This window comes from Xanthomonas sp. NCPPB 901 (genome assembly GCF_056725085.1).
Genome location: NZ_CM161511.1, coordinates 3,432,239 through 3,487,216, shown reverse-complemented (window position 1 = coordinate 3,487,216; position 54,978 = coordinate 3,432,239). Strand labels below are relative to the sequence as shown.

Here is a 54,978-nt window from a genome sequence, read left to right as displayed (position 1 = left end):
CCGCGGCCGCTGCTGATCTGCGTGGACCAGGAAGGCGGCCGCGTGCAGCGCTTCCGCGAGGGCTACAGCGCGCTGCCGCCGCTGCAGGGCTTCGGCGCGCTGTACGCGCGCGATCCGGCCGCGGCGCTGGAGATGGCCGAGCAGCACGCCTGGCTGATGGCCAGCGAAGTGCGCGCCAGCGGCGTCGACCTGAGCTTCGCCCCGGTGCTGGACCTGGCCCGCGGCAACCGCGCCATCGGCGACCGCGCCTTCAGCGACGATCCGCAGGTGGTCGCGGCCTTCGCCGCAGCCTATGTGCGCGGCATGCACAGCGTCGGCATGGGCGCCACCCTCAAGCATTTCCCCGGCCACGGCAGCGTGCTCGAGGACACCCACGTCGACAACGCCGAGGACCCGCGCTCGCTGGAGACCCTGCGCCAGGAAGACCTGGTGCCGTTCGCCGCCGGCATCGCCGCCGGCGCCGACGCGGTGATGATGGCGCACGTGGCCTACCCGCAGGTGGCGCCGGAACCGGCCGGCTATTCGCCGCGCTGGATCCAGCAGATCCTGCGCCAGGAACTGGGCTTCCGCGGCGTGGTGTTCTCCGACGACATCGGCATGGCCGCGGCGTTCGCCGCCGGCGGCGTCGCCGCGCGGGTGACCGCGCACCTGGACGCCGGCTGCGACGTGGTCCTGGTCTGCCATCCGGAACTGGTCGATGATGCGCTGCATGCCGTGCGCGATCGCCCGCTCAACACCGCCGCGCTGCTCGGCCTGATCGGCCGCGGCGGCCTCGGCTGGGACGGCCTGCTGGCCGACGCCCGCTACGGCCACACCCAATCCCATCTGCTCTCCACCTTCGGAAAAACCGCCTGATGTCCACTCTCACCATTGCCCAGGCCCTGGCCCAGGCCGACCTGCTGATCGATCGCCCGCGCATCGACCAGGCCATCGCCCACATGGCCGACGCCATCGCCGCCGACTACCGCGGCGAAACCCCGGTCTACCTGACCATCATGCACGGCGCGCTGCCGTTCGCCGGCCAGCTGGCGCTGGAACTGGGCAGCCGCGGCCAGGACCTGCAGCTGGACTACCTGCACGCCACCCGCTACCGCGGCGAGACCGTCGGCGGCGAACTGGTGTGGAAGCACCGCCCGGCCACCGCGCTGTACGGCCGCCGCGTGCTGCTGCTCGACGACATCCTCGACGAAGGCCTGACCCTGAAGGCGGTGCGCGCGTGGTGCCTGGAGCAGGGCGCCACAGACGTGCGCATCGCCGCGCTGACGGTCAAGCGCCACGACCGCTGCGTGCCCGGGGTCAGCGCCGACTACATCGGCGTCGAGGTGCCGGACCGTTACGTGTTCGGTTTCGGCATGGACGTCAACGAGGCGCTGCGCAACCTGCCGGCGATCTACGCGATGAAGGAGTAGGGCGCCGCGCGCGCAGTCGCGCGCCCGCTCCCCGGTGCCGGCGCCTCTCGCCGGTGCCGGCGTTCCCTTTCGTTGGAGGATCCACATGGACAACATCGCACTGGCCGTCATCGGCGGCACCGGCGTCTACAAGCTCGCACAGCTCGACGACGTGCAGACCCACGAGGTGCAGACGCGCTACGGCGCGCCTTCCGGCCCGGTGCGGGTCGGCACGCTGCTCGGCCACCGCGTCGCCTTCCTGGCCCGCCACGGCGAGGGCCATTCGCTGCCGCCGCACAAGATCAACTACCGCGCCAACCTTGCTGCGTTGCAGCAGATCGGCGCCACGCGGGTGCTGGCGCTGAACACCGTCGGCGGCATCACCGAGCGCTTCGGTCCGCGCGTGCTGGCCTGTCCGGACCAGTTGATCGACTACACCTGGGGGCGCATCTCCACGCTGTGCGAGGAGCCGGGCAGCGAGGTGCTGCACGTGGATTTCGGCCATCCGTATTCGCCGCTGCTGCGCAGCAAGATCCTGGCCGCCGCGCGCGTCACCGGCACCGCCCTGGTCGACGGCGGCTGCTACGCCGCCACCCAGGGGCCGCGCCTGGAAACCATCGCCGAGATCGCGCGGCTGCGCCGCGACGGCTGCGATCTGGTCGGCATGACCGGCATGCCCGAGGCCGGGCTGGCGCGCGAGCTGGGCCTGGACTACGCCTGCCTGGCGATCGTGGCGAACTGGGCGGCCGGCTGCGGCGACGCCGAGGAGATCACCCTGGCCGAGGTGCTGGCCAACGTCGAGGCGGCCTCGGTCGGCCTGCCGGAGCTGGTGGGGGAACTGGCGCGCGGGTGATTGTCTTCGCTGCGCAAGCTTTGCATACTCCGCCGGTGCGGCTGCCGCACAACCACCACCCATTCACTGCAAAAGGTCTCGCATCACCATGCCGAACGGTACCGTCAAGTGGTTCAACGACGCTAAGGGATTTGGTTTTATTTCTCCGGAAGACGGTAGCGCCGATGTGTTCGCGCACTTCTCCGCGATCAATTCCAAGGGCTTCCGCAGCCTGCAGGAAGGACAGCGTGTCAGCTACGACGTGACCCAGGGTCCGAAGGGCGCGCAGGCCTCCAATATCACGCCGGTCGAGTAAGCGAGCGCGTTGACTCGGTTGTGCCTTGAACCCCGCTTCGGCGGGGTTTTTTGTGGGAGACGCCGCGGTGGCGGCGTGGACAGGCAATGGACGCAATGACGCAAGGACTGCAGATCGGGATCGTCGGTTACGGCACCGCGGGCCAGGCGCTGGCGCTGCTGCTGGCACGCGACGGGCATCGCGTGCAGGTGTTCGAGCGCGCGGCGCAGCCGGGACCGGTCGGCGCCGGCTTCCTGCTGCAGCCGACCGGCCTGCAGGTGCTGTGGCGGATCGGCCTGCTCGAGCAGGCGTTGGCCTACGGCGCCCCGGTGCACCGCCTGTACGGCGAGACCCCGTGCGGGCGCGCGGTGATGGACATGCGTTACCGCGACCTGGACGCGCGCCTGTTGGGGCTGGGCATGCAGCGCGGCGCCTTGTTTGCCCTGCTGGCGCAGGCCTGGGACGGCTACGCCACGCTGCAGCGCGACACACGCATCGTCGCCATCGACGACACGCTGCGCCGGGTGCAGGACCAGCACGGCCGCTGGCACGGTCCGTTCGACCTGGTGATCGCCTGCGACGGCTCGGCCTCGGCGCTGCGCGCGCAGGTGCAGGCGACGCGGTTGGACCGGGTCTATCCGTGGGGGGCGCTGTGGTGCCTGCTGCCGCGCGGCGACTGGGCCTTCGCCGACGAGCTGCGCCAGCGCTACGTGGCCGCGCGCAAGATGATCGGCCTGCTGCCGGTGGGCACGCGTCCCGGCGATGCCGAGCCGCGGGTGAGTTTCTTCTGGAGCCTGCCGACCGCCGACTTCGACGCCTGGCAGGCGCGCGGCATGCAGCCGTGGCTGGACGAAATCGCGCAGTTGTGGCCGCAGGCGCGCGAGCGCCTTGTCCAAGTCGACGCGCCGGCGCAGCTGGCGCGGGCCAGTTACCGCGATGCGGTGCAGCGGCACTGGTACCGCGGCCGCCTGGTCCTGGCCGGCGATGCCGCGCATGCGATGAGTCCGCAACTGGGGCAGGGCGTCAACATGGCGCTGATGGATGCCTGGGCGCTGCGCGAGAGCCTGCGCACCGTGCCGGACCTCGACGCGGCGCTGGCGCGCTACCAGGCGCAGCGCCAGGCGCACGTGGCGGTGTACCAGTTCTGGAGCCGCTGGCTGACCCCGCTGTTCCAGTCCGAGCGCGCCCTGCCGGCGCGGCTGCGCGATGTCGGCATGCGCCCGGCCGGGCGCATGCCCGGCGGCCGCGGGCACATGCTGCGCGTGCTCAGCGGCACCCAGCATGGCTGGTTCGGCAAGCTGCCGTTGGCGCCGGAGTTCCTGCAGGCATTGCAGGACGCGATGGCGCGACGCGTGGCGCTGCCGTAGGCGGCGAGATCGCGGACGCGGTTGGACGCAAGCTTCGGTGATTCGTCGCGGCGACGGCGCGTGCAGAGCGCAACGCAGCGAGCGCGGTCCGACGGCAATGGTGCCGTGGTGTCGTAGGAGCGGCTTCAGCCGCGATCGGGCTTTCCCGATAAAGCCCGGTCGCGGCTGAAGCCGCTCCTACGACAGATGGCAATACATTGCGTTGCACTGTGGGAGGGGCTTCAGTCCTGACGCCTCTCAGTTGGTCGCGTCGGGACTGAAGTCCCTCCCACAACACGGCAGCGCACTTGCTGCTTCGGTCGCAGTGACGGGCTGCCCGGCGCGATGCCGAAGCTTTCTGCAGCAGTGTCGCCACGTACTCGCGCAACGCGTTGCGACTGCACTGTGGGAGGGATTCAGCCCCGACGCCCCTCAGTTGGTCGCGTCGGGACTGAAGTCCCTCCCACAATAGGGCAGCGCAGTTGCTGCTTCGGTCGCAGTGACGGGTTGCCCGGCGCGATGCCGAAGCTTTCTGCAGCAGTGTCGCTACGCTCTCGCGCAACGCGTTGCGACTGCACTGTGGGAGGGATTCAGCCCGACGCCCCTCAGTTGGTCGCGTCGGGACTGAAGTCCCTCCCACAACATGGCAGCGCAGTTGCTGCTTCGGTCGCAGTGACGGGCTGCCCGGCGCGATGCCGAAGCTTTCTGCAGCAGTGTCGCCACGTACTCGCGCAACGCGTTGCGACCGCACTGTGGGAGGGATTCAGCCCAACGCCCCGCAGTTGGTCGCGTCGGGACTGAAGTCCCTCCCACAACACGGCAGCGCACCTGCCGCTTCGGTTGCGGTCATGGGCTGCCTGGAAGATGCCGAAGTTTCCTGCGGCAGTGTCGCTACGCTCTCGCGCAACGCATTCCGGCTGCACTGTGGGAGGGGCTTCAGCCCCGACGCCTTGTTGGTGGAGGCGTCAGGACTGAGTCCCTCCCACAAGGTGATGCGTCCTCGCGGTGTCTGTTGACGATCGACCAGACGCACCCGCGCCCGACCTATGCCGCAGCCACCGGCAGGGCGAAGGCCGCGCCTTCGACGCAGGCGACCAGGCGCTCGCCCGGCGCAAGGACCGGGGCGACGCCGGCGGTGAAGTGCGAGAACGCCGGCAGCACGGTCATGCCGTCGCGCAGCCAGAATGCCGGCCAGCGCGGGCGCACGCCAGGCAATTTGGCCAGCGGGTGCAGGTGTCCGCACAGCACGTGGCGCCGCGTCTCCGGCACCGGGTCGTGGCGCAGCACGAACGGGCCGTCCTCTACCTGCGCGCCGAGCAGCGCGATGTCCAGCCCGGCGTTGGCGAGGGCGCGGTCGTGGTTGCCGGCGATCGCCGCCACCCGCAGCTGCGGATGTTGCGCGCGCCAGGCATGCCATTGCCGCTGCCAGTCGGCGTCGGGCGCAGCGCCGTGCAGTACGTCGCCGAGGATCCACAGTTCCAGTGCGTCCTGCGCCTGCAGCAGCGCCGAGAGCCGTGCAAGGTCGAGCGCGGTCCCCCCGCGCGGCAGGCCGATGCCGGCGCGGCGAAAGACGTCGGCCTTGCCCAGGTGCAGGTCGGCGATCAGCAGCCGCCGCCGCGCCGGCCAGCACAGCGCGCGGTCGCCGAGCAGGCGCATCGGCTCGCCGGCCAGGGTCCAGTCCAGTTCAGCGCGCATGGCGCTGCTCCAGTTGCGCCGCCGCACGCATCACCCGCGCCTTCCAGTCCTCGGTGCTGAGCTGGCCACGGATGCTTTCGGCCCACAGCGGGAACGCCAGCGGCGTGAGGCTGCGCGGGGTGTGCAGCGCCAGCTCGCGCGCGGCGCAATCGTCCAGGGTGGCGGCGAGCCGGGTCAGTTCCATCTCGCCCTGCAGCACCTCGCGCTCGGCCTGCGCCAGCAGCAAGTGACCGGGATCGAAGCGGCTCAGCACGTCGTACAGCAGGCCGCTGGAAGCCTGCAGCTGGCGCAGGCTACGCGGCAGGCGGCCGGGCAGGCTCGGCGGCAGCAGGCCGGCGACGCGGGCGATCTCGCGGAACTGGCGCCGCGCCAGTTCGCCCAGGTTGAGGCTCTCGCGCAGATCCTCGAACAACTGCGCCGGGCTCAGCAGCGCGCGCAGCAGCACTGCGTCGATCGGCGCATCCTCCGCCGGCGACAGCACCAGGCCGTAGTCGTTGGCGGCGAAGCTGAAGGTATTGCGCTGCCGTCGGCCCCAGCGCAGCGCCAGCAGCGCAGCCAGGCCTTCGTGCACCTGGCGACCGGCGAACGGATACACGAACAGGTGCTGGCCGTCGCGGGCGCGCACGCGCTCGGCCAGCAGCCGCTGTGGCGCCGGCAGGTCCGACAGCGCGCGCTGCAAGCCGAGCAGCGGCGCCAGCGCGCGCAGTTCGGCCTCGCCGCGCGGATCGGCGAACACCGCTTCCACTTCGCGGCCCAGTTCCGAGGACAGCGGCATGCGCCCACCCATCCATTTCGGCACGCTGCCGTCGCCGCCCTTGGCCAGGCGCACGTAGGCGGTCATGTCCTCCAGTCGCACCAGTTCCAGCAGGCGCCCGGCGAACTGGAAGCGGTCGCCGCGACGCAGGCGGCCGACGAACTGTTCCTCCACCGCGCCGAGCCGGCCGCCGCGCAGGAAGCGCACCGCGACGCTGCCGTCGCTGGTGATGGTGCCGATCGACAGGCGATGGCGCAGGGCGATGCGGCGGTCGTGCACGCGGTACAGGCCGTCTTCGTCCAGCACCACCTTGCGGTAGTCCGGGTATTGCGCCAGTGCGCGCCCGCCCTGCACCACGAATTCCAGTACCGCCTGCCAGGTCGGCGCATCCAGCAGGGCGAAGGCGGCGGTTCCGCGCACTTCGGCGTACAGCGCTTCGGCATCGAAGCCGCCACCCAGCGCGCAGGTGATGCAGTGCTGCGCCAGCACGTCCAGCGACAGCCGCGGCGAGGGCCGCGATTCGATGCGGCCATGGGCGATGGCGCGCCGCGCGGCGGCGTATTCGACCAGTTCCAGCGCGTGCGAGGGCACGCACAGCACATGGCCGGCCTCGCCGGGGCGATGCTTCGCGCGGCCGGCGCGCTGCAGCAGCCGCGCCACGCCCTTGGGGCTGCCGATCTGCAGCACCTGGTCGACGGCGGGGAAATCCACGCCCAGGTCCAGGCTCGAAGTCGCCACCACGCAGCGCAGGCTGCCGTCGCGCAGTCCCTGCTCGGCGGCGCTGCGCAGCGCCGGGTCCAGCGAGCCGTGGTGCAGGGCCAGCGTGTGCGGCTCTTCCGGCCACACCGAGGTCAACGCCTGGTGCCATAGCTCGGCCTGCGCGCGGGTGTTGGTGAACAGCAGGCTGGTACGCACCGCGAACAGCTTTTCCAGCACCCGCGGCAACTGCGCCAGGCCCAGGTGGCCGGCCCAGGGGAAGCGCTCGCCGACCGCCGGCGCCAGCGTCTCCAGGGTCAGCGTGCGCGGCTTGACCCCGGCCACGATCGGCGCCTGCGGCAGGTGCGGCAGCAGCACGTCGCGCGCTTCGTCCAGGTTGCCGAGCGTGGCCGACAGGCCCCAGGTACGCAGCGCCGGCGCCCAGCCGCGCAGCCGCGCCAGGCACAGCTGCAGCAGCACGCCGCGCTTGTTGCCGAGCAGTTCGTGCCACTCGTCGACGATCACGCAGCGCAGTGTCGCCAGTTGCGGCGCGGTGTCGGGATAGGACAGCAGCAGCGCCAGCGATTCGGGCGTGGTCACCAGCACGTCGAGCTTGCCGCTGCGCGCCAGGCGCTTGTCGCGCGCGCTGGCATCGCCGGTGCGCAGGCCGATCTGCCAGTCCAACCCCAGCGCCTGCGCCGGGTCGCGCAACGCGCGCACGGTGTCGGCGGCGAGCGCGCGCAAGGGCGTGATCCACAGCACCTTGAGATCGCGTTGCGCCTGCCGGCGCGCGCGCGGCGGCGTTGCGGCCCTGGCGGGGGCGGCGGCCGTGTGGGCGCCGCGTGCCGTCTTCTTCCTCGTGGCGGCCGCCTGCGTAGCGGCCTGCGCGCGCAGGCCTTCCAGCAAGGGGCCGCCGAATGCGGCCAGGGTCTTGCCGCTGCCGGTGGGCGTGTGCAGCAGCCCCGAGCCGCCGTCCAGATAATGCCGCCACAACGCGCGCTGGAACGGCAGCGGTTGCCAGCCCTGCTGCGCGAACCAGGCGTACAGCGGCGCATCGGCCGGGCGCCGGCGTGCCGCGGACGCGCTCATCGCGCCAGCGCCTGCAGCGTGGTCAGCCGGTCGGCCTCGGCGAACGGCTTGTCGTGGCGCCAGCGCAGGATGCGCGGGAAGCGCACGGCGATGCCGGACTTGTGCCGCCCGCTCTTGTTCACCGCCTCGAAACCGAGTTCGAATACGTGATACGGCGTCACCGCACGCACCGGGCCGAAGCGCTCGGTGGTATGCGCGCGGATCCAGCGGTCCAGCGCCAGGATCTCGCTGTCGTCCAGGCCGGAGTAGGCCTTGGCCACCGGCACTAGCTGCTCGCCGTCCCACAGGCCGAAGGTGTAGTCGGTGTACAGCGTGCTGCGCCGGCCATGGCCAGCCTGCGCGTACAGCAGCACCGCGTCGATGGTCAGCGGTGCGACCTTCCATTTCCACCAGTCGCCGCGGCGGCGGCCGGACTGGTAGGGCGAGGTGGCGCGCTTGAGCATCAGCCCTTCCACGCCGCGCGTGCGCGCGTCCTCGCGCAGCGTCGCCGCCTGCTCCCATGTCGCCGCCTGCACCTGCGGCGACAGCGTCAGGCGCGGATCGGCATGCGCCTCCAGCAACGCCTGCAGTTGCGCGCGGCGCTGTTGCAGCGGCTGCTCGCGCAGGTCCTGGCCCTCCAGTTCCAGCAGGTCGTAGGCGAGCACGCGCGCCGGCGTGTCGGCCAGGGTCTTGGCGCCGGGCTTGCGCCGCTGGATGCGGGTCTGCAGTGCGGTGAACGGCAGCGGCGTTGCGTCGCCCTCGCGCCAGACCAGCAGTTCGCCATCGATCACCGCATCGCGCGGCAGTGTCGCCGCCGCCGCTTCGATCTCCGGGAAGCGCCCGTCCAGGCGTTCCTCGCCGCGCGACCACAGCGCCACCTCGCCGTCGCGGCGGATCAGTTGCAGGCGGATGCCATCCCACTTCCATTCCAGCAGCCAGTCGTCGATGGCGCCGAGCGTGGCCGCTTCCGCCTCCAGCGGCGAGGCGAGGAAGAACGGGTAGGGCTGCTGGCGGTCGCTGGCCAGCACCTCGTCGGACAGCAACTGCTCCAGCGCCTGCGGCGTCGGCGACCAGGCACCGAGCATGCGCTGGGCGATGCGCGCGATGTCGATTCCCGACATCGCCGCCAGCGCCTGCTGCACCAGCCGCTGCGACACGCCCACGCGCAATGCGCCGGTCAGCAGCTTGTTGAACAGCAGGCGCTCGTCGAAGGCCAGGCTGCGCCAGCCGGCGACCACCGCGGCGCGGCGCGCGGCATCGTCCTGCGCGGCCACCGGCAGCAGGCGCTCCTCGATCCAGTCGCGCAGCGGCGCCGGGTCGGAGGTGTTCGCCGGGTCGTCGAGCAGCAGGGTCAGGGTTTCGGCCAGATCGCCGACGTGGTCGTAGCTGTCGTCCACCAGCCAGCCGGGCAGGCCGCTTTCCTGCGCGATCCATTCGCGCAGTTCGCGGGTGTTGGCGATGCGCCGCAGCTTGCCGCCGCTGAGCAGCCAGATCGCCCAGGCCGCGTCCGCTGGCGGCGCCTGCTCGAAATACGCGACCAGCGCGGCGCGCTTGTCCAGCGTCGCGGTGCTCTGGTCCAGTTGCCGGTACAGCGCGGCGAAGCGCTTCATTCCTCGCCACCGTAGTCGGTGCGGAACGCTTCGGCGGCGACGCCGCGTTCGTTGAGCGCGCGGATGATCGCGTCGGTGTTGCCGTGGGTGGCGATCACCCGGCGTGCGCCGGTCTCGTCGATGGTGCGCAGCAGGTCCGGCCAGTCGGCATGGTCGGAGACCACGAAGCCGCGATCGTAGTTGCGCCGGCGGCGGTTGCCGCGCAGCCGCATCCAGCCCGAGGCGAAGCCGAGCTGCGCGTGGCGGAAGCGGCGCAGCCACGGGCTGCCGGCCGCCGACGGCGGCGCCAGCACCAATTGCCCGGCGTAGTCGGCGCGCTTGTCCAGTTCGGCCACGGTGCGCGTCTCCAGCATCGCCACGCCGGCCTCGCGGTACACCGCCACGCCGGCCGCCACCGCGCCGTGCAGCAGCGCCGGTTGATCGTCCCACGGCTGCAGTTCGGCGAGCACGCGCTGCGCCTTGCCCAGCGCGTAGCAGAACAGCACGGCGGCCTCGCCGCGCGCGGCGCACTCGCGGCGCCAGGCGACGATCTCGCGCGCCACCGCGCTGGTGTCCGGCCAGCGGTACACCGGCAGGGCGAAGGTGGCCTCGGTGATGAAGGTATCGCAGCGCACCACCTCGAACGCCGCGCAGGTCGGGTCGGGCTGACGCTTGTAGTCGCCCGAGGCCACCCAGACCTCGCCGTCGACCTCGATGCGCACCTGCGCCGAGCCGAGCACGTGCCCGGCCGGATGCAGCGAGACCTGCGCCCGGCCGAGGGTGAAGCGGGTGCCGTAGGCGTAGGCGCGGTAGGCCTGCTCGCCCAGCCGCCAGCGCAGGATCGGCAGGCCGGCGGCGGCGCAGTGGTACTCGCCCATGCCCGAGCGCGCGTGGTCGCCGTGGCCGTGGGTGATGACCGCGCGCGGCACCGGCCGCCAGGGATCGATGTGGAAGTCGCCGGCGGGGCAGTACAGCCCTTCCGGGCGCAGCACCACCAGGTCCTGGGAAGCGGCAGTCGGCATGGGCGCCACTGTGTCCAAGCCGGTGTGCAGGAGATGAGAATCCGCCGCGCGCGTTCGCGGTCGCGCGGCGGATCGGCCACAATGCGCCCAGCGCTTCTGGGAGGGAGATGCATGCACACGGACCTGCCGGCGTTCGCCACGCATACGGTCGACAACCAGCCGCCGCCGTTCGAACCGCGCGATCTGTGGGCCGACGACGCGGTGCTGCGCGCGGCCATCGCGCGCGAGGGCGGCGCCGCCTTCGCCGCGGCGCTCGCGCAGTACGGCGCACTGGCCGGCGATGCGCTGTACCGGCTCGGCTTCGACGCCAACCGCGACCGCCCGCGGCTGCGCACCCACGACCGCTACGGCCACCGCATCGATACGGTCGAGTTCCATCCGGCCTACCACCAGTTGCTGGACGTGGCCAAGCGCCATGGCGTGGCCGGGCTGTCCTGGCACACCCCGCAGCCGGGCGCGCACGTGGCACGCGCCGCGCTGAGTTACCTGCACCATCAGGCCGAGGCCGGCACCAGTTGCCCGCTGACCATGACCCACGCCGCGGTCGCGGTGCTGCGCCGGGACCCGGCCTTGCGCGACTGGGCCGACAAGGCCGCCGCACCGCATTACGACCCGCGCGATATGCCGATCGCCGACAAGGCCGGCATCACCCTGGGCATGGGCATGACCGAGAAGCAGGGCGGTTCGGACGTGCGCCGCAACGCCACCGTCGCCACGCCGCTGGACGGCAATGGCGCGTACACCCTGGTCGGGCACAAGTGGTTCTTTTCCGCGCCGATGTCCGACGGCTTCCTGGTGCTGGCGCAGGCCCCGGGCGGATTGACCTGCTTCCTGCTGCCGCGGCGCCTGCCCGACGGCCGACTCAACGCGCTGCGGCTGATGCGGCTGAAGGACAAGCTGGGCGACTGGTCCAACGCCTCCAGCGAAGTGGAGTTCGCCGGCGCCTGGGCGCAGCGCGTCGGCGAGGAAGGGCGCGGGGTGGCGCGGATCATCGGCATGGTGATGCTGACCCGGCTCGACTGCATGCTCGCCGCGGCCGCGCAGATGCGCATGGCGCTGGCGCAGGCGCTGCACCATGCGCGGCATCGCGTCGCGTTCGGCAGGCGCCTGGTCGAGCAGCTGCTGATGCGCAACGTGCTGGCCGATCTGGCCCTGGAAGCGGAAGCCGCCACCGCGTTCGCGCTGCGCGTGGCGCGCGCGGTGGACGCGGCCGATGCCGATGCCTCGGAAGCGGCGTTCGCGCGCATCGCCACCGCGCTGGGCAAGTACTGGCTGTGCAAGCGCGCGCCGGCCTTCGTCAACGAGGCGCAGGAATGCCTGGGCGGCGCCGGCTACGTCGAGGAGTCGATCCTGCCGCGGCTGTACCGGCAGGCGCCGCTGAATTCGATCTGGGAGGGCAGCGGCAACATCCAGTGCCTGGACGTGCTGCGCGCGCTGGCGCGCGAACCGGCCAGCGCCGCCGCGGTGCTGGCGGAGCTGCAGACGGCGGCCGGCAGCGACCGGGCCTACGACGCGGCGCTGGACGCACTGCGTGCGCCGTTGGCCGGCAACGCCGAGGTCGACGAGTTCAGCGCACGGCACCTGGCCGAACGCATCGCGCTGGCCTTGCAGGCCGCGCTCCTGCTGCGCAGCGCCAGCCCGGCCGCCGCCGCGTTCGTGCGCAGCCGCCTGGCCGGCGCGCATGGACTGGCGTTCGGCACACTGCAGGCGGGTGTGCCGGTCGAGGAATTGTTGGCGCGGGCCTTGCCGTAGGCGTGCGGAAAGCTACCCATCGCGCGGCCATTTGCTGGAAAGTGGGCTGGCCAGCGCTTCTTTCTCCGGTCCGGAGAAGGTGCCCCGAAGGGGCGGATGAGGGCACGACAGCCAGCGCCGCCAGGCAGCACGTGCAGCGACCACCGGCATCGCGCGGCCGTACCCTTACCCCAATCCCTCTCCCGGCGGGAGAGGAGCTAGGCGCTTACGCATCCCCAATCCCCAATCCCCGCGCCACAGGCGCTAGTGCTTGCCGCGCCGCCCCCCGCGCAGCGGCGTCGCCTCGACGGAAAGCGTGAAGCTGCGCTCCTCGCCGTCGAGCATCGCGCCGACGCCGACGAGCTGGCGCTTGATCTCCTCGCCGCGGCCGTTGCGGATGCTCACCAGCACGGTGTATTCCCAGGCGCTGCCGTCGGCCGGGTGACGGATGCTGCCCTCCACCCGCAGCGGCACCAGCGCCGACGGCGCCGTCTGCTGCAGCACCGCCGAATCGAAGCGCAGGTGGTGCTTGCACGCCGGGCAGACGCTGGCGCTTTCGAGAATGGTGGCCTTGCAGTGCGGGCAGGTCCGGGTCGCCCCCGGACTGCCGGGACGCGGGCTGCTCATGCGCCGGCGTCGGACTCCGCGGGCTTGCCGCCCTTGCGGGCGTGCTTGTCGTCGTCCCAGCCGAAGTCGGCCTGGCCGCGCATGCGCGAGCCGGCGGCCACGGTCAGCGAGCCGGCCTTGACGTCGCCGATCAGCGCGCCGGAGGCCAGCAGTTCCACCCGCGAGGCCGATTCGATGTTGCCTTCCAGCTCGCCGGCGATGATCACCTTGTCGGCGCGCACGCCGCCGCTGAGCTTGGCGCCGGTCTCGATGGTGAGATCGCCCTGCACGTTGACGTCGCCCTTGAACTTGCCGGCGATGCGGATATGGCCGGTGCCCTCGATCTTGCCTTCGATGCTGATGTCGGCGGCGATCAGCGATTCCTTCGCGGCCGGGGCCGGGGCGGCGGTGCGGGCGGCAGGTGCGGCGGCGGCGACCGCGGCAAGCGGTTCGCCCGGGGCGGCGTCGCCCGGCGGGCGCGGTTCCGGCGGCAACGCGCCGTTGCCGGGAACCGGCGGCAGGCCGTCCTTGCGCGCGGGACCCTGATCTTTCCAGATGGACATGGGCTGTCGTCTCCAGTCGGGGGAAGCGCGACTATCGCCGCTCTATCGCGTCGGTTTTGTGACGCTTTCTTCAAAACGGCGGCCCGGCCGTGGCCGCCGCCGTTCAGCCCATGCCGTCCAGTTCGGGGTCGTAGGCCTGCACCTGGTTGCGGCCGCAGCGCTTGGCCCGGTACAGCGCCGCGTCGGCCTTGCGCAGCAGGATGCCGGCGACCATGCCGTCGCGCGGGTAGCTGGCCACGCCGATCGACATCGTCACCGCCGGCAGCGCCTTGCCGTCCACGGTCGCGCTCAGCTGCTGGGCCGCGCTGCGGATCTGTTCGGCGATCGCCTGCGCCTGCTCCGGGCCGGTCTCCGGCAGGATCACCGTGAACTCCTCGCCGCCGTAGCGGCAGGCGATGTCCTCGCCGCGCAGCCGCGTCGACAGCATCTGCCCGACCGCGGCCAGCAGGCTGTCGCCGCCGCCATGGCCGTGCAGGTCGTTGAACTGCTTGAAGTGGTCCACGTCCAGCATCAGCAGCGACATCGGCGTCTGCCGACGCCCGCAGCGGGCCAGTTCGTGGTTGAGCGATTCTTCCAGGTAGCGCCGGTTGAACAGGCCGGTGAGCGGGTCGCGGATCGATTGCAGGCGCAGCGACTCGCGCAGGCGCAGGTTGCTCAACGCCAGCGACAGCTGCTCGGCGGCGGCCTCGGCAATGGCGATGCGCGGCAGCGGGCCGGTGCCGCGCCCGGCCAGGAACACGAAGCCCAACTGCGTGCCCTGCGCGGACAGGGGGATGCAGGCGGTGCTGGCGCCGGCGGCATACGGATCCTCGCGCAGGTGCGCGCAGGCCGAGTCGTGGCCCTGCGCGTGCACGAAATGGCTCTTGTCCCGGCGCAAGGCCCAGCAGTCCTGCGGCGCCACGGCCGGCTCGCTGCCGACCGGCGGCTCACCCCAACTGACGATCTCCTCGGCGCGGTCGCGCGAGGCGCGCAGCAGGTAGACGCTGCCGCCGGTGTCGGGCATCAGCGCGGCGAGCAGGCGCGCGGTCACCGTCAGCGCCTCGGCCGGCTCCACGCAGCTCTGCAACAGACCGGTGTAGCGGCTGAGCGCGTTGAGGTCCGCACTGGTGCGCTCCAACTCGCGGATGCTGGCTTCCATCCGTTCGTTGGCCACCGAGGCGGCCTGCTCGGCGCTGCTGCGGTTGCGCAGCTCGCGGAACAGCAGCGCGTAGACAACGCCGACGCTGCCCAGCCCGAACGGGATGCCGGCCAGGGCCAGCGCCAGCAGCATGTCGGCGCTGCGCTGGTTGGACAGGTCGCGGCGCTGCAGCAACTGCAGCTCCACGTCGATCATCTGCTGCACCTGGTCGCGGAGCGCGCTGGAACTCTGGTACACGTTCCGCGCCATCGCCCGCTGCAGCGCTTGCAGCCCCTCGCGCTGGTACACCGCGAGCATCTGCCGCATCTGCGTCAGGCGCGTGTTCGTCAATTGCTGCAGCACCTGTACATTGGCGCTCTGCACCGGATTGTCGGAAACCAGCTTGCGCAGTTGCGCCAGTTGCCGCGGCACGCGCTCGGCACTGTCGTAGTAAAGGGCCAGATAGGCCTGGTTGTTGGTCAGTTCGTAGCCGCGCAACGAGGACTCGGTCATCAGCAAGGTGGCTTGCACCTCGTCGATGTTGCGCAGGACTTCGTGGGTGTGGGCGACGCGCTCGGCGTCGTAGATCGCGCGTTGCGCGCCGGAGAAGACGCCGAAGCCGATCAGCACGAAGACCGCGGCGGAGAACAATAGGGCTAGACGGGTCCTGGCCCGTACACGATGAAGAATCGGCATCGCAAAAGTCTACTGTGACGGTGCAAACGCCTTGGGCCGGCGTCACAAAAAAGACCTTCCGAACCGGTGCGGCGCACGGCGCGCGCCGCGCCGCAGGCGCCGCCCCCGCGCAGGCGGGGGCGGCGGTGACTCAATGGCCTTCGCGGTCGCCGTTGTGCGGATCGTCGTTGGCGTTCTCGCGGGCCTTGTCGGCGACCTTCTGTGCCGCCTGGGCGGTGGCCTCGCTGGCGTCGGCCGCCATTTCCTTGGCGGCGGCCGAGGCGTCCTGCACGGCGTCGGAGTTGGCGGCACGGTGCGCGGCGTCGCGGGCATCGGCGGCCACTTCGCGCCCGGCCTGGGCGACCTGGCCGGCGGCTTCCTTGGCGGCCTCGCCGGTCTGCTCGGCGGCGACCTTGGCATCGCGCTGCGCCTGCTGCGCTTCGGGACCCTGGCAGCCGGCCAGTGCGAGGGCGCCCAGCAGGGCCACGATCGGGGTCTTGTTCATGCGGCTTCTCCATGCACGGGTGGGTGACGCGGCGCAGCCTAGGCGGGCGCGCATGCAGCCCGCGTCAAGGCGGGGCCTGGACGCGGGGCAGTGTTCAGGAAGGCGTTACAGGCCGGGCGGGGAGGAGGCGCCCGTGTTGGCAAGCTTGCCACTGCGCTGCGCACGCGGGCAGTGCGCAGCGTGCGCGCTTCCGCGCGTCCGCGTTTGCGCGGCGTGCGGCGGCGATGCGTCTCCGGCGCGGCGTTCGCGGCTGGCGTTTGGCCGGTTGCGTGGTCGCTACCGGCAGTGGCGATGCGTCGTCCAGGTCATGCGTGAAGGTCTGCATGCGGCGAGCGCGGAAGCGAGGCAATGGCATGGCGCGTCGTCATGTCGGGCAGGCGCGCTTGCGATGCCATGCCGCGGGCGGATGCCTGCCGTGGCAGCGCCGCGGGGGCCATGCGTGGACTTCGTTGTCCGCGCTCGGAAACTCAAGACGGTGGTGCGGTCGCGGCGCTCTTCGCCGCGCTCATCAGCGAACATCAGGCAAAGAAAAAGCCGCTGGCGGACCAGCGGCTCTTTCGGAACTGCCTGAAGCGAGAAGTGATTACTTCTTGGCTTCCTGGGCGGCGTCCTTCGCCTTCTCGGCGGTGTCTTCCGCAGCCTTGGCGGTGTCGGCAGCCTTGTCGGCAGCGGCATCGGTCGGGGCAGCGGCAGCAGCGGCCGAAGCGTCGGCAGCGGTGTTGGCGGCGGTCGCGGCGGTGTCGGCAGCGGCCTGAGCGGCGTCGGCGGTCTGGGCGCCGGCGGCAGCCGACTGGTCGGCAGCAGCCTGCGCGTCGGTGGCGGCTTCGTTAGCCGAAGCGGCGGCGTCCTGGGCCTGCTCCTGCTTCGAGCACGCGGCCAGGGCCAGGCCCAGGGCCATTGCGATCAGCAGCTTGTTGATGCTCATTGTGTCTATCCTCGTCGTTTAGTTAGGCAACGCGCGAATGCGCGCCCTCAACATGATGACAAGCCAAAGTCGGCTGTCAAGCGCACGCGCATTCATTTTTGTGTTTCAGGGGTTAATGCCAATCAAATCAATTCGATGGCGACCGCTGTCGCTTCACCACCGCCGATGCACAGGGTGGCGATTCCGCGGCGGCCGCCACGGCTGCGCAACGCATTTAGCAATGTCACCAGCAGTCGCGCACCGGAGGCGCCGATCGGATGGCCGAGCGCGCAGGCGCCGCCGTGGACGTTGACCTTGGCGTGGTCCAGGCCCAGTTCCTTGATCGGGACCATCGCCACCACGGCGAAGGCTTCGTTGATCTCGAACAGGTCGACCTGGTCCAGGCTCCAGCCGACCTGGTCGAGCAGCTTGCGGATCGCACCCACCGGCGCGGTGGTGAACCATTCCGGCGCCTGCGAGAACGTCGCGTGGCCGACGATCCGCGCCAGCGGCGCGACGCCGCGGCGGGCGGCCTCGTCGGCGCCCAGCAGCACCAGCGCGGCGGCGCCGTCGGAGATGCTCGAGGAGCTGGCCGCGGTGACCGTGCCGTCCTTCTTGAACGCCGGCTTCAGCGCGGGGATCTTGCTCACGTCGGACTTGCCCGGCTGTTCGTCGCTGTCGACCTGCACCTCGCCCTTGCGGGTGGCCACGGCGACCGGAACGATCTCGTCTGCGAAGGCGCCGTCGCGCTGCGCCGCCTGCGCGCGCGTCACCGACTCGATCGCGAACGCGTCCTGGTCCTGGCGGCTGAAGCCGAACTTCTCCGCGGTGGCCTCGCCGAACACGCCCATCGCCTGGCCGTCGTCGGGATTGGTCAGGCCGTCCCAGGCCATGTGGTCGACCGCCTGGAAATTGCCGTAGCGGTTGCCGGTGCGCGAGTTGGGCAGCAGGTGCGGCGCGTTGCTCATCGATTCCATGCCGCCGGCGACGACGATGCTGGCCGAACCGGCCTTGATCAGGTCGTGGCCCAGCATTACGGCCTTCATGCCCGAACCGCAGACCTTGTTGATGGTGGTGGCGCCGGTGGCGTCGGGCACGCCGGCCGCGCGCGCGGCCTGGCGCGCCGGGGCCTGGCCGAGGTTGGCCGGCAGCACGCAGCCCATGATGACTTCGGAAACGTCGGCGGCGGGGATGCCGGACTGCTCCAGCGCGGCGCGGATGGCCGCAGCGCCGAGCGTTGGCGTGGGCACGCCGTTGAACTGGCCCAGGAACGCGCCCATGGCGGTGCGCTTGGCCGCGGCGATGACGATCTCGGTCATGGCAAACCTTTACGGAAGATGTGCGTCGATTATCGGCCGCAGCGCCGGTTCTGCCAATCGCGTCAACCGCCGGGGCGGTCCTGTGGTCTGCATTCCGGTGTAAATTTGCCCAAGTTCAGCGCCGTCGTCGGCGGCCGCTAACGGGGGCAGTACCGGCGTGTATGGCCGGAAGACAGCATTGAGAGGGGAACACCATGCGGACATTGATGGCGCGGTCGCTGCTGGCGGCCGCTGTGGCGGTTGCGCTGACGTCCTGCGGAGGCGGCGGTGGCGGTGGCGGCAATCTGGTCCACGGCAGTCCGCCGCCGACCTCGCCGCCTCCGCCTCCCCCACCACCGCCGCCTCCGCCGCCGCCTCCGCCGACGTCGCCTCCGACCTCGCCGCCGCCGCCGCAGCCGGCCTTCGACGCGCACCTGACCTTGACCAATACGCTGGCCGCGCACGCCGCCGGCTACGACGGCAGCGGCTTCCGCATCGGCGTGGTCGACACCGGCGTCAACCGCAACCATCCGGCCCTGGCCGGGCGGGTGGTGTCGAACCTGATCTACGTCGATCCGAGCCAGAACAACACCGCAGTCGACGACGTCGACGGCCACGGCACCACCGTGGCGCAGCTGGCGGCGGGCAAGTCGGTCGGGCAGTGGCCGGGCGGCATCGCCCCGGGCGCGCAGATCGTGTCCGCGCGCATCATTGCCGATACCCCGCCCAAGGACGACGGCAGCGGCAGCGGCAACCAGGTCAGTGGCGGACTGGGCCTGACCCAGGTGCACCAGGACCTGATCAACGCCGGGGTCAAGGTGATGAACAATTCCTGGGGCGGCATCTACTGGACCGACCTGAACTCGACCAACGCCATCGCCGCCGAGTACCGCCCGTTCGTGCTCAGCTACGGCGGTCTGGTGGTGTTCGCCGCCGGCAACGAATCCAAGTCCACGCCCTCGGACATCGCCTCGCTGCCCAGCAAGGCCGGCCCCAACGGCACGCTGCCGGCGGCGGACCTGGAGCGCGGCTGGCTGGTGGTGGCCGCGGTCGACTCCAGCACCGGCACGCAGCTGGCCTCGTATTCCAACGCCTGCGGCGCGGCGATGCGCTACTGCCTGGTCGCGCCGGGCACCGAGGTGTTCGTCGATCCCAAGGCGACCACCTCCACCAGCAATCCCGATTACTACTACGGCAGCGGCACCTCGTACGCGGCGCCGCTGGTGTCCGGCGCGGCGGCGCTGGTCTGGCAGGCCTTCCCGTACTTCAGCAACGACCTGGTCCGGCAGACCCTGCTGGGCACCGCCACCGACCTGGGCACGCCCGGCGTGGACGCGACCTTCGGCTACGGCCTGCTCAACGTCGGCAAGGCGGTGCAGGGACCGGGCCGCTTCGACTGGGGTGATGTCACGGTGGCGTTCACCGGCAGCTCGACCTGGGCCAACGACATCGCCGGCAGTGGCGGCCTGATCAAGCAGGACAGCGGCACGCTGATCCTCAGCGGCACCCAGAACAGCTACAGCGGCGACACCCAGGTGCAGGGCGGCACGCTCAGCGCGGCCAGCCTCGGCAGTTCGAACGTGGCGATCAGCAATGGCGCCACCTTCGTCGGCACCGGCGCGCTCGGCGGCAGCGTCGCCAATGCCGGTACCTTCCAGGTCGGCGCGGCCACGCTGAGCCTGAGCGGCAACTACGTGCAGAGCAACAATGGCCGCCTGGCCCTGCTGGTCGGCGACAAGCTCTCGGTCGGCGGCAGCGCCACCCTGCAGGGCGGCTCGCTGTACGTGCTGGGCAAGCGCGACTACGTGGTCAACAACACCGCGTACAAGGTGCTGGAGGCCAACGGCGGACTCACCGGCACGTTCGCCTCGGTGACCACGCCGTCGAACGTGTTCCTAACCTCGTCGCTGTCCTACGACGCCACCAGCGCCTCGATCACCGTGCAGTCGCTGAGCGTCACCGCCGCCGCGGCCAGCTTCGGCAACATCACCGCCGCCACGCTGGCGTCGGCGACCCGCGTGGACGCGGCGTTCGCGCAGCTCAACACGCAGCTGAGCCAGGCCCCGGCCACGGTCGACGGTGCGCTGCTCAAGGCGGCCGGCGCGGTGCAGCAGTCGCCGAGCGTGGCGGCGGCGTCGGCGACCCTGCGCAGCCTGTCCGGCGAGGCGCATGCCGCGGCCACTGCGATGACCTTCGACACCATGGACCTGCAGCGGCGCGCGCTGTCCAGCCGCTTCGACACGCTGGTCCAGCAACCGCGCGCGGTCGGCGCCTGGAGCCAGCGCCTGGGCGAGACCGGGCAGGGCAGCTTCGCCGGCAGCCAGTTCCAGCTCGATGGCTGGCTGATGGGCCAGGACCTGCGCCTGGGCGAGCACGCGTTGGCCGGCTTCGCCTTCGGCGAGAGCCGCGCCAGCGACGCCGGCAGCCTGGACCGCAGCCGCAACCGCCAGGTGCAGGGCCAGGCCTACCTCGGCGCGGTGGCCGGCAATGCCTACGCGCTGGCGCAACTGGGCACTGGCCAGTACCAGCGCCAGCTCGACCGCAGCCTGCTGCTCGGCGATACCGTCGCCGACGCGTCCAGCCGCTACGCCGGCCGCTTCCTGTCCTCCAGCGTCGAGGTCGGCTATCGCGTCGGGCGCGGCCCGGCGTGGCTGACCCCGTATGCCGGCGCCGACTACAGCCGCATCGACAGCGACGGCTTCCGCGAGCAGGGCGGCGACGGCTTCGGGCTGATGGCCGGTGCCGCCAGTTCCTCGCGCAGCCAGGCGCTGGCCGGCCTGCGCGGCGGATTCGGCGGGCGCGGCTGGTCGCTGCAGGGCTATGCCGAATGGCAGCAGACGCTGGCCGCGCAGGGGCTGGACCGGCAGGCCAGCTTCGTCGGCGTGAACGCCTGGGCGCCGCTGGTGGACCTGCAGCCGGCGCGTTCGGGCGGCCTGTTCGGCGCCAGCCTGCAGACGCGCTGGAACGGGGGGCTGCTGGGGCTGGGCTACGACCAGCGGTTCGGCCCGCGCGGCGACGACCGTGCGGTGTCGCTGCGCTATCGCCTGGGCTTCTGATCCCGGACACGCGATCAGGCGCGTGCTGCGCCGGATCGTGGGCGGTCATGTACGGTCGGGACGTCCCGGCCTTGCGATCTGAGACCACGCCACCTGCGGTGCAGGCGGCGCGCGGCGTCACTCGCCGCGCAGATGGCCCATCGAGCGCGGTGCGGTGCGGCCCAGCGGCAGCTTGAGCTTGCCGATCGCCTGCATGCGCGCCTCGGCGATGCGGTCGGCGGCCTGTTGCGGCGGAATGTTCTCGCGCTCGGACAGGTCGAAGATCTTGCCGAGGTTGTGGTACATGCTGCGGATCAGCCGCATCGCGCGTTCGCGGTTGTAGCCGTCGATCTCCAGCGACACGTTCATCACGCCGCCGGCGTTGACCGCGTAGTCCGGCGCGTAGAGGATGCCGCGGCGGTGCAGTTCCTCGCCGACCGCGGGGTTGGCCAACTGGTTGTTGGCGGTGCCGCAGACGATCTTGACCTTCAGCCGCGGCAGCTTGGCCTCGTCGAGTGCGCTTTCCAGGGCGCACGGCGCCAGCACGTCGGCGGCGACGTCGTAGATCTCGTCCGGGGCCACCGCTTCGGCACCGTATTCGGCCACCGCGCGCGCGACCAGCGCCGGGTCCAGGTCGGTCACGTACAGCTTGGCGCCGCGTTCCTTGAGCAGCTTCACCAGCTCCATGCCGATGTGGCCCAGGCCCTGCACGGCGATGCTGGTCTTGCCGATCTCCTCATGGCCGAACTTGCGTTGCAGCGAGGCCATCAGCGCCTGCAGCGCGCCGTAGGCGGTGAACGGGGCCGGATCGCCGGAGCCGCCATGCACCTGGTGCACGCCGGTGACGTACTCGGTCTCCAGGTAGATCTGCTCCATGTCGTTGACGTCGGTGCCGACGTCCTCGGCGGTGATGTAGCGGCCGCCCAGCGAATCGACGTAGCGGCCGAAGGCGCGGAACAGCGCTTCGGACTTGTCGCTCTTCGGGTCGCCGATGATCACCGCCTTGCCGCCGCCGATGTTGAGCCCGGCCAGCGCGTTCTTGTAGGTCATGGTGCGGCTGAGCCGCAGCGCGTCCTGCAGCGCCGATTCGGTGTTGGCGTAGGGGCGCATGCGCACGCCGCCCAGCGCAGGGCCGAGTACGGTGTTGTGGATGGCGATGATCGCCTGCAGTCCCACGTCGCGGTTGTGGCAGAAGACGACCTGTTCGTGGCCGGTGTTGGCTAGCGTTTCGAAAAGCATGGGGGCTCCGCTGGCGTTGCAGGTGTCGGACACCATGGGTCCAGGAACGTGCCTGGTGGGTGGCGCAAAACAAAAACGCGACGGTTCCGGAACTGGCCCTGAGCGTCGCGATGGCGGCATTTTAAAGCAATTGCCGGCCGCCCGCGCGATGACGCTGCGGTCCGCGGGCACGGGCATCTCGCCGCGCTGTGCGACGCCAGGCGGCAAGCGGTGCGGGCGATCGCTTCGATCGCCTGATGGCGCCTGCCTGCGGGTGGCGTCGGCGTGAAGTGGTGTTGGCGGAGATGGGCAGACGCGGCGGCGGCCCGGGCCGGTCCTGTGTTGGCGGCGATGGACACTGGCGGGGCGGAATCGGTCGAATGCCGGCGCGACGGTGGCTGCTGCCGTGGCGGTGGCCCCGCATGCCACCGCGCCGCGGGTCACGCGCGCCGCCGGCACGGCGATCGCGCGACCATGGGGCGGGCGATGGACTAGCGGCGGACCCAATAGCCGGCGTGGAAGCGATAGGCGGGGCCGTAATGCTCCCAGCGCGGGCCGACGTAGACGTAGCCCGGCCGTTCCACCACGTAGCGGCCGGCGACCCAGACGTGGTGGTGTCCGTCCCACTGCCAATAGCCCGGCAGCCACACGTAGCCGGGCCGCACCACCACCCGTTCCACGCGCGGCGGCGGCGGCGCGGTGCGGACCGCCAGTTCCACCACCTCGCGCGCCTGCGCGGGCGCGACGGCCATGCCACCGGCGAGCGCGCCGCCGAGCAGGGAGGCCAGCAACAAGGGACGAGCGAACATACGATTCTCCGAAGGCATCGGCGGGGTGCCGATGCGGGAGGAAACGCCGCGGCCGGCGCGGCTGTTGACCGCGTCGCCGGCGCGCATTCATGCAGCGGATAGCCAGGCGCTGGCGCCGAGCGGCGGGACCGCCGCCGCGGGCGCGCATGCTGCAGCGCAACCTGCCCGCGCCGCGCCGCGCGCCTAGAATCGGGACATTCTCTTTTCGATGTCCGTCCGATGAGCATTCCCGCGTCCCGCGTTCCGTTGCCGCAGACGGACGCCAGTCCCTTGCGTTTCGTCACCGCCGCCAGCCTGTTCGACGGCCACGATGCGGCGATCAACATCATGCGCCGCCTGATCCAGGCGCAGGGCGCCGAAGTGATCCACCTCGGCCACAACCGCAGCGTCGAGGACGTGGTCCGCGCCGCGCTGCAGGAGGACGCCGACGCGATCGCGCTGTCGTCCTACCAGGGCGGCCACGTGGAGTACTTCAAGTACATGGTGGACATGCTGCGCGCGCGCGGCGCCGGCCACGTGCGGGTGTTCGGCGGCGGTGGCGGCACCATCACCCCGGAAGAGATCGCCGAGCTGCAGGCCTATGGCGTGGAGCGCATCTACCACCCGAACGACGGCATGAAGATGGGCCTGGTGGAGATGATCGAGGACGTGGTGGCGCGTGCAGGGCGCGCACGGGACGCGGGAGCCGCGACCCGGGACCCGGAGCAAGCCGGCACCTCGATTCCCGGCATCGACGACGAGATCGGCATCGGCAGGATGCTGTCGGCCATCGAAGACGGCGCGTTCTCCGAGGCCGAACTGGCCCTGCTGCGCAAGCAATGGCAATCCGGTCTGCCTCGCCCTGCCGAGCCCCGGATCCCGGGCCCCGGGGCTCGCAGCGGGCGCATCGCGCCCGTGCTCGGCCTGACCGGCACCGGCGGCGCCGGCAAGTCCTCGGTCACCGACGAATTGCTCAACCGCTTCCTGGCCAGCTTCCCGCAGATGCGCATCGCGGTGGTGTCGGTGGACCCCAGCCGGCGCCGCACCGGCGGTGCGTTGCTCGGCGACCGCATCCGCATGAACGCGCTGCGCAGCCCGCGCGTGTACATGCGCTCGATGGCCACGCGGCGCCAGCACGCCGCCACCAACCGGGTGCTGAAGGACTGCATCGCGCTGCTGAAGGGCATCGGCTACGACCTGGTGATCGTGGAGACCGCCGGCATCGGCCAGAGCGATTCGGAGATCGTCGATCTGGTCGATTTCCCGGTGTACGTGATGACCAGCGACTACGGTGCGCCGAGCCAGCTGGAGAAGATCGACATGCTCGACTTCGCCGAGCTGGTGGTGCTGAACAAGTACGACCGGCGCGGCGCCGAGGACGCGCTGCGCGACGTGCGCAAGCAGTGGCGGCGCAACCGTGCGGCATTCCAGTTGGACGATGAAGCGGTGCCGGTGTATCCGACCATCGCCAGCCAGTTCAACGACCCCGGCGTGAGTTGGATGTTCGTCAATCTGTGCCGCCTGCTGCGCGAGAAGCTAGCGACGCAGCCAGAGGCCGTGGCAGGCGCACCGGTGCACTGCGATTTCCGCCCGCAGTTGGACACGACGCTGAAGGAGCCGCGCGCCACCGTGTTGATTCCCGGCGCGCGCGTGCGCTACCTGGCCGAGATCGCCGAGCAGGGGCGGGCGCTCAATGCCGGGGTGCAGCGCCAGGCCGAGGCCGCCGACCGGGCGCAGGCGTTCTGGCGGGCCTTGCACGAGCTGCAGGATCCACAGCTGCCGGCGCAGCTGGAGCTGTATGCGGCGCACGACCTGCTGCCGGCGCCGCGCACCGCCGCCGATGCATCCGCTGACGCCGTGGACATGAGCCTGCTGTTGCTGCGCCAGCGCTACAACGATGCACTGCAGTCGCTCTCCAATGCGTCGCTGAGGCTGCTGCGCGAGTGGCCGCAACGGCTGAAGTCGATCACCGACCCGGTCACCGAATACGCGGTGCGCGGCAAGTCGATCCGGGTGGAGAACTACCGGCAGTCGCTGAGCCATCAGTCCATTCCGAAGATCGCCGCGCCGCGCTACAAGAGCTGGGGCGAACTGCTGACCTTCCTCGGCAAGGAGAACCTGCCCGGCAGCTATCCGTACACCGGCGGCGTGTATCCGTACCGTCGCAGCGGCGAGGACCCGATCCGCATGTTCGCCGGCGAGGGCACGCCCGAGCGCACCAATCGGCGCTTCCACTACCTGAGCGTCGGCCAGCCGGCGGCGCGCCTGTCCACCGCCTTCGACAGCGTCACCCTGTACGGCGAGGACCCGGCGCCGCGCCCGGACATCTACGGCAAGATCGGCAACTCCGGGGTCAACATCCCGACCCTGGACGACATGAAGAAGCTGTACTCCGGCTTCGACCTGTGCGCGCCGACCACCAGCGTGTCGATGACCATCAACGGCCCGGCGCCGATGATCCTGGCGATGTTCATGAACACCGCCATCGACCAGCAGGTGGAGAAGTACCTCAAGGGCGACGCGCAGCGCTGGGCGCAGGCCGAGCGCACCCTGGCGCAGTTGTTCGAAGGCCGCGAACGCCCGCGCTATCACGGCGCGCTGCCGCCGGGCAACGACGGCCTCGGCCTGGCCCTGCTCGGGGTCAGCGGCGACCAGCTGGTGGACGCGCCGACCTATGCGCAGATCAAGGCGCAGACCTTGTCCAGCGTGCGCGGCACGGTGCAGGCCGACATCCTCAAGGAGGACCAGGCGCAGAACACTTGCATCTTCAGCACCGAGTTCGCGCTGCGCATGATGGGCGACATCCAGCAGTATTTCGTCGAGCAGAAGGTGCGCAACTTCTACTCGGTGTCGATCTCCGGCTACCACATCGCCGAGGCCGGGGCGAACCCGATCAGCCAGCTCGCCTTCACCCTCAGCAACGGCTTCACCATCGTCGAGTACTACCTGGCGCGCGGCATGCACATCGACGACTTCGCGCCGAACCTGAGCTTCTTCTTCAGCAACGGCATGGACCCGGAGTACACGGTGATCGGCCGGGTGGCGCGGCGCATCTGGGCGCGGGCGATGCGCGAGCGCTACGGCGGCAACGAGCGCAGCCAGATGATGAAGTACCACATCCAGACCTCGGGCCGCTCGCTGCACGCGCAGGAGATCCAGTTCAACGACATCCGCACCACGCTGCAGGCGCTGTACGCGCTGTTCGACAACTGCAACAGCCTGCACACCAACGCCTACGACGAGGCGATCACCACGCCGACCGAGGAGAGCGTGCGCCGCGCGGTGGCGATCCAGATGATCATCAACAAGGAGCTGGGGCTGAACTTCTGCGAGAACCCCTGGCAGGGCAGTTTCATCGTCGAGCAGCTCACCGACCTGGTCGAGGAGGCGGTGTACAAGGAGTTCGAGGCGATCAGCGAGCGCGGCGGCGTGCTCGGCGCGATGGACACCATGTACCAGCGCGGCAAGATCCAGGAAGAGAGCCTGTACTACGAACACAAGAAGCACGACGGCAGCCTGCCGCTGGTCGGGGTCAATACATTCCTGCCCAAGGAGCACGCCGGCGAGACCGCGACCGAGATCGAGCTGATCCGTTCCACCGAGCAGGAGAAGGATCAGCAGATCGGCAACGTGCAGGATTGGCAGCGGCGCCGCAACGCGCTGGCGCTGGCCGACGACGGCGCCGGCCTGGGCGCGCTGCAGCGTACCGCGCGCGAGCGCCGCAACGTGTTCGCGGCGTTGATGGAGGCGGTCAAGACCCATAGCCTGGGCCAGATCAGCCACGCGCTGTACGAGGTGGGCGGCGAGTATCGGCGCAACATGTAGGTGTGGCGGCAGGACCCGGGCGGCTGGAAGCTGGCGCGGGTGCTCTGAATACGGCGATCGCGCGGCGCCCGAGCTGGCGCCGCACTGAGCCTGCGCGGCGCACTCGCCGCCCAGATGGAAGCGGTCAAGATCCAGAGTCTTGGCCAGATCAACCAGACAGTGATGCAGTGGGCGGCCAGTATCCGCGCACAACAGGCGCGAGAATGGCCGGCGCTGCGGCACGCCGCTTGCTTGTGACTGGGCGGCGCGATCGCGCGTTGTCCATGACCGCCTGATAGCGGTGGGCCACCGCATCACGTCGGCGTTGCGCAGAAGCCTGTGCGGCGTGCTTGAATGACACGGCGCGCCGGGGGGGGCGCGCACCGGTGGCCGGGCGCGGGGACCTGGCGATGTTTTGCGGATGACGACGATCGTGCCAATCATGTGGATTGCCATCAGTGCGCTGGTGCTGGGGCTGGGGGCCGGAATCTGGTGGTGGCTGCGCCGTGGTGGCGATGCCGCGCAGGCGCGCGCCGCCTCCGAGCAGGCCGATTTGCCCGATGCGCCGGCGGCACCCGCACGCGCCGCTGCGGTCGCGCCTGTTGCCGAGGCGGAGTCGGGCGTCGACCCATTCGCCGACCCAGCCCTGCTCGACCTGGATCCGGTAGCGGACGCGGCGATCCTCGCGCGCCTGTGCGAGCTGGCGTTCGCCGACCGGCCCGCGACTGCGGCGGGAGCGGCCGCCCCGACGGTCATGGCCGAGGCCGCCGCGGTGCTGGCGCGCATCGACGCGCATCCGCGCTATACGCCGCGGCGCCCGCACCTGCTGCCGCAGCTCACCCGCGCGATCAACGATCCGGCCGCCGGCGCCCACGCCATCTCCACGATCCTGGGCCAGGACCCGGCATTGGCCGGCAACCTGCTGCGCATCGCCAACAGCGTGGTCTACCGCCGCCATCCCGAGCCGATCGAGAACCTGGAACGGGCGGTGGCCCTGCTCGGCACCGAGGGCCTGCGCCAGATCGTGCTGGCGGCCCTGTTGCAGCCGGTGATCGTCGACGACGGCAGCGTCTTCGGCCGCTGTGCGGCGATCCTGTGGGAACACACCCTGCTGTCGGCGCACGCCGCCGCCCACGTGCCGGACCGCGAGGATGCCAACGCGGCGCAATTGCTGGCCCTGCTGTGCGGGCTGGGTGCGGTCGCGGTGGTGCAGGTGTTGCGCGATGCCTACGCACGCCACGGCGAGGTGGCGCCCACGCCGGCGGCGATGACCGAGATGCTGGAGACCTGGTCGTCGCATTGCGCCAAGGCGATTTCCACCGACTGGGGCCTGTCGCCGCGGGTGCAGCGGGCGCTGGAGGAACAGGCGGGCGATGCCGAGGTCGCGAGCATGAGTCCGCTCGGGCTGGCGCTGCGCCGCCATCGCGCCACTGCCGCCGCGCAGCTGGCGGCGCGCTACCGCCGCTAGGTGGCGCCGTTGGCTGGTGCATCCCGCGATTGGCCGAACCGTGCGGCAGCGGCGCTTGGCCATTCGGCGAGGCGGCAGGACATGGTCGTGGACGGCGACGCGACACCGCGTGCGGCGACGCGGGCGCGGATCAGCGTCGGGGACGCGACGCCCATGCCATGGACTGCGTTTGCCCGGCGCTCGCGCGTGCCGAGGCGCATTCGCGGGGTCATGCTGCGCGTCGGCAGCCTGGCGCTGGCCGCGGGCGGCGTCTTGGCGCACGACGTCGCGCCGGCGCTGGCATCGATGCCGCTTTGCTTGCTGGCGTTGTTGGCGCCGATCGCCGTCCATGCAGGCGGCCCCCTGTTCGCGGCGCGTGCGTGCGTCGCTGCCAGGTGGCCGCTCGGTGCCGCGTGGAGCCGGCCATGAGCTTGGCCGGGACGAAACGCGGTGCGTGGATGCCAGCGCCTTGGCTCAATCGGCTGCTGACCGGCGTGCAGGGTGTGTTGCTGTTGATCGGCGTCTCGGCGATGGCGGTCGGCGCCATCGCCCTGGTCCACGGCGTCTGGGCGCCGGGTATGGTCGAACTGCCGGTGATAGTGCTCAGTCTTCCGCTCGCGACCATGGCGACGGTCGCGCTGCACGAGTGCGGTCATGCGTTGGCTGCGCGGGCCGCGGGCATGATCGTCTACCTGATCCATCTCGGTCCGCTGCAACTGCATGCGCGCCGCCGTGGCTGGAGAATGCGCTGGCGGCGCGCTCGCCCCGGCCAACCGATGGGCTTCGTGTTGCCTGTGCCGGATCCCGCCCTGCCGCTGTGCAGGCAGTATCGATTGACGATCGCCGGTGGGCCGGCGGCCAATCTGCTGGTGGCCGCGATCGCATGGCTCGCCGCGCGAGGCGCCGGGGTGGACAGCAACCTGGGCGCATTCTGCGTTGGCGTCGGCGTGTTCAACCTGGCGGTTGCGCTGATCAATCTGTTGCCGGTGCAGGGCCGCTCGGGAGCGACCGACGGCTTGCAGTGGGTGAATGTCGCGCAGTGGCGCGACGCGGATGCGCCGGCATACGTGCTCGCCGAACTCAATGGGTGGACGTGCAAGGGCGTCACCGCGGACAAGCTGCCGCCGTCCCGCCTGGACGTGCTGGCACGCAGCGATCTGGCCCTGTGCCACAGCTGGTTCGCGTTGAAGGCGGCGCAACAGCGTGGCCAGTGGCGGGAGGCGGCGGACCTGCAACCGCAGATGGAACAGCGCCTCGCCGAGGCGGGACCCGCGGCCGCGCACTGGGACACGCTCGTCATGCTGCTGCGGTGCGAATTCGCGTTTTCGCGCGCAATGGCGGGAAGCGCCGAGGTCGAGCTGCTGGATGCGGGACTGACGGCGGACGCCGACTGGATCGCCCCTGCGCTGCGCCCGCGCTGCCAAGCGTTGATGGCCGTGCGGCGCGGCGACGCTGCGGCCGCGCAGGCGTGGTTGCGCCTGGCGGAGGCGGCGGCCGACGATCAGGTCGATCGCGCCCTGCGGACCACCGAAGCGGTGCTGCGCGATGCGATCCGTCGGCAGGCATGTCCGCAGGCCGAATGACCCGTGCTCCAGCATGGCCGCCGCCGTGCGCTGCCTGCACGAAGCGCGGCGCGATTTTGCCCCCTTATGTAGGAGTCATGTGCCAAGCAGGCCGGAGGCGGCCTGCGTCGCAGCGCGTTCCGGCTGCACGCATGCAGCCGGTGCGCCGGTGGCGTGGCGAGCGCGTCTGCCTCAGCGCAGCGGCACGTCGGCGACCTTGTCCTGGTAGTCGCGCTTGGGGTCGATGCCGAACAGCACCTTGATGCCGGCCACCAGGCTGGAGCCGTTGAGCCAGATCTGCGCGTGATCCGGATCCAGGCGCAGCAGCGCCAGCTTGGGATCGTCCTTGCCCTGTTCGTACCAGGCGTCGATGAAGCCGTTCCACAGGCGCTCGATCACCGCCTGGTCGTTGTCCACGCTGAGCGTGCCGCTGATGCTGGCGAACAGGTCGTGGTTCTTGGCGCTGAACGCCGCGATCACCCGCTGGCTCTGCGTGAGCTTCTGCACCAGCGCGTTGTCCTTGGAGGTGAAGAACCAGATCGGGCCGCCGTGATCGCCCTCGAACTGCGCGGTCATCGGCCGCGCGTGGCCGTCCTCGACGCCGTCCAGGCCCAGCATCACGGTGCGGTCGGACTTCAGTGCCTTCCAGAATTTCTCTTCCAGTTCCTGCGGGCTGGCCATGTGGATCTCCGAGCGGGCGACAGTGCCCGCCTGCACTGTGCCGGGGTGGGCGCGCGCGGTCCGTGATGGGAGGGTGCAGGCGATGTGGAGAGTCAGTGCGCGCGCGGCGCTGTAGGCACGGGCTGTGGTGCGGTGTGCGCTGGAGCGCCGCGCAGCGCTGCACGGCATCGTCGGCGGTGCGGCCCTGTCGGGGGCGCCCATCGTTCGCAAGGAGGTCGCCAGGGCATCGTGCGATCTGTACTCCACAGTTGTGGTGGTTCGAGCGCCAGAGTTTCTGGCGGGCTGGCTGCGCCGCGCGGAATGGTTCACGGCGCGCCGCACCGTGCACGGCGCGTGCATCCGCGTTTCACCGCGTGCGCATGCCGTGCTGGCTAGTCTGCGCGACGAGCGTCGGCCGCGTGCCGGCGCCCGCGCACGCCGCCACGGCTTGCGCATGTCCTCGTTACCGGGAAGACCGCATCATGATCAAGTGGGCCATCATCATCGCCATCATCGGACTCATCGCCGGCGCGCTCGGCTTCAGCGGCGTGGCGGGCGCGGCGATGGGCGTCGCCAAGTTCCTGTTCTGGGCCGGTATCGTCATCGCCCTGGTGCTGTTCGTGCTCGGCACGATGCTGGCCAAGAAGGTCAGTTGAGCCGAGAAGATCCGTTGAACAAGGGTGCTCGACCGCGCGGCGGGCAGGGCGCCCCGCCTTGGACTGCAGCGCGGACGCCGTGCTGCAGCATCGACGGACGCGACGCATCGCGTCGGCGCCCGCGTGCCCGGCGTGGGCCGGTGGACGTCTAGGCGTCGTTCGGAGTGTCAGCGTTGTCCGACGTGGTGCTGTCGTCGGACGCGGGCTTGGCCGCTGCGCGTGCTTCGCGCTTGCGCGCGTCCTTCTCTTCCTGCTGTTTCTTCTTGGCCAGCTCGCGCTGACGCTTTTCGAAGGAATAGTTGGGCTTGGCCAATGCGTTTCTGCCGTCTGGGGAATGGCATGAGTGTAGCGCGCTGCGCGGCGCTGGCGTGCGAAACGGACAGGCCGTCGTCGGGACGGCCTGTCCTAGGCGCAGGTGCGGGAGTACGGCCCTCCCGGACCTTGGCTTACGGGCTCAGGTACTGCTGGATGGACGAATACACGTCGGCGAAGCGCGAGTAGTAGTCGGGATCGTTCGGGGCGCTGCAGTACGAGCTGCCGCCATACAGGCCGCCGCGCAACTGATAGGCGCCGCTGCTGTTGACGGTGAACAGGCCGGAGCCGGACGAGCCGCCTTCGGTGACGCCGGTGTTCCACTGCACGCGGTACAGCGGCGACCTGCCGCCGGCCGAGGTGGACAGTGCGGTGACCGTGCCCAGCGAATACTTCTTGACGTCGCCGGCGGGGTGGTGGATGCCTTCGATCGCGGTGCCGGTCGAGCCGATCGCCGAACTGCTCCAGCCCGCGTAGAACGCGCCGCTGGGCGGGGTGCTCTTCAGCTCCAGCAGCGAGGTGTCGCGGGTGGTGTTGGCATGGCGCAGGTAGGCGCCGCCGCCGAGCGTGGTGTAGTTGGAGTTGACCGTGGAGCCACCGCAGGTGGTGGCGTCGTAGAACCAGTAGGTCTGCAGCGTGTTGGCCACGGCCTGGGTGCTGATGCAGTGCGCCGCGGTCCAGAACAGCGGCTTCTTCGGCGAATTGCTGTTGTTGAGCAGGGTGCCGGTGCACAGGTAGGTGCTGCCGCCGCTGGTGAAGGTCATCCGCGCCACCGACTTGGCCGCCGAGGTGAAGCCGGAGGTCGGATTGGCGCGGCAGACGATGTCGCGCTCGCACGAATCGCTCTCGCCGATCATCGGCCGCATCATCGTGTCGCTGGCGACCGGGCTGATGTCCAGGTGCGACAGCTGCGGGATCTTCAGCGCGAAGCCCTGCGGATACTGGCCGGCCGGCAGTTCGATCTCCACCACCATGCGCGCGCCGGCGATCACCGCCGACCAACCGGGCTGGCTGCCGGCGAAATCGGCGCCGCTCTGCTGGAACACGCGGCCGTCCTCGCCGGCGAAGCGCAGCGTCGCCTTGCCCGGATCGCCGGGCTGGGCGCCGCTGCCGCTGAGCTGCAGCGCCGCGCGCAGCGCCTGCGCGTTGGTCGAGACGATTTCGAAACTGGTGACCTGGGCGCCATTGGGCAGGGTCTGCCAGCGCAGGCGGCGCAGGTTGATCTCGGGCTTGGCGATGTCGCGGGAAAAGCCGATCTGCAGCGGCTGGCCGTTCTTGACCTGCTGCCCGCGCGCCTGCTTCATCGCGGCGGCCTTGGTGCTGTCGGGTGCGGCCAGTTCGATCAGGCGCGGCGCGTGCGCGCTGCCCGAGGTGAGGCTGCGCAGTTCCGCGCCGCCGAGCGCGGCGGCATCCGGACGCGCTTGGACCGGGGCGGAATCCATCTCGGCTGCTGGGGGAGTGGCAGCCATGGCGACGGGGGACAGGCCGGCAATACCGGCCAGCAACGCCATGTACAACGCATGCTTGCGATTCATCGATCTTCCTTCTGCGAAGAGGGACGAGACCATCCGGCAGGGGACCGGATGCCGTTGCACCCGAGTTCAGGGTGCCTGCCGAGGCTACGGGCGACGCCACGACCAATGCGTGCCCGACGTCACGCTCGGGAGGCCGGTTTCGTAGACAGCTGCACACATTGCGTGTGACGGCGGGTTATGCGTGAGGCATAAAAAAGCCCCTCCCGCGTGTGCGGGAGAGGCGATGCGAACGCCGTGACGCGAAGCAGCGCGCGCTCAGCGGCGCCGGTTCGACGGCACGAACTTGTACAGCTTGTTGACCCCGGTGCCGAAGTTGAAGCGGCTGTAGCCGGCCCCCCAGTACACCGCGCCATCGACGATCGCCGGTGCGCTGGACACCGAGCCGCCGGCATCGAAGCTCCACAGGGTGGTGCCGGTCTTCGCGTCGAGGACGGTCATCGCGCCGGACATCGAACCGGCATAGACCAGGCCCGGCGACGACGCCAGCGGGCCGCGGCCGCCGGCGCCGAACGCGGTCTGCACCGGATCGGTGCCCGGCACCTTGACCTGCCACAGGATCTTGCCGCTGCTCGCATCCAGCGCGGCCCAGGAGCCGGCGTTCCAGGTCTCGGTATTGCCCGGCGCCAGCGTGTACGGCGTGTGCCCGTTGTTGTTGATGGCCACGTACACGCGTGCGGCGAACGGATCCACCGACGAGCCCCATTCGATGCCGCCGGCGGTGCCGCCGGGGCCGACCTGGGTCGACCACACGGTCTGTCCGCTGTCGGCATCGAAGGCCCAGTACACGCCGCTCTTCTGCCCGGCGCCGACCAGCGCCTGCGGCTTGCCGTTGCGGATCACCGTGAACAGGTTGGCGCCGCCGCCGCTGAAGTCGTAGTCGGGCCCTTGCGGGTCCTGGCACAGGCCATTGGTCGGTGCGACCAGGCACGACAGCGACCACGCATCGGCGCCCTGCAGGCGGCGCGTCCACACCGGCTTGCCGCTGCGCATGTCCAGCGCCAGTACCGAATCGACGTAGTTGTCCGGCGCCATGCACGCCAGCTGCGCGGTCTTGTCGCCGTTGGCGTTCTTGACGCAGCTGGCCACGTCGGTCGGCACCGAGTAGTTGTTGCCGGTGGTGGCGTAGACGCGCTGGCGCAGCGGGTCGATCGCCAGCGTGCCCCACACCGACGCGCCGGTATAGCCTTCCGGCGTGGTGCGGAAGCTCCACAGCAGCTTGCCGGTCTTCAGGTCCAGGGCGGCGACGCTGCCGCGGAAGGAGTACTTGTAGCCGGCGCTCAGCCCGCCCCAGTCGCCGGAGGAGACGCCGACGTACACGCGGTCGCCGTAGATCACCGGCGAGGCGGTGATGCGTGCCTGCGGGTTGGACTCGACCAGGGTCTTCCACAGCAGCTTGCCGGTGCTCTTGTCGATCGCCAGCACGGTGCCGCTGGCCTGGTCGCCGACCAGGACGCTGTCGCGCGCGATCGCCGGGCTGTTGCGCGACAGCGAGCCGGCGATGCCGGTGTAGTCGGCCAGCTTCACCTGCCACACCGCCGTGCCCAGGTCGGTGTCGATGCGATACAGCTGGCCGCCCCAGTCCGGCACGTACAGCGCCGTGCCCTGCACGGTCGGCGTGGCCGACACGTCGCCCTGGGTGGTGAAGGTCCACGCGGTCTTCAGGCGCGCCGCGTTGGACGGCGTGATCTGCCATTCGCCGGGCGCGAAGCGGGTGTTGAGGAAGCCGCCGCCGGCGCTGTCCCAGAGGCTGTGCGTCGCGAACGGCGTGCCGCCGGAGAACGTGCTGCGCCATTGCGCGCTGGCGGCGGTGGTGTCGGCGCTCGCCGCTGCGGTGCCTGCGGACTGCGCCATCGCCATTGCGCTGAACATCAAGCCGGGAATCAGCGCCAGCCGCAGGCGGGAGTGGTTCTGGTGTGCATCACGCGTTTTCATGGATGTCCTTCGGGCTTGGGAGTGAGGATCCCCCCGTCACGTCCGCGGCCATCCTAGAAGCGGAAATCCTTGCGTGTCATGTACTTACGAAAAAGTTAGGGCGCGCGCAAAAGGTTGCGTCGATAGCGAAAAACGATGGCGGCGGCACCGCCCCGTCATGGTGCCGGCACGCGCGTGACGCATACCGACGCGAGGTGCGATGGCGGTCGCGGCACGGTGGTGCCGAGCATCGACCCGCACGGCAATGGCCGTGGCGTGTGGCGCGCGGCGATATGCACGATCGATCCTTCGCGCGGGATTGGCCGCGTGAGCGCGGGCTGAATCGCAAGGTCGCCGGACGATGAACCGCTGTCGCTGCGGCACTGCCGCATGGGCGATGCGGGTGCTTGGTTACACTGCGCGATCACTGTTGTCCGCACAAGGAACGCCTCGATGAAATGCCCCTCGCTGTTGTCCATCGCCATCGCGCTGTGCGCCACTGCAGCCGGTGCCGTGCAGGCGGCGACGCCCGCGTCCACCGCGGCGCTGGAGGGCAAGGTCGATGCGCTGTACACGCGTGCGCCGGACACGCTCAAGCCCGACGAAGTGAAGGCGATGCAGCAGCGCCTGCTGGACTGGGCGCAACTGCAGCGCTATCGCGCCGACAATGCCGCGCTGCCGGCGCCGGCAGCGGATGCGCCGCGCGTGGTGTTCTACGGCGACTCCATCACCGATGCCTGGGGCCGCCGCGAAGGCACGACGTTCTTCCCCGGCACGTCCGCCTACGTCAACCGCGGCATTTCCGGGCAGACCACCGCGCAGATGCTGGTGCGCTTCCGCCAGGACGTGATCGACCTGAAGCCGGCGGTGGTGGTGATCCTGGCCGGCACCAACGATCTGGCCGGCAACACCGGGCTGTCGACGCTGGAGATGATCGAGGACAACCTGCGTTCGATGACCGAACTGGCCCAGGCCCACCACATCAAGGTGGTGCTGGCCTCGGTGCTGCCGGTCACCGATTATCCGTGGCGGCCGGGCCTGCAGCCGGCGCAGAAGGTGCGTGCGCTCAATACCTGGATGCAGCACTACGCGCAGCAGCAGGGCGCGGTGTACCTGGACTACTACAGCAAGCTGAGCAACCGCGACGGCGGCATGGACAAGACCGTGGCGATCGACGGCGTGCACCCCAACACCGCCGGCTATGCGGTGATGGCGCCGCTGGCCGAGCAGGCGATCCAGCGCGCGCTGGCGCAGCCCTGAGCCGCCTTGGCCCCTCTCCCCCCCGGGAGAGGGGGTGAGGGTCGGGGCGCGGGCAACACTGATCGGCGAGGCCGCAACCGCAATCGCTCAGAACCGCTCGCCATCCGGCAGATAGCGCCATTCGCCCGGCGCCAGCTTGCCCAACGGAATGCGGCCGATGCGCAGGCGGCGCAGCCCGCTCACCTGCAGTCCGACCTGCGCGCACATGTCGCGCAACTGGCCCGGTTGCACGTGCTTGATCGCAAACCGCAGGCGCTGTTCGCTTTGCCAGCTGACCTTGCACGGCGGCAGCGTGCGCGGGCCATGGCGCAGCCCGTGCGCGAGCCGGTGCAGGCCGTAGGGCTGCAACGTGCCGCTCACCTCCACCACGAATTCCTGTTCCAGCGTGGCCGCGTCCTCGCTCAGCCGTCGCAGCACGCGGCGGTCCTGGCTCAGCACCAGCAGTCCGCTGGCCTCGGTCTCCAGCGGCAATGGCACGCTCAGGCGCAGGAAATGGCGCTTGAGCATGCGTACATCGCCGGCATCCAGCGCGCTGCGGTGGCCGGGCGTGGCCAGCGCGAGCGCGTCTTCGGCACGCAGTCCGGCCGGTTTGTGCAGCAGCAGCGTGACCGCCTGCGCCGGGCCGAGTTGCGCGTCCGCCGCCAGCGTCACCCGCTGGGTGGTGATCGGGGTCTGCGGCTCCTCGACCACCACGCCGTCGACGCTGACCCAGCCGCCCTCGATGTACTGCTGCGCCTCGCCGCGCGAACACGGCAGCAGGGCGGCGAGATGCTTGTCGAGACGGACGGGGCTGGACATCGGCACTGCAACGATCGGTCGGGCGCGCAGTGTACGGGCCGCGAGCGGGCGCCGCCACGCGGCGGCGTCTCAGCGCGCGTCCAGTTCCAACTGGGTCAGGTACAGGCGCAGGTCGAATTCCAGCCGGTGGTAGTCCGGCACCATGTGCACGCACAGCTGATAGAAGGCCTTGTTGTGCGCGCTTTCCTTCAGGTGCGCCAGTTCGTGGGCGACGATCATCGGCAGGAAGGACGCCGGCGCATCGCGGAACACGCCGGCGATGCGGATCTCGCGGCTGGCCTTGAGCTTGCTGCCCTGCACCCGCGACACCGTGGTGTGGGTGCCCAACGCGTGCTTCACCGCCTGCAGGCGATTGTCGTAGCTCACCTTGTGCAACGGCTCGGCGCTGCGCATGCAGCGGTCCTTCAGCGCCTGGGTGTAGTCGTACAGCTGGCGGTCGGTGCGTACCGCGTTGGCCTCGGAGTAGCGGCTGCGCAGCCAGTCGCCCAGGCGCTGGCGCGCGATCAGCTCGCGCACCTGGTCCAGGACCTGGGGTGGGTAGCCGACGAGATAGCGCAGTGTGTCCATGCCGCCACCTTAGCGTGCCGCGCGTTGCACGCGTAACCGCCGCGGGCCTGGGGCTTCGCGGGCGGGTGCCGGCGCTGCGGGTATCATGCGCTTTCCGAATCCGAGTCCGTGGACGCTTCCGATGCGCAATCCCCTGCAGGAGCAACTGCTCAAGGCCGGCCTGGTGAAGAAGAGCCAGGTGGCGCAGGTCGCGCGCGAGCAGGCCAAGGCGCGCCAGGGCAAGACCCCGCCGCCGCCCAGCGCCGAGCAGCGCGAGAGCGAGCGGCTGCGGCAGGAGCGGGTGGAGCGCGACCGGGCACTGTCGGCCGAGCGCAATGCGCAGGCCCGCGTGCAGGAGCAGCGCGCGCAGGCGCGGCAACTGGTCGAGAGCCACAAGCTCAAGGCCGACGGCGAGATCGACTACCACTTCACCGATGCCGGCAAGATCCAGCGGCTGCGGGTGGATGCGGCCTTGCGCGCGCAGCTGATCGCCGGCAGCGTGGTGATCGCACGGCTGGATGCCGGCTACGTGCCGATCCCGCGCGCGGTGGTGGAGAAGATCGTGGGCCGCGACCCGGCGACCATCGCCTTCGACGCGCTGGCGGCACCGCCGGCCAGCGGCGAGGACGATCCCTACTACGCCCGCTTCCAGGTGCCGGACGACCTGATCTGGTGAGGCGGACGCCGCGCGGCGCCCCATGAACGTCCGGGGAAGGTGAAGCCGGCGTGCATTGCATTCGCCGGCGCCGGCCGCATCATCCAGGCAAGGCAACAGTGCGGAGACGACCATGGCCACTGGGTGGGCAGGCGACGGCGCGGTGCAGGACCAGATCGATGCGACCGTCGAGGATGCGATCAAGCGGGCGCGCAGCCAATTGCCGCAGGGCGCGGGACTGAGCCATTGCGAGGACTGCGACGCGCCGATCCCCGAGGCGCGGCGCAAGGCGGTGCCGGGCGTGCGCCTGTGCGTGGCCTGCCAGGACGCGCAGGACCGCGCGCAGCACGAGCACAGCGGCTACAACCGCCGCGGCAGCAAGGACAGCCAGCTGCGTTGACGCTCAGTGGGCGCGGTCGGCGCCCGGCGTCGGCTGCGCATGCAGCGCGATGTTGAGCTGATCGACCACGATCGCCCAGTCGGCGTCTTCCAGACGCTCCTCGCGCAGCAGTTGCGCCTGCGCCGGCGTCCAGAACGGCGCCTCTTCCAGACGCATGGCATCGGGCAGCGGTGCGTGCTGGGCGATGAACCGGCGGATCTCCGGCTCGCTGTTGGGCAGGCCGAGCTGGGCGAAGAGGTCGGCGAACGGGTGAATGGCGGGTTCCATGCGGTACCTGGTCGGAAGGAGGAGAGGGCCGCGCGAGGCGACTGGCGTGGACCATACCCGCTGCGCCATGTGCGTGGCGTCAGCGTGGGGCCGTCGCGGCGCTCAGCCCAGTCCGGACGGAACCGGATGGCCGCGCCAGCGGCGCGTGCTGCGCTGGAAGAACAGGCTGTTGGGGATCTGCAGCACGCTCTCGCCGTCGCCGTCGCGTTCCTCGCGCAGCGTGGTGTAGATCAGGTTGATGTCGATCACCTGGCCCTTCAGGCCCGGCTTCTCGCCGTTCTCCAGCAACTCGATGTGGTCGTGCAGGCGGAACGGCCGCGTGGTGAAGATCAGCAGCGCGCAGAAGATGTTGGACAGCACGCTCCAGGCGGCGAAGAACGCCACGGCCGCGACCGCGGCGAACCCGGTGAAGGCGGTCCACAATACGGTGCCGGAGACGCCGAAGCGGTCCAGGATCAGCAGCAGCGCCGCGGCGTAGATGACGAAGCCGCTGCCGCGGCGGGCCATCATCACCAGTTCCGGCGGCAGCGCGTAGTGCTCGCCCAGGCGTCGGATCAGCCGCCGCAGCACGGTGCGCAGCAACCAGGCGCCAAGCACGATCAGCACGATCTGCGCGCCGGGCACGATCACGTCGAGCCAGCGGTGGGTCCAGGGTGGCAGCAGGGTATGCAGCGAGGGCATCGCACATCGGAGAACGCAGGGGAGCCGCGATGGTCGCAAGCGTGGCCGTCGCGGGCAAGTGCGGGAGCGGGCCGCGTACGGCACCGCAATGCGGCAGTCAGGTGGCGCGTTCCAGCGCGTCCCACTGGGCGTCGGTGACGTCCGGCAACGCCTCCAGCGCAGGTTTGGCGAACAGATAGCCCTGGTAGAGATCGATGCCCAGCGCGCGCAGCGCGTGGTACTCGGCGGGCGTCTCCACGCCCTCGGCGAGCACGCGGCAGCCCAGCGGCGCGGCCATCGCGACGATGCCGCCGACGATGTGGCGGCGCGCGGCGCTGGCGTCGATGCCGCGGATCAGCGCCATGTCCAGCTTGATCAGGTGCGGCTGGAAATCGGCGAGCAGGGTCAGGCCGGAGTGGCCGGCGCCGAAATCGTCGATCGCGGTGAGGAAGCCGCGCTGCGCGTAATCGCGCAGGATGCGCACGACCTTGGGCAGGTCGGCGATGCGTTCGGACTCGCTCAACTCGAAGATCAGGTCGCCGGTCGGCACGCCGAAGTGCTCGGCCGCCTTCAGGGTCAGGCGGATGCAGGTCGCCGGCTCGTACACCGCATTGGGAATGAAGTTGATCGACAGGCGCGTGCGCAGGCCCAGGCGGGCGGCAGTGGCGATCGCCTGCACCCGGCAGGTCTGGTCGAAGCGGTACAGCTGCTCGGGGCGCACCCGCGCCAGCACCTCCGCCGCGCCGCTGCCGTCCTCGCCGCGCACCAGCGCCTCGTAGGCGTAGAGCGAGCGTGTGGCGGCATCGACGATCGGCTGGAACGCCATGCGCACGGCGAAATCCAGCGGCTCGCCATCGCGGCAGTTGCCGCAGGCGGGCTGGCCGAGTTCCGCGGACAGGGAGCGCAGGAGCATGCCGAACCGAGACGAGGGGAGAGATCGCAGTATGCGCCTGCCTCGTGAAGACGGCGCCGTGCTTTCCGGGCCTGGCCTGGCGGGGCGCCCGCCAGGCCCGCCCCGACGCGCCGTCGCGGTGCGCGCCCGTGGCGGTGTGGATCCCGCGGGCATGCGCAAGCGTCCGTTGCCGCGTTGTTCCTGGTCTCCTTGGCACGCGCAATGCAGCGTGGCGTGCCCGGGGGACGAGGCGCGCCTAGCCGGCGTCGGCGACGTCGACCTTCTTCAGCACGCGGGTGGTGCCGAGCACCTCGACCCGGCCGCCGGCGCGGTGGAACGCGGCCAGATCGGCCTCGATGCGCTCGCGGCTGAGGCCCTTCTGCGCCTTGTCGGCGGTGCTGGCGCCGCGTGCGTTTCTGGCGCTGGGCGAAGCGGTGTTGCTGGTGGGGCGTGCCATGCTGGAACTCCTGCAGTCAGTACATCGTCAGGGGAATGCCGCGGGTCAACTGCTCGTGGTGGGTGCGGCGGATGTCGCGGCAGTACGGGCCGGCCATCGCGAACTTGCGGCAGATCGCCGGGCGCAGTTCGTAGATCGAACAGCACATGCGTGCGCCGTCCACCGCCACGCACCAGCCGTCCTCGTCGCGCGCCATCACATGCAGGCCTTCGCGGGTATGCTCGGTGAGATGCTCGGGGACGCGGTCGTCCGGCATCACCAGCACGGTCAGGCGGCAGCAGATCGCGTCGCAGCGGTCGCAGGCGATGCCGGTGTCGGTCGCGTCCCGCGCGGCCGCGCTCATGCGTGACCATCGCGATCGGGTGCCATCGGGCGGCATGGAGGCGGGAGCGGCAGGGCCAGACGCTCGGCGTGGAGCGTGGCAGGGGCGAAGGACATGGCGCTCCGGATGGATCCGGCCCGCAGCGGGACGGAGGTTGGCGCGAGGAGGAGGCGAGTCGGGCGACAGAAACGGCCGGACGAGACGCGCGTGGCGATATGACGCTGAAGCGTGGGGCCATGCTACGCCAGTTGTTGCGGCGCAGTGTGAACGGTGCCGGCCGCGCGGCGGCCCCTGTGGTGCGGCAGGCCGGTCGCAGGCGCCGGGAACGCGCGGCCCGCCTGCGCGGCGCTAGGCCTGCGCCGCGGCCAGCGCCAGGCCCTGCACCACGCCGAACGAGGGGTCGCCGTGGACCAGGCGCGCCTGCGGGAAGGCGGCGGCGACCAGGCGCTGCAGATACCCGGCGCGCGACATGCCGCCGGTCAGGAACACCGCGGCCGGCTCGCCGCCGATGTCCTGGCGCACCTGCGCCAGCAGTTCCTGCAGCGCCTCCAGGTAGCTGCGTGCGGCCTGCACCAGTTCCTCGGCCTGCACCTGCACCAGCAGCCCCGCCTCGATGTAGTCCAGCGTTTCCTCGTGCCGCTCGGCGTCGCTGAGGCGGATCTTGCTGCGCTCCACCGCGCGGTACAGGCGCGCGGTGTTGCCCGGCTCCTGCAACGCCCGCAGGCGCGTGTCGTATGGCGCCGGCACGGCGTCGTAGCGGTGCTGGCGGAAATCGCGCTGGCGGGTGGTGTCCTGCACCATCGCCGCTTCGACGTAGTGGTGCGAGGGCACGCGGGTGAGGCCGCGGCCGAACTGTGGCATGAACCCGGCCAGGCTCAGCGCCAGGTCGATGTCGGTACCGCCGCGCGGGATGCCCCAGGCACGGTGCACCTGCGGCGGAGCGTCGCCGCCGACGCTGGCGTAGGCGATGTCGGTGGTGCCGCCGCCGATGTCCACCACCACCGCGGCGTGGCGTTCGCGGCTGACCGCGTGGTAGTGCATCGCCGCGGCGGCCGGCTCCTCCAGGAAGGCGACCTCGTCGAATCCGGCGGTGATCGCCGCGCCGTGCAGGATCTCCAGCGCCTGCGCGTTGCCGGCCTCGCCGATCGAGCTGCGGAACTGCACCGGGCGCCCGAGCAGGGCGCGGCGCACCTGCACGCCCAGTTGCTGCGAGGCGGTCAGGCGGATGTGTTCGAGAATGTGCGCGGCGATGCCGGCGATGGTCTGGCGCGCGCGCGGATGCAGGTTGTAGCCCAGCATCGACTTGGGGCTCTGCACCAGGTTGCCTTCGCCCTCGACGAAGTACGCGTCCAGCGCGGCATCGCCGTAGACCGCGTTCTGCAGCAGCGCCGCGGAACTGCGCGGCTCGCGCATCTGCGCTTCCATCCACTGCCGGCGCACCACCCGGATCGCATCGCGGCGCAGCGCCTCGGGGCTGCGTTCGCGCCCGGCCGCGAGCGCATCGCGGCGGCCGGCCTCGATCAGCTCGTCCACCTGCCGTTCCAGCGCCGGGGTCAGGTCGAACTCGGCCGGGTCGCGCATCACCTCGGGGAAGTACACCGTGGTGCGGAACTGCTGTTGCGCGCCGAAGTCGATCGGCACCACGCGGCCGTCGATCACCGCGGCGGCGGCGGAATTGCTGGTGCCGAAGTCGATACCGAGGCGCATGACGGTGCCGGGGGCGGGAGGGGCCGCGCACTGTGGGGCAAGCCGCGGCGCGACGCAAGCGCGGCCGAAAAACGCACGAGGCCCGCATCGGCGGGCCTCGTGGGGAAAGGCGGAACCGGGTCGCTTACAGCGCGGCGCCGGCGTGGCCCTGGTTCTTTTCCTGCTCGGTGGCCTCGCGCACGCCGGCCACTTCCACCGCGAAATGCAGCACCTGCCCGGCCAGCGGGTGGTTGCCGTCGATGGTCACCAGTTCGTCGCCGACCTCGGTGACGGTGACCAGCAGCGGGCCCTGGTCGGTCTGCGCCTGGAACTGCATGCCCGGCGCCAGCGACTCGGCATCCGGGAACGAACCGCGCGGCACCTGCTGCACCAGTTGTTCGTGGCGCGGGCCGTAGCCTTCGGCCGGGATCACGTCGGCGGTGACCGATTCGCCGGTGCGCTTGCCGGTCAGCGCCTTCTCCAGGCCCGGCACGATGTTGCCGGCGCCGTGCAGGTAGCTCAGCGGATTGTCCGGCGAGGACTGGTCGATCACCTCGCCCGCATCGTCGGTCAGGGTGTAGTGGATGGTGGCGACAAGCCCGTTGGCGATCTCCATGGGAAACCTCGTTCAGTGAGTAAGGGGGATACGCCGGCACAGTCACAGCGCGATGAGAGGGTGCTACCCGGCTACCCTAACGAAAAGCGCCGTGGCGCCGCAAGTCGCCGCTGGTGCGGCGCATTCAGCCCGGCGGCGGCCGGCGCAGCGCGGTGCGCCGCGCCAGCCAGGTCTCCGGGGTCTGCGGCTTGACGAACAGGGCCTGCAGTTCCGGATGCTCGGCGCGCGCGGCGGCCTCGATGCGCTCGATGCAGGCTTCGATCTGCGCGGTGCTGCGCTGGTCCTCGAACTCGGCGCTGAGCGCGGCCACCACCTGGTCCGGCCCCATCTGCACGCTGAGCACGCCGTTGACCGCGCGCACGTCCGGATCGGCCGCGGCGATCCGGCGCAACGCGTCGCCGAGCGGGCGCGCCGCCGGCTCGCCGATCAACAGGCCCTTGGTCTCGCGAGCCAGCACGAACGCCGAGCAGGCCAGCACCGCGGCGATGCCGATCGAGGCCACGCCATCCAGTGCCGGCATGTCCAGCCACTGCGCGGCGAGCAGGCCGGCCAGCGCGATCAGCAGGCCGATCAGCGCCGCGCTGTCCTCCACCAGCACGGTGAACAGGCTCGGGTCCTTGCTCTCGCGGAATGCCTGCACATAGCTCAGGCGGCCCTTGCGCGCGCGGAACTCGCGCAGCGACACCCACCACGAGCCGCCTTCGAACAGCAGCGACAGCCCCAGCACGATGTAGTTGAGGGTGTGGTCGCTGGCCGGCTGCGGATCGCGGATGTGGGCGATGCCCTCGTACAGCGACACGCCGGCGCCCAGCGCGAACACCAGCAGGGCGACGATGAAACTCCAGAAGTACAGTTCGCGCCCGTGGCCGAACGGGTGGGTGGCGTCGGCCGGGCGCGCGGCGCGGCGCAGGCCGTACAGCAGCAACAGCTCGTTGACCGTGTCCACCAGCGAATGCACGCCTTCGCTGAGCATCGCCGAACTGCCCGAGATCGCCGCGGCGACGAACTTGGCGATGGCGATGGCCAGATTGCCGGCGAGCGCGGCGTAGATGGCGAGACGGGACCCGGATGAGGCGGACATGGCGTTCCTGCGGCTGGCGCGGCCGCACGGCGGCACGGGGCGGGCGACTACAATAGGCGGCTTCCCGTTGTCACCGTATCAAGGACTCCCCATGCCCGCCGCGCCCGCCTGCCCGCAATGCACCCTGGAAAACACCTATGTCGACGGCGCCAACTGGGTCTGCGCGGACTGCGGCCACGAGTGGTCGGTCGCGGCCGAGGCCGCCAACGACGCGGCGACGGTGGTGCGCGACAGCAACGGCAACGTGTTGCAGGCCGGCGACACGGTGGTGGTGATCAAGGACCTGAAGGTCAAGGGCGCGTCGATCCCGCTCAAGCAGGGCACGGTGATCCGCGGCATCCGCCTGGTCGAGGACGATGCCGAGCACATCGAAGGCAATTCGGACAAGATCAAGGGCCTGGTGCTGAAGACCTGCTTCCTGCGCAAGGCGTGAGTCCGGCGCGCCGGGCCGGCGCGCGCACCACGTCGCGGCCGCGCGCTCGGCGGGGTCCGTGGCACCTGCGCGGACGCAGATTGCCCGCAGGAGCGGCTTCAGCCGCGACAGGCGTCATCGCGACCGCCCGTCGCGGCTGACGCCGCTCCCACGCGCTGCTTCCGTTAGCCGATGGAGGCCGCCCGTCCAGGCGCCAGCTGCGCACCGCGTGCGTCCTGCGCGCCAATGGGAGAGGCGATCCCCGCGGCGTGGCCGTCGTCGCGCCTGGCGCGCGCCGGCGCCCAGCGTGCGCGGTGCGGCAGCTATCATGTGCAACGGCGCCGGGGGGCGTCGCCGGCCGGACCGGCGCAGACACGGAACAGGGGATGCACATGCGAACGTATACAGGGGCGACGGCTGCCGGCCGTCTGGCGCGCACGCTGGTCCTGGCATGGGGGTTGTGCCTGCTGGCGCTGCCGGCCTGGGCGCGCATGCAGGAGGTCAAGCCGGGGCAGACGCCGGAACTGGCGTCGGGCGAAGGCCTGGTGGTGGTGGCGGTGGACACCGACGTCGCATTGAGCGGCGTGGAGCTGAACAAGGACGGCAAGGTCTTCGGTGGTGGCACCATGTCCGGGCTCAAGCCGGGCATCAGCTACCGGCTCTACATCGCGCCGGCCGGCGACTACGCCTGGCGCAGGGTGCTGTTGACCCCGCAGTTCGGCTACAGCTTGCGCGACAGCGACGAGTTCCGCTTCCGGCTCGAACCTGGGCAGATCACCTACCCGGGCGACCTGCTGTTCCGGCCGGCCTCGTTCTTCAGCGGCGACATGGGCATGGTCAACCGCGCATTGGCGGCGATGGACTGGCTGCAACAGACCCATCCGGCGCTGTGGGCGCGCTACGCCCTGCGCTACGCCGGGCACTACCCGGATCCGTTCCCGGAGTTCTACCGCAAGGCGCTGGCGCAGCATCCCGACGCGCGTCCGGCGGCACAGGTGGCGCTGCGCACGCCGCCTATGCCGAAGGTCCTGCCGATCGCGCCGGCCACGCTGTTCCGCGACGGCCGCATCGCCGACCTCAGCCTGAATCCGCGCGGCGACCTGCTGGCGCTGCAGGTGCACGAGCGCAAGGACGAGTGGCGCATCGAACTGCTGGATCTGTCCAGCGATCAGCAGCGCCTGCTGGCCACCAGCGTCGAGCCGATCAGGCAGATGCTGTGGGCCGGCAACGACGCGTTGCTGTTCACCGTGCCGGTGAAGAACGGACGCGACGTGGTGCGCGGCATGCGCGCCGATACGGCGGCCGACGGCAAACGCAAATGGACTCCGCTGACCTTGCCCGATGGCGGGTTCCTGGTCGATGCCCTGCCGCAACGTCCCAACCAGGTGCTGTACGCCACCACCTTGAGCAACGGCGACAATGCGGTGCAGATCCTGGACGTGTCCAGCCAGGCGGCGATCGACCATTGGCGGCCACGCCTGCGTGACCGGCTCAACATCGGCCTGGAGCGCGACGTTGGCTGGTTGACCGATGGGGAAGGGCGGCTGCGCCTGGCCATCGTGCGCCGCGACGAAGGCTACGTGCTGCGCTACCGCGACGGCGCAGGCACGACCTATCGCGACGTGATGACGCTCGACCACCTGCGCGATTTCCAGCCGGTGGGCCTGTCTTTTGCGGCGGACGAGATCTATGCGGTGACCGACGACGGACGCGCGCAGCGGGAGTTGGTCGCCTACGACGTGGCCACGCGCAAGATCGTGCGTACGCTGTTCAGCCGCAGCGGGATCGACGTGGTCGACATGATCCAGGGCCCGCAGCGCACTCCGATCGGCGTCACCTACTACGAGAGTGGACGCCTGGTCAGCCACTACTTCGAAAATGCCGACGAGCGCCTGGGCCGCGCGCTCAGCGCGGCCTTGCCGGGGCGCAACGTGCAGATCGCCGCGCGCAATGCGGACGGCAAGCAGATGGTGCTTTGGGCCGACGCCGCCGACCAACCGCCGCAGCTCTACCATCTCGACCTGGACAAGCGCGTGGCGCGCACGATCGGCGAGGCCATGCCGTGGCTGCACGGCATGGCCTTCGCGCCCAGCGAGGTGTTCCGGTTCAACGGCCGCGACGGGCTGCCGCTGGAGGCCTTCCTGACCCTGCCGCCTGGTGCCGGACGCAAGCCGCTGGTGGTGTTTCCGCACGGCGGACCGATCGGCGTCGCCGATGCGCTGGGCTTCGATGCGGAGACGCAGTTCCTCGCCTCGATGGGCTACGCGGTACTGCGCGTCAACTTCCGTGGGTCGGACGGCTACGGTCGCGCGTTTCGCGAGGCCGGACGCGGCAGCTTCGGAACGTTGATCGAGGACGATATCGATGCGGCGATCGTGCAGGCGCAGACGCGCTATCCGCTGGATCCGCAGCGCATGTGCGTGCTCGGCGCCAGCTATGGCGGCTATTCGGCGCTGGTGATGACGATCCGCTGGCCGCAACGCTTCCGCTGCGCCGTGTCCATCGCCGGCGTGGCCGACCGGATCCTGTTCTACACCGCCAGCGACGGCGCGCGCAGCGCCGAAGGGCGCGCGAACCTGGAAAAGCGCCTTGGCGATCCCAAGGCGGAGCTGGCGCAGATGATCGAGACCTCGCCGCTGTACCACTACGACGCGATCAAGGTGCCGGTGCTGCTGGCGCACGGCCTGGAGGACCGCCGGGTGGACTACGAGCACACCCGGCGCATGCTGCGCATGCTGGACATGGCCGGCAATCCGCCGGTGGGGTTGAGCTTCAAGGACGAGGGACACGGTTTCGCCGACGTCGAGCATCGCGTCGCCTTGTGGAGCGGCGTGGCCGGTTTCCTGCAGACGCATCTGTCCGGCCCGGCGGCCGCACCGGTGCAAGCGGCGGCGCCCGCCAGCGCGCCGTGAGCGTCGCGGCGCAGAAACCGGGCACTCCCGCGTCCCGCTGCCGATGCGCGGCACTGCGGCGCACCGCGCATGCGGACCCGGCGCGCACTGCGGCATACACCGCATCGCGCAGGTGCGCTATGTCGACGGCGCCAACTGGGTCTGCGCGGACTGCGGCCACGAGTGGCCGGTCGCGGCCGAGGCCGCCAACGACGCGGCGACGGTGGTGCGCGACAGCAACGGCAACGTGCTGCAGGCCGGCGACACGGTGGTGGTGATCAAGGACCTGAAGGTCAAGGGCTCGTCGATCCCGCTCAAGCAGGGCACGGTGATCCGCGGCATCCGCCTGGTCGAGGACGATGCCGAGCACATCGAAGGCCACTCGGACAAGATCAAGGGCCTGGTGCTGAAGACCTGCTTCCTGCGCAAGGCGTGAGTCGCCGACGCGGCGGGGCGCCGCGCCGCGCGCCATGCAAGACGCGCGGCGGCGGCGCGCCGGCTCAGCCGCTGCGCGCCCAGGCGCGCGCCGGCAGCGCGAGGATCCAGGCCGCGCACAACAGCGCCAATGCGCTCCACGGCAGCGCAGCGACCCCGTAGCGCTGCAACAGCGCGCCGCCGAGTCCGCCGCCGACGGCGATCGCCAGGTTCCAGGTGGTGACGATCAGCGATTGCGCCAGATCGGCGGCAGCGCCGGCGCGGCGCGCCATCGCGGTCTGGAACAGCGTGGCGCAGCCGCCGAAGGCCAATCCCCACAGCGCCAGCGCCGTCGCCACCAGCGTCGGCGCCCGTGGCCACAGCGCCAGCGCGAGTGCCGCCAGCGCGAACAGCGTGATGCTCGCCAGCAGCAGCGGCCGCAGCCAGCGGTCGATCCACACCCCGACTCCGACGATGCCGAGCAGCGCGCTCAGCCCGAACAGCAGCAGGTAACGGTCCAGCGCGGGCTCGGGCTCGATCCGCGCCAGCAGCGGCGCCACGTAGGTGTAGAGCAGGTTGTGCGCCAGTACGAACGGCAGCAGCGTCGCCAGCACCTGGCCGACCCCGGGCAGCGCCATGACCCGGCGCAGCGGCAGTTGCGCCTGCGGCGCCTGGCCGGCGAAGTCCGGTACCGCGGCGCGCACCCAGGCGAGCAGCGTCAGGCTCAGCAGCGACATCGCGCCGAACGCCCAGCGCCAGCCCAGATGCTGCCCGAGCAGGGTCCCGGCCGGAATGCCCAAGGCCAGTGCCAGCGGCGTGCCGATCATCGCCACCGCGATCGCGCGGCCCTGCTGTGCCGGCGCCGCCATGCGGCTGGCGTGGCCGGCGAGCAAGGCCCACAGCAGGCCGGCGCTGACGCCGGCGAGCAGGCGTGCGGCCAGGGTCAACGCGTAGTCGCCGGATAGCGCGGTGACCGTGTTGGCGATGGCGAAGCCGGCGATGGCCAGCAGCAGCAACGGCCGCCGGCGCCAGCGCCGGGTCGCGCTGGTCAGCGGGATCGCGGCCAGCAGCGAGCCCAACGCGTAGACGCTGACCAGTTGCCCGATCCATGCCGCCTCGACCTGCAGCCCCGCTGCCATCGCCGGCAGCAGGCCGGCCGGCAGCGTCTCGGTGAGGATGGTCACGAACCCCGCGCAGGCCAGCGCGAGCAGGCCGCTCCAAGGCAGGCGCGGCGCGGCCTGCGGCAGCGCGGCGGCCCGACGCGGTGCCGGCGCCACGCCGTTCATGCGCCCGCGCCGCGCAGCGCGGCATACGCCGCATCGCGCAGCTGCCCGACGAACGCGCCGGACATGCCCTCGTAGAGCGTGTTGGTCAGCGCCACCACGCTCAGTTCCCGGGCCGGATCGACGAACCAGCTATGCCCGTAGGCGCCGCCCCAGCGCCAGCTACCGGGCGCTTCCGGGGTCGCGGTCGGCCGTGGGTCGCGCAGCACCGAAAAGCCCAGGCCGTAGCCCCAGCCCGGTGCGTCCGGCGGACCGAGTTCGCCGACCTGGGCGCGGCCCATCTCTGCGACCAGCGCAGCCGGCAGCAGCGGCGCGCCACCGCCCCGCAGCGTCTCCAGCAGTCGCAGCACGTCGCCGGCAGTGCCGACCATGCCGGCGCCAGCCGACGCGAACGCATTGCGGTCCAGCGCGCGCGAGGGATGGAAGACGATGCCGGCGCCGTCGGCAAACGGCGCGACCACTTCGCCTTCGCCCAGCCGATGCGGCGCAGGCCGGCCGTTGACGTAAGGCACCGCCAGGATGGCGGCGTCCTCGGCATGGAAGGCAGTGGCCCGCATCCCCAGCGGGGCGGTGACCAACGCATGGACCAGCTGCGCCAGCGGCTGGCCGCTGGCCGCCTGCAGCAACGCACCGGCGACGTCGATCGACAGCGAATAGCCCCAGCCGCTGCCCGGCGCGTACTGCAGCGGGACCTGCGCCAGCCGCCGCAGGTTCTCTTCCAGGCTCAGGCCGCTGTTGTCCATCCCGTCCGAGACGCCGGCGCGCGCAAGCGGGCCGCCTTCGGGTTCGAGGAAGCGGTAGCCGAATCCGGCGCTGTGGCTGAGCAGTTGGCGCAGGCTGATGTCCGGCACCTGGCCGTCGGCTAGGGCGGGGCGGAACCACGGCAGCCAGCGTGCGATCGGCGCGTCCAGGCTCAGGCGGCCCTGCGCCACCAGCGCCAACGCCGCAGTGGCGACGATCAGTTTGCTGACCGAGGCCAGGCGGAAGCGGGTCTCCTCATGCATCGGCCGCTGCGCCTCGCGGTCGGCCCAGCCGGCTGCGCGGCGGTAGACGCAGGCGCCGCGATGGGCGACCAGCACCACCGCACCGACCAGCCGCTGTTGCTGCAGGGCGGCGTCGATCGCGGCATCCAGCGGCGCGGCCTGGTGGGGCGACAGCGGTGGCTGCGCAGGGGAGGGAAACGCGGAGGCAGTGGTAGAGGAGGCGGGCATGGGCGCGGCGCTCGGTGAAGGGAGCTGCAGCGTGGACGCCTGCCGATTGCGGAAAAAGACGGGTAGAGTTCCTGGCTGCAAGGACACGAATGTCCGCAATGGGGCGCTGCGATGGACAGTCTGGGGAGCCTGCGTGGCTTCGTGCAGGTGGTGGAGAACGGTGGCTTCGCCGAGGCCGGGCGGGTGCTGGGCCTGTCTGCCTCGGCGATGGCCAAGAGCGTGGCGCGGCTGGAACAGTCGCTGGGTGTGCGCCTGTTCCATCGCAGCACCCGCAGCCTGACCCTGACCGCCGAAGGCCAGCTGTTCCTGCCGCGCTGCCGGCGCATCCTGGCCGAGGTCGAAGCGGCACGCGGCGAGCTGGGCAGCCTGGCGGCGACGCCGAAGGGGCGGCTGCGGATCAGTCTGCCGATGAACAACAACGTGCTGCTGCCGGTGCTGGGCGACTTCATGCGCGCCTATCCGCAGGTCCAGCTGGACCTGGATTTCGACGACCGCCTGGTGGACGTGATCGAAGAGGGGTTCGATGCCGTGCTGCGCGTGGCCGAGCCGGACGATTCGCGGCTGGCCTCGCGCCGCCTGGGCAGTTTCCGCCGCTGCCTGGTGGCCGCACCGGATTACCTGCAGCGCTGCGGCACGCCATTGCAGCCGGCCGACCTGCTGACGCATCAGTGCCTGCACTACCGCTTCCGCAGCAGCGGGCGCCTGGAAGCCTGGCCGCTGGGTGCGGCGGCGGCTGGCCTGCCGTTACCCGTGTCGATGGTCTGCAACAACATCGAGACGCGGCTGAACTTCGCCCTGCGCGGCTGCGGTATCGCCTTCCTGCCGGAGCATTCGGTGCGCGCCGAACTGGAGGCCGGCACGCTGCGCACGCTGCTCGACGACTATGTCGATTCCACCGGCACCTTCCATCTGTTGTGGCCGTCGAGCCGGCACATGCTGCCGAAGCTGCGCGTGTTCGTCGATTTCCTCGGCGAGCGGTTGATGTTCTAGGCGTGCCGGAAGCGGACAATGGCGTTGGGCAGCGGCATGGCCGGTTGCGGCATGCATAGCCGATATCCGCGATCTTGCTACTGCGGGCTGCGGCACATTGGCCGCAGCCACGCAGCGGACATCAATCCAGCGTCGGGTAGTCGATGTAGCCCTTGGCGCCGCCGCCGTACAGCGTGTCGGTGTCGAGCGGGTTCAAGGGGGCGTCGCGACGCAGCCGTTCCACCAGGTCCGGGTTGGCGATGAACGGGCGGCCGAACGCCACCGCGTCGGCGCGGCCGGAGGCCACGGCGTCTTCGGCCAGCGCCTTGTCGTAGCCGTTGTTGACCAGCCACGGGCCATGGAACTTGGCGCGCAGCGCGGCATAGTCGAAGGCGATGTTGTCGCGCGGGCCGCCGGTGGCGCCCTCGATCACGTGCAAGAAGGCCAGGCCCAGCGGATCCAAGCGTTCCACCGCGCGCTCGAACAGCGGCTGCGGATCGCTGTCGCGCGCATCGTTGGCCGGGGTCACCGGCGACAGGCGCACGCCGGTGCGGTCGGCGCCGATCTCCTGCGCCACCGCCTGCACCACCTCGAACAGCAGGCGGGTGCGGTTCTCGATGCTGCCGCCGTAGGCGTCGTCGCGGTGGTTGCTGCCGTCGCGCAGGAACTGGTCGATCAGGTAGCCGTTGGCGGCATGCACTTCCACGCCGTCGAAACCGGCGGCGATGGCGTTGCGGGCGGCGCGGCGGTAGTCCTCGATCACGCCGGGAATCTCGTCCAGGCGCAGCGCGCGCGGCGCCGACACCGCGGTGAAGCCCTCGGCGGTGAAGGTCTTGGCGTCGGCGCGCAGCGCGCTGGGCGCCACCGGCGCGGCGCCGTCCGGCAGCAGGCTGACGTGGGAAATGCGACCCACATGCCACAGCTGCAGCACGATCTTGCCGCCGCGGCGATGCACTTCGTCGGTGATCGTCTTCCAGGCCGCGACCTGCGCGTCGCTGTAGATCCCCGGGGTGTCCTTGTAGCCCTGGCCCATCGGACTGATCTGGGTCGCCTCGGCGACGATCAGGCCGGCACTGGCACGCTGGCCGTAGTACTCGGCGGCCAGCGGCGAGGGGATGCGGCCTTCGCCTTCGGCACGATTGCGGGTCAGCGGCGCCATCACGATGCGGTTGGCCAGTGCGATCGCGCCCAGGCGCAGTGGCGTGAACAGCGGGGAAGCGGTATCGGTCATCGGTGTCTCTCGGTGGTGGGGGTAGCGCGGACCCTACAGCGGGACGCTGCAAGGCGCTGTGCGTACAGGAGATGGGGACGCATCCGGCGCTTTCGCGGCGGCGCGATGGGACAGTGCGTTGCTGCGGCTGCACGCTGGTCGGCGTGCCGCCGTGTCAGGCGCGATGCAACGCGGCGTTGCGTACGAGGGGATGCAGGGCTTGCTGCAATGCACAATAATGGGCAGCCCTTCTCTCGGGACGTGCGCATGACCTCATCCGCCACGGCGCCGCTGTCGCGGCGCGGCTACGTGCTGATCCTGTTCGCGCTGGCGATGGGCGGTTTCGCGATCGGTACCAGCGAGTTCTCCACCATGGGCCTGATGCCGTACATCGGCCGTGGCCTGGGCATCGATGCGCCGCACGTCGGGCACCTGATCAGCGCCTACGCGCTGGGCGTGGTGGTCGGCGCGCCGCTGCTGGCGATCCTCGGCGCGCGCTGGCCGCGCCGGCGCCTGCTGCTGGCGCTGATGGGCTTCTATGCGCTCGGCAATCTCGCCAGCGCGCTGGCTCCGGACTATCCGAGCATGCTGCTGGCGCGGTTCGTCGCCGGCCTGCCGCATGGCGCCTACTTCGGCGTGGCGACCCTGGTGGCGGCGTCGATCGGGCCGTCCGACCAGCGTGGTGCGGCGGTCAGCCGGGTGCTGCTGGGCCTGAACCTGGCGGTGCTGGTCGGCAACCCGCTGGCGACCTGGCTTGGCCAGGTGGCGCAGTGGCGCTATGCCTACGCCCTGGTGGCGGTGATCGCGGTGCTGACGGTGGTGCTGGTGGCGCGCCTGCTGCCGACCGATCCGCAGGAGGCGCGGCCCTCGCCGTTGCGCGAACTGCGCGCGTTCAACCGCACGCAGGTGTGGCTGGCGCTGGGCATCGGCGCGATCGGCTTCGCCGGCATGTTCTGCGTCTTCAGCTATCTGGCGCCGACCTTGATCGACGTCACTGGCGTCTCCGAGCATTGGATCCCGGTGGCGATGGGCGCGTTCGGGCTGGGTGGCTTGCTCGGCAATCTGGCCGGCGGCTGGCTGTTCGACCGCCTGCAGTTCCGCGCGGTGCCGCTGGTGCTGCTGTGGTCGCTGGCGGTGCTGCTGGCGTTCCCGCTGGCGGCGACCTCGCAGTGGGCGGTGCTGCCGGCGGTGATCGCGGTCGGCAGCATGGGCGCGCTGGCGCCGGTGCTGCAGACCCGCTTGATGGACGTGGCCAGCGACGCGCAGACCCTGGCCGCGGCCTCCAACCATGCCGCGTTCAACTTGGCCAACGCGCTGGGCCCGTGGCTGGGCGGGATCGCGATCGGCGCCGGCCTGGGCTGGACGTCCACCGGCTACGTCGGCGCGGCGATGGCGGTGGGCGGCCTGCTGATCTACCTGTGGGCGCGCCAGGCGGCACGGCGCGGCGCCTGCGCGCCCGCCGCCGGCTAACGTGCGCTAACGCGGCGGCCGCGCGGTCGAGGACAGCCGCCGCAGCGCGTCCAGCTTGCCCTGGTAGCGCGGTTGCGTGGCCGGGTCGGCGTGCGCCATGGCCTCGCGCAATGCCGCGGTGGCGCGGCGGGTATCGCCGCTGTGCAGGTAGGCGCGGGCCAGGGCGAAGTACAGCAGGTGGGCGCCGTCGTACAGGTGCAGCGCATGCCGGTAGTAGGCGATCGCCGCGGCGTAGTCCTGGCGTTGCTCCGCTTCGGTGCCGAGCAGGTATTGCTGGAACGGATCGCGCTGGCGCACGCGTGCCATCTGCGTCTGCAGCGCGGCCGCGCGCGCGCCGTCGCCCAGGCGCCGGGCCAGGGCGAGGGCATTGGATAGCGCCGGCAGGTGCTCCGGATCGATCTGCAGCGCCTTGGCGTAGTCGCGTGCGGCCGCGGCGCTGTCGCCATCGCGTACCGCCAGCACGCCC

The 54,978-nt window shown here is 70.9% G+C and carries 50 protein-coding genes (2 of these 50 only partly in view); 20 read left to right on the top strand and 30 right to left on the bottom strand.

Features of this window, described 5'->3' with window-relative positions; genetic code table 11:
* From nagZ to AC1PME_RS14555, 5 genes are all read left to right on the top strand, one after another.
* Positions 1 to 855: the 3' portion of a beta-N-acetylhexosaminidase gene (nagZ, locus tag AC1PME_RS14575; RefSeq protein ID WP_481096240.1), read on the top strand. Its footprint begins 153 nt before the window's first position; 855 of the gene's 1,008 nt are visible here — the last part of the coding sequence; its start codon lies beyond the left edge, outside the window; the stop codon is at positions 853 to 855.
* Positions 855 to 1,409: a hypoxanthine-guanine phosphoribosyltransferase gene (locus AC1PME_RS14570; RefSeq protein WP_254458689.1), complete on the top strand. Its 555-nt coding sequence runs from the start codon at positions 855 to 857 to the stop codon at positions 1,407 to 1,409. Before nagZ ends, AC1PME_RS14570 begins: the two co-directional genes overlap by 1 nt.
* An 85-nt stretch (positions 1,410 to 1,494) precedes the next feature.
* Complete coding sequence (locus AC1PME_RS14565; protein WP_160948346.1) at positions 1,495 to 2,241, top strand: S-methyl-5'-thioinosine phosphorylase; 747 nt, start codon at positions 1,495 to 1,497, stop codon at positions 2,239 to 2,241.
* An 88-nt stretch (positions 2,242 to 2,329) separates the two neighbouring features.
* On the top strand, positions 2,330 to 2,536 hold the full coding sequence (cspE, locus tag AC1PME_RS14560) for a transcription antiterminator/RNA stability regulator CspE (RefSeq protein ID WP_003488188.1): 207 nt from the start codon (positions 2,330 to 2,332) through the stop codon (positions 2,534 to 2,536).
* Between the two features lie 95 nt (positions 2,537 to 2,631).
* Positions 2,632 to 3,882 (top strand): FAD-dependent oxidoreductase, encoded by a 1,251-nt coding sequence (locus AC1PME_RS14555; RefSeq protein ID WP_481096239.1) that lies wholly within the window; start codon positions 2,632 to 2,634, stop codon positions 3,880 to 3,882.
* A gap of 1,023 nt (positions 3,883 to 4,905) precedes the next feature.
* On the opposite strand, the gene pdeM is transcribed toward AC1PME_RS14555, so the two are convergent.
* The 4 genes from pdeM to AC1PME_RS14535 are packed head-to-tail and all read right to left on the bottom strand — an operon-like array spanning position 4,906 to position 10,685.
* Complete coding sequence (pdeM, locus tag AC1PME_RS14550; RefSeq protein WP_481096238.1) at positions 4,906 to 5,556, bottom strand: ligase-associated DNA damage response endonuclease PdeM; 651 nt, start codon at positions 5,554 to 5,556, stop codon at positions 4,906 to 4,908.
* Complete coding sequence (locus AC1PME_RS14545; protein WP_481096237.1) at positions 5,546 to 8,095, bottom strand: ligase-associated DNA damage response DEXH box helicase; 2,550 nt, start codon at positions 8,093 to 8,095, stop codon at positions 5,546 to 5,548. Before AC1PME_RS14545 ends, pdeM begins: the two co-directional genes overlap by 11 nt.
* Positions 8,092 to 9,684 (bottom strand): ATP-dependent DNA ligase, encoded by a 1,593-nt coding sequence (locus AC1PME_RS14540; protein WP_481096236.1) that lies wholly within the window; start codon positions 9,682 to 9,684, stop codon positions 8,092 to 8,094. The genes AC1PME_RS14545 and AC1PME_RS14540 overlap by 4 nt, the downstream gene beginning before the upstream one ends.
* A complete protein-coding gene (locus AC1PME_RS14535; RefSeq protein WP_307551597.1) occupies positions 9,681 to 10,685 on the bottom strand; it encodes a ligase-associated DNA damage response exonuclease in 1,005 nt (334 codons plus the stop codon). Before AC1PME_RS14535 ends, AC1PME_RS14540 begins: the two co-directional genes overlap by 4 nt.
* 96 nt (positions 10,686 to 10,781) lie before the next feature.
* Between AC1PME_RS14535 and AC1PME_RS14530 the strand changes: the two genes are divergently transcribed.
* The gene (locus AC1PME_RS14530) at positions 10,782 to 12,437 is read left to right on the top strand and encodes an acyl-CoA dehydrogenase family protein (protein ID WP_481098125.1); all 1,656 of its coding nucleotides are present in this window, start codon (positions 10,782 to 10,784) and stop codon (positions 12,435 to 12,437) included.
* Between the two features lie 243 nt (positions 12,438 to 12,680).
* On the opposite strand, the gene AC1PME_RS14525 is transcribed toward AC1PME_RS14530, so the two are convergent.
* The 6 genes from AC1PME_RS14525 to AC1PME_RS14500 form a co-directional block, all read right to left on the bottom strand.
* Positions 12,681 to 13,043, bottom strand: coding sequence for a hypothetical protein (locus AC1PME_RS14525; protein WP_254458682.1), 363 nt, complete (start codon positions 13,041 to 13,043; stop codon positions 12,681 to 12,683).
* Positions 13,040 to 13,585 (bottom strand): bactofilin family protein, encoded by a 546-nt coding sequence (locus AC1PME_RS14520; protein ID WP_307551591.1) that lies wholly within the window; start codon positions 13,583 to 13,585, stop codon positions 13,040 to 13,042. The genes AC1PME_RS14525 and AC1PME_RS14520 overlap by 4 nt, the downstream gene beginning before the upstream one ends.
* Positions 13,586 to 13,688: 103 nt before the next feature.
* On the bottom strand, positions 13,689 to 15,398 hold the full coding sequence (locus AC1PME_RS14515; RefSeq protein WP_307551589.1) for a sensor domain-containing diguanylate cyclase: 1,710 nt from the start codon (positions 15,396 to 15,398) through the stop codon (positions 13,689 to 13,691).
* Between the two features lie 130 nt (positions 15,399 to 15,528).
* Positions 15,529 to 15,882 carry a hypothetical protein gene (locus tag AC1PME_RS14510; protein ID WP_254458679.1) on the bottom strand — a complete coding sequence of 118 codons (354 nt, stop codon included), beginning with the start codon at positions 15,880 to 15,882 and terminating at the stop codon, positions 15,529 to 15,531.
* Between the two features lie 583 nt (positions 15,883 to 16,465).
* Positions 16,466 to 16,807, bottom strand: a complete 342-nt coding sequence (locus AC1PME_RS14505) for a hypothetical protein (protein WP_307551587.1) — start codon at positions 16,805 to 16,807, stop codon at positions 16,466 to 16,468.
* A 122-nt stretch (positions 16,808 to 16,929) separates the two neighbouring features.
* Positions 16,930 to 18,105 carry a thiolase family protein gene (locus tag AC1PME_RS14500; protein WP_307551586.1) on the bottom strand — a complete coding sequence of 392 codons (1,176 nt, stop codon included), beginning with the start codon at positions 18,103 to 18,105 and terminating at the stop codon, positions 16,930 to 16,932.
* Positions 18,106 to 18,299: 194 nt separating this feature from the next.
* Between AC1PME_RS14500 and AC1PME_RS14495 the strand changes: the two genes are divergently transcribed.
* Entirely contained in the window at positions 18,300 to 21,140 is a 2,841-nt protein-coding gene (locus AC1PME_RS14495; protein ID WP_481096235.1) for a S8 family serine peptidase, read from the top strand.
* Between the two features lie 117 nt (positions 21,141 to 21,257).
* Here the strand turns inward: AC1PME_RS14495 and AC1PME_RS14490 are convergent, their stop codons facing one another.
* On the bottom strand, positions 21,258 to 22,358 hold the full coding sequence (locus tag AC1PME_RS14490; protein ID WP_481096234.1) for a Glu/Leu/Phe/Val dehydrogenase dimerization domain-containing protein: 1,101 nt from the start codon (positions 22,356 to 22,358) through the stop codon (positions 21,258 to 21,260).
* Between the two features lie 470 nt (positions 22,359 to 22,828).
* Positions 22,829 to 23,146, bottom strand: coding sequence for a YXWGXW repeat-containing protein (locus AC1PME_RS14485; protein ID WP_481096233.1), 318 nt, complete (start codon positions 23,144 to 23,146; stop codon positions 22,829 to 22,831).
* Between the two features lie 219 nt (positions 23,147 to 23,365).
* Between AC1PME_RS14485 and AC1PME_RS14480 the strand changes: the two genes are divergently transcribed.
* The 4 genes from AC1PME_RS14480 to AC1PME_RS14465 all read left to right on the top strand — a co-directional run bounded on the left by AC1PME_RS14480 (position 23,366) and on the right by AC1PME_RS14465 (position 29,959).
* Positions 23,366 to 26,950, top strand: a complete 3,585-nt coding sequence (locus tag AC1PME_RS14480) for a methylmalonyl-CoA mutase family protein (protein WP_481096232.1) — start codon at positions 23,366 to 23,368, stop codon at positions 26,948 to 26,950.
* 421 nt (positions 26,951 to 27,371) lie between these two features.
* Positions 27,372 to 28,397, top strand: coding sequence for an HDOD domain-containing protein (locus AC1PME_RS14475; RefSeq protein ID WP_481096231.1), 1,026 nt, complete (start codon positions 27,372 to 27,374; stop codon positions 28,395 to 28,397).
* An 81-nt stretch (positions 28,398 to 28,478) separates the two neighbouring features.
* The gene (locus tag AC1PME_RS14470) at positions 28,479 to 28,805 is read left to right on the top strand and encodes a hypothetical protein (protein ID WP_307551576.1); all 327 of its coding nucleotides are present in this window, start codon (positions 28,479 to 28,481) and stop codon (positions 28,803 to 28,805) included.
* Positions 28,802 to 29,959: a M50 family metallopeptidase gene (locus tag AC1PME_RS14465; protein ID WP_481096230.1), complete on the top strand. Its 1,158-nt coding sequence runs from the start codon at positions 28,802 to 28,804 to the stop codon at positions 29,957 to 29,959. Before AC1PME_RS14470 ends, AC1PME_RS14465 begins: the two co-directional genes overlap by 4 nt.
* A 171-nt stretch (positions 29,960 to 30,130) precedes the next feature.
* On the opposite strand, the gene AC1PME_RS14460 is transcribed toward AC1PME_RS14465, so the two are convergent.
* Complete coding sequence (locus tag AC1PME_RS14460; protein ID WP_254458669.1) at positions 30,131 to 30,619, bottom strand: pyridoxamine 5'-phosphate oxidase family protein; 489 nt, start codon at positions 30,617 to 30,619, stop codon at positions 30,131 to 30,133.
* Positions 30,620 to 31,080: 461 nt separating this feature from the next.
* On the opposite strand from AC1PME_RS14460, the gene AC1PME_RS14455 reads away from it, so the two are divergent.
* Positions 31,081 to 31,254 carry a DUF1328 family protein gene (locus AC1PME_RS14455; protein ID WP_254458668.1) on the top strand — a complete coding sequence of 58 codons (174 nt, stop codon included), beginning with the start codon at positions 31,081 to 31,083 and terminating at the stop codon, positions 31,252 to 31,254.
* Positions 31,255 to 31,402: 148 nt separating this feature from the next.
* On the opposite strand, the gene AC1PME_RS14450 is transcribed toward AC1PME_RS14455, so the two are convergent.
* From AC1PME_RS14450 to AC1PME_RS14440, 3 genes are all read right to left on the bottom strand, one after another.
* A complete protein-coding gene (locus AC1PME_RS14450) occupies positions 31,403 to 31,567 on the bottom strand; it encodes a hypothetical protein (protein ID WP_254458667.1) in 165 nt (54 codons plus the stop codon).
* Positions 31,568 to 31,700: 133 nt separating this feature from the next.
* Positions 31,701 to 33,101: a trypsin-like serine peptidase gene (locus tag AC1PME_RS14445; RefSeq protein WP_481096229.1), complete on the bottom strand. Its 1,401-nt coding sequence runs from the start codon at positions 33,099 to 33,101 to the stop codon at positions 31,701 to 31,703.
* A gap of 255 nt (positions 33,102 to 33,356) precedes the next feature.
* Positions 33,357 to 35,033, bottom strand: coding sequence for an outer membrane protein assembly factor BamB family protein (locus tag AC1PME_RS14440; protein WP_481096228.1), 1,677 nt, complete (start codon positions 35,031 to 35,033; stop codon positions 33,357 to 33,359).
* A gap of 432 nt (positions 35,034 to 35,465) precedes the next feature.
* On the opposite strand from AC1PME_RS14440, the gene AC1PME_RS14435 reads away from it, so the two are divergent.
* A complete protein-coding gene (locus AC1PME_RS14435) occupies positions 35,466 to 36,272 on the top strand; it encodes an SGNH/GDSL hydrolase family protein (protein WP_481096227.1) in 807 nt (268 codons plus the stop codon).
* An 87-nt stretch (positions 36,273 to 36,359) separates the two neighbouring features.
* Here AC1PME_RS14435 and AC1PME_RS14430 read toward each other — a convergent pair whose 3' ends face one another.
* Positions 36,360 to 37,070: an rRNA pseudouridine synthase gene (locus tag AC1PME_RS14430; protein WP_307551567.1), complete on the bottom strand. Its 711-nt coding sequence runs from the start codon at positions 37,068 to 37,070 to the stop codon at positions 36,360 to 36,362.
* Between the two features lie 69 nt (positions 37,071 to 37,139).
* Positions 37,140 to 37,637: a YgjP-like metallopeptidase domain-containing protein gene (locus tag AC1PME_RS14425; RefSeq protein WP_481096226.1), complete on the bottom strand. Its 498-nt coding sequence runs from the start codon at positions 37,635 to 37,637 to the stop codon at positions 37,140 to 37,142.
* 121 nt (positions 37,638 to 37,758) lie between these two features.
* Between AC1PME_RS14425 and AC1PME_RS14420 the strand changes: the two genes are divergently transcribed.
* Both AC1PME_RS14420 and AC1PME_RS14415 read left to right on the top strand, forming a co-directional pair.
* Positions 37,759 to 38,292 (top strand): DUF2058 domain-containing protein, encoded by a 534-nt coding sequence (locus AC1PME_RS14420; protein ID WP_254458662.1) that lies wholly within the window; start codon positions 37,759 to 37,761, stop codon positions 38,290 to 38,292.
* A 112-nt stretch (positions 38,293 to 38,404) separates the two neighbouring features.
* Positions 38,405 to 38,671 (top strand): DksA/TraR family C4-type zinc finger protein, encoded by a 267-nt coding sequence (locus tag AC1PME_RS14415; RefSeq protein WP_307551564.1) that lies wholly within the window; start codon positions 38,405 to 38,407, stop codon positions 38,669 to 38,671.
* A gap of 3 nt (positions 38,672 to 38,674) precedes the next feature.
* Here AC1PME_RS14415 and AC1PME_RS14410 read toward each other — a convergent pair whose 3' ends face one another.
* From AC1PME_RS14410 to AC1PME_RS14375, 8 genes are all read right to left on the bottom strand, one after another.
* Complete coding sequence (locus tag AC1PME_RS14410; protein WP_254458660.1) at positions 38,675 to 38,938, bottom strand: DUF2789 domain-containing protein; 264 nt, start codon at positions 38,936 to 38,938, stop codon at positions 38,675 to 38,677.
* Positions 38,939 to 39,040: 102 nt separating this feature from the next.
* Entirely contained in the window at positions 39,041 to 39,619 is a 579-nt protein-coding gene (locus tag AC1PME_RS14405) for a mechanosensitive ion channel family protein (protein ID WP_254458659.1), read from the bottom strand.
* A 97-nt stretch (positions 39,620 to 39,716) separates the two neighbouring features.
* Positions 39,717 to 40,511, bottom strand: coding sequence for an EAL domain-containing protein (locus AC1PME_RS14400; RefSeq protein WP_254458658.1), 795 nt, complete (start codon positions 40,509 to 40,511; stop codon positions 39,717 to 39,719).
* Positions 40,512 to 40,746: 235 nt separating this feature from the next.
* A complete protein-coding gene (locus AC1PME_RS14395) occupies positions 40,747 to 40,947 on the bottom strand; it encodes a hypothetical protein (RefSeq protein WP_254458657.1) in 201 nt (66 codons plus the stop codon).
* Positions 40,948 to 40,963: 16 nt separating this feature from the next.
* Positions 40,964 to 41,290 (bottom strand): YkgJ family cysteine cluster protein, encoded by a 327-nt coding sequence (locus tag AC1PME_RS14390; protein WP_307551560.1) that lies wholly within the window; start codon positions 41,288 to 41,290, stop codon positions 40,964 to 40,966.
* A 327-nt stretch (positions 41,291 to 41,617) separates the two neighbouring features.
* A complete protein-coding gene (locus tag AC1PME_RS14385) occupies positions 41,618 to 42,976 on the bottom strand; it encodes an Hsp70 family protein (protein ID WP_481096225.1) in 1,359 nt (452 codons plus the stop codon).
* 124 nt (positions 42,977 to 43,100) lie between these two features.
* Positions 43,101 to 43,571, bottom strand: a complete 471-nt coding sequence (locus tag AC1PME_RS14380) for an FKBP-type peptidyl-prolyl cis-trans isomerase (RefSeq protein ID WP_254458654.1) — start codon at positions 43,569 to 43,571, stop codon at positions 43,101 to 43,103.
* 124 nt (positions 43,572 to 43,695) lie between these two features.
* Positions 43,696 to 44,652, bottom strand: a complete 957-nt coding sequence (locus AC1PME_RS14375; protein ID WP_481096224.1) for a cation diffusion facilitator family transporter — start codon at positions 44,650 to 44,652, stop codon at positions 43,696 to 43,698.
* Between the two features lie 91 nt (positions 44,653 to 44,743).
* Between AC1PME_RS14375 and AC1PME_RS14370 the strand changes: the two genes are divergently transcribed.
* The 3 genes from AC1PME_RS14370 to AC1PME_RS14360 all read left to right on the top strand — a co-directional run bounded on the left by AC1PME_RS14370 (position 44,744) and on the right by AC1PME_RS14360 (position 48,391).
* The gene (locus tag AC1PME_RS14370; protein WP_254458652.1) at positions 44,744 to 45,085 is read left to right on the top strand and encodes a zinc ribbon domain-containing protein YjdM; all 342 of its coding nucleotides are present in this window, start codon (positions 44,744 to 44,746) and stop codon (positions 45,083 to 45,085) included.
* A 371-nt stretch (positions 45,086 to 45,456) separates the two neighbouring features.
* On the top strand, positions 45,457 to 47,976 hold the full coding sequence (locus AC1PME_RS14365; RefSeq protein WP_481096223.1) for an alpha/beta hydrolase family protein: 2,520 nt from the start codon (positions 45,457 to 45,459) through the stop codon (positions 47,974 to 47,976).
* A 112-nt stretch (positions 47,977 to 48,088) separates the two neighbouring features.
* Complete coding sequence (locus tag AC1PME_RS14360) at positions 48,089 to 48,391, top strand: zinc ribbon domain-containing protein YjdM (RefSeq protein ID WP_481096222.1); 303 nt, start codon at positions 48,089 to 48,091, stop codon at positions 48,389 to 48,391.
* 64 nt (positions 48,392 to 48,455) lie between these two features.
* Here the strand turns inward: AC1PME_RS14360 and AC1PME_RS14355 are convergent, their stop codons facing one another.
* Positions 48,456 to 49,655 carry an MFS transporter gene (locus AC1PME_RS14355; protein WP_481096221.1) on the bottom strand — a complete coding sequence of 400 codons (1,200 nt, stop codon included), beginning with the start codon at positions 49,653 to 49,655 and terminating at the stop codon, positions 48,456 to 48,458.
* Positions 49,652 to 50,863 (bottom strand): serine hydrolase domain-containing protein, encoded by a 1,212-nt coding sequence (locus tag AC1PME_RS14350; protein WP_481096220.1) that lies wholly within the window; start codon positions 50,861 to 50,863, stop codon positions 49,652 to 49,654. The genes AC1PME_RS14355 and AC1PME_RS14350 overlap by 4 nt, the downstream gene beginning before the upstream one ends.
* A gap of 111 nt (positions 50,864 to 50,974) precedes the next feature.
* Between AC1PME_RS14350 and AC1PME_RS14345 the strand changes: the two genes are divergently transcribed.
* A complete protein-coding gene (locus AC1PME_RS14345) occupies positions 50,975 to 51,853 on the top strand; it encodes a LysR family transcriptional regulator (RefSeq protein WP_254458649.1) in 879 nt (292 codons plus the stop codon).
* Positions 51,854 to 51,974: 121 nt separating this feature from the next.
* Here the strand turns inward: AC1PME_RS14345 and AC1PME_RS14340 are convergent, their stop codons facing one another.
* On the bottom strand, positions 51,975 to 53,063 hold the full coding sequence (locus AC1PME_RS14340; RefSeq protein WP_254458648.1) for an alkene reductase: 1,089 nt from the start codon (positions 53,061 to 53,063) through the stop codon (positions 51,975 to 51,977).
* 246 nt (positions 53,064 to 53,309) lie between these two features.
* Between AC1PME_RS14340 and AC1PME_RS14335 the strand changes: the two genes are divergently transcribed.
* Positions 53,310 to 54,512 carry an MFS transporter gene (locus AC1PME_RS14335; protein WP_254458647.1) on the top strand — a complete coding sequence of 401 codons (1,203 nt, stop codon included), beginning with the start codon at positions 53,310 to 53,312 and terminating at the stop codon, positions 54,510 to 54,512.
* A 6-nt stretch (positions 54,513 to 54,518) separates the two neighbouring features.
* On the opposite strand, the gene AC1PME_RS14330 is transcribed toward AC1PME_RS14335, so the two are convergent.
* Positions 54,519 to 54,978, bottom strand: the end of a protein-coding gene (locus AC1PME_RS14330; RefSeq protein ID WP_481096219.1) for a transglutaminase domain-containing protein. The gene runs 689 nt beyond the window's last position; the window shows 460 of its 1,149 coding nt (coding positions 690–1,149); its start codon lies off the right edge, out of view — the gene reads right to left on this strand; the stop codon is at positions 54,519 to 54,521.

What these genes read in the sequence shown, in the direction of transcription:
- AC1PME_RS14570 (WP_254458689.1), top strand. Translation starts at nt 855, where the DNA reads ATGTCCACTCTCACCATTGCCCAGGCCCTGGCCCAGGCCGACCTGCTG.
- AC1PME_RS14565 (WP_160948346.1), top strand. Translation starts at nt 1,495, where the DNA reads ATGGACAACATCGCACTGGCCGTCATCGGCGGCACCGGCGTCTACAAG.
- cspE (WP_003488188.1), top strand. Translation starts at nt 2,330, where the DNA reads ATGCCGAACGGTACCGTCAAGTGGTTCAACGACGCTAAGGGATTTGGT.
- AC1PME_RS14555 (WP_481096239.1), top strand. Translation starts at nt 2,632, where the DNA reads ATGACGCAAGGACTGCAGATCGGGATCGTCGGTTACGGCACCGCGGGC.
- pdeM (WP_481096238.1), bottom strand. Translation starts at nt 5,556, where the DNA reads ATGCGCGCTGAACTGGACTGGACCCTGGCCGGCGAGCCGATGCGCCTG.
- AC1PME_RS14545 (WP_481096237.1), bottom strand. Translation starts at nt 8,095, where the DNA reads ATGAGCGCGTCCGCGGCACGCCGGCGCCCGGCCGATGCGCCGCTGTAC.
- AC1PME_RS14540 (WP_481096236.1), bottom strand. Translation starts at nt 9,684, where the DNA reads ATGAAGCGCTTCGCCGCGCTGTACCGGCAACTGGACCAGAGCACCGCG.
- AC1PME_RS14535 (WP_307551597.1), bottom strand. Translation starts at nt 10,685, where the DNA reads ATGCCGACTGCCGCTTCCCAGGACCTGGTGGTGCTGCGCCCGGAAGGG.
- AC1PME_RS14525 (WP_254458682.1), bottom strand. Translation starts at nt 13,043, where the DNA reads ATGAGCAGCCCGCGTCCCGGCAGTCCGGGGGCGACCCGGACCTGCCCG.
- AC1PME_RS14520 (WP_307551591.1), bottom strand. Translation starts at nt 13,585, where the DNA reads ATGTCCATCTGGAAAGATCAGGGTCCCGCGCGCAAGGACGGCCTGCCG.
- AC1PME_RS14515 (WP_307551589.1), bottom strand. Translation starts at nt 15,398, where the DNA reads ATGCCGATTCTTCATCGTGTACGGGCCAGGACCCGTCTAGCCCTATTG.
- AC1PME_RS14510 (WP_254458679.1), bottom strand. Translation starts at nt 15,882, where the DNA reads ATGAACAAGACCCCGATCGTGGCCCTGCTGGGCGCCCTCGCACTGGCC.
- AC1PME_RS14505 (WP_307551587.1), bottom strand. Translation starts at nt 16,807, where the DNA reads ATGAGCATCAACAAGCTGCTGATCGCAATGGCCCTGGGCCTGGCCCTG.
- AC1PME_RS14500 (WP_307551586.1), bottom strand. Translation starts at nt 18,105, where the DNA reads ATGACCGAGATCGTCATCGCCGCGGCCAAGCGCACCGCCATGGGCGCG.
- AC1PME_RS14495 (WP_481096235.1), top strand. Translation starts at nt 18,300, where the DNA reads ATGCGGACATTGATGGCGCGGTCGCTGCTGGCGGCCGCTGTGGCGGTT.
- AC1PME_RS14490 (WP_481096234.1), bottom strand. Translation starts at nt 22,358, where the DNA reads ATGCTTTTCGAAACGCTAGCCAACACCGGCCACGAACAGGTCGTCTTC.
- AC1PME_RS14485 (WP_481096233.1), bottom strand. Translation starts at nt 23,146, where the DNA reads ATGTTCGCTCGTCCCTTGTTGCTGGCCTCCCTGCTCGGCGGCGCGCTC.
- AC1PME_RS14480 (WP_481096232.1), top strand. Translation starts at nt 23,366, where the DNA reads ATGAGCATTCCCGCGTCCCGCGTTCCGTTGCCGCAGACGGACGCCAGT.
- AC1PME_RS14475 (WP_481096231.1), top strand. Translation starts at nt 27,372, where the DNA reads ATGTGGATTGCCATCAGTGCGCTGGTGCTGGGGCTGGGGGCCGGAATC.
- AC1PME_RS14470 (WP_307551576.1), top strand. Translation starts at nt 28,479, where the DNA reads ATGGTCGTGGACGGCGACGCGACACCGCGTGCGGCGACGCGGGCGCGG.
- AC1PME_RS14465 (WP_481096230.1), top strand. Translation starts at nt 28,802, where the DNA reads ATGAGCTTGGCCGGGACGAAACGCGGTGCGTGGATGCCAGCGCCTTGG.
- AC1PME_RS14460 (WP_254458669.1), bottom strand. Translation starts at nt 30,619, where the DNA reads ATGGCCAGCCCGCAGGAACTGGAAGAGAAATTCTGGAAGGCACTGAAG.
- AC1PME_RS14455 (WP_254458668.1), top strand. Translation starts at nt 31,081, where the DNA reads ATGATCAAGTGGGCCATCATCATCGCCATCATCGGACTCATCGCCGGC.
- AC1PME_RS14445 (WP_481096229.1), bottom strand. Translation starts at nt 33,101, where the DNA reads ATGAATCGCAAGCATGCGTTGTACATGGCGTTGCTGGCCGGTATTGCC.
- AC1PME_RS14440 (WP_481096228.1), bottom strand. Translation starts at nt 35,033, where the DNA reads ATGAAAACGCGTGATGCACACCAGAACCACTCCCGCCTGCGGCTGGCG.
- AC1PME_RS14435 (WP_481096227.1), top strand. Translation starts at nt 35,466, where the DNA reads ATGAAATGCCCCTCGCTGTTGTCCATCGCCATCGCGCTGTGCGCCACT.
- AC1PME_RS14430 (WP_307551567.1), bottom strand. Translation starts at nt 37,070, where the DNA reads ATGTCCAGCCCCGTCCGTCTCGACAAGCATCTCGCCGCCCTGCTGCCG.
- AC1PME_RS14425 (WP_481096226.1), bottom strand. Translation starts at nt 37,637, where the DNA reads ATGGACACACTGCGCTATCTCGTCGGCTACCCACCCCAGGTCCTGGAC.
- AC1PME_RS14420 (WP_254458662.1), top strand. Translation starts at nt 37,759, where the DNA reads ATGCGCAATCCCCTGCAGGAGCAACTGCTCAAGGCCGGCCTGGTGAAG.
- AC1PME_RS14415 (WP_307551564.1), top strand. Translation starts at nt 38,405, where the DNA reads ATGGCCACTGGGTGGGCAGGCGACGGCGCGGTGCAGGACCAGATCGAT.
- AC1PME_RS14410 (WP_254458660.1), bottom strand. Translation starts at nt 38,938, where the DNA reads ATGGAACCCGCCATTCACCCGTTCGCCGACCTCTTCGCCCAGCTCGGC.
- AC1PME_RS14405 (WP_254458659.1), bottom strand. Translation starts at nt 39,619, where the DNA reads ATGCCCTCGCTGCATACCCTGCTGCCACCCTGGACCCACCGCTGGCTC.
- AC1PME_RS14400 (WP_254458658.1), bottom strand. Translation starts at nt 40,511, where the DNA reads ATGCTCCTGCGCTCCCTGTCCGCGGAACTCGGCCAGCCCGCCTGCGGC.
- AC1PME_RS14395 (WP_254458657.1), bottom strand. Translation starts at nt 40,947, where the DNA reads ATGGCACGCCCCACCAGCAACACCGCTTCGCCCAGCGCCAGAAACGCA.
- AC1PME_RS14390 (WP_307551560.1), bottom strand. Translation starts at nt 41,290, where the DNA reads ATGAGCGCGGCCGCGCGGGACGCGACCGACACCGGCATCGCCTGCGAC.
- AC1PME_RS14385 (WP_481096225.1), bottom strand. Translation starts at nt 42,976, where the DNA reads ATGCGCCTCGGTATCGACTTCGGCACCAGCAATTCCGCCGCCGCCGCG.
- AC1PME_RS14380 (WP_254458654.1), bottom strand. Translation starts at nt 43,571, where the DNA reads ATGGAGATCGCCAACGGGCTTGTCGCCACCATCCACTACACCCTGACC.
- AC1PME_RS14375 (WP_481096224.1), bottom strand. Translation starts at nt 44,652, where the DNA reads ATGTCCGCCTCATCCGGGTCCCGTCTCGCCATCTACGCCGCGCTCGCC.
- AC1PME_RS14370 (WP_254458652.1), top strand. Translation starts at nt 44,744, where the DNA reads ATGCCCGCCGCGCCCGCCTGCCCGCAATGCACCCTGGAAAACACCTAT.
- AC1PME_RS14365 (WP_481096223.1), top strand. Translation starts at nt 45,457, where the DNA reads ATGCGAACGTATACAGGGGCGACGGCTGCCGGCCGTCTGGCGCGCACG.
- AC1PME_RS14355 (WP_481096221.1), bottom strand. Translation starts at nt 49,655, where the DNA reads ATGAACGGCGTGGCGCCGGCACCGCGTCGGGCCGCCGCGCTGCCGCAG.
- AC1PME_RS14350 (WP_481096220.1), bottom strand. Translation starts at nt 50,863, where the DNA reads ATGCCCGCCTCCTCTACCACTGCCTCCGCGTTTCCCTCCCCTGCGCAG.
- AC1PME_RS14345 (WP_254458649.1), top strand. Translation starts at nt 50,975, where the DNA reads ATGGACAGTCTGGGGAGCCTGCGTGGCTTCGTGCAGGTGGTGGAGAAC.
- AC1PME_RS14340 (WP_254458648.1), bottom strand. Translation starts at nt 53,063, where the DNA reads ATGACCGATACCGCTTCCCCGCTGTTCACGCCACTGCGCCTGGGCGCG.
- AC1PME_RS14335 (WP_254458647.1), top strand. Translation starts at nt 53,310, where the DNA reads ATGACCTCATCCGCCACGGCGCCGCTGTCGCGGCGCGGCTACGTGCTG.